We start from the raw sequence: 57,671 nt of genomic DNA, 5'->3' as shown, positions 1-57,671 counted from the left end.
TCGGGCTGATCGCGGCCGCGCTCGGCATCGGCGTGCTCGTCCCGGCGGTGTGGCTGACCGCGCGGTCCGTGCGGCAGGACCGGATCGCGCGCGAGCGGCTCGTCGAGTGGGCGCTCCTGGACCGGCACGGGCCGACGGACGCCCGGCTGCGGGCGCCGGTCCGGAGCGCCTGCTGGATGGTGCTGTCGGCCGTGATGTGCGGCATCGGCCTGTGGCTGGGCTTCGCCGTCCCGGCCCACACGACCGCGGAGGGCTCCGGCTCCGGCCTGGACGGCGGCTACGGCCTCGTCGCGTACGGCATGGGCGTCGCGCTCATCTTCTGGATCAACGGCCTGATCGGCCTCACGAAGGCCGTCTCCCACTACCGCCTGGTGCTCCGGGTCACCGGCCCTGTGTCCCGCCCGCAGGGGCGCCGATCAGCATCGTCGGGGCCCCCGCGACACGTGTGAGGAGGACCGTCGCGGAGTGGGGGCCCTTCGGCTTCACCTTGCGGCGGATCTCCTCGGGCTCGACGGCGGAGCCGCGCTTCTTCACGGTCAGGGTGCCGACCTCGCGTTCCCGCAGCAGGGCCTTCAACTTCTTGAGGTTGAAGGGGAGTTCGTCGGTGATCTCGTAGGCGGTGGCGTACGGGGTCGGGGTCAGGGCGTCGGCGGTGACGTAGGCGATGGTCTCGTCGATCAGGCCGCCGCCGAGCTGTTCGGCGACCTCGGCGACCAGGTGGGCGCGGATGACGGCGCCGTCCGGTTCGTAGAGGTAGCGGCCGACGGGCCGGACCGCGGGGTCGGGCAGGCCGCGGCCGGTGAGCGTGGCGCCGCCGGGCAGCAGGGTGGCGCGGCGGGCGCCCGGCTCGGTGCCGAACCAGAGGACCGCCTCCTTGACGTCGCCGCGGTCGGAGATCCACTCCGCCTCGGCCTCCCCGGGCACCGCCTCGTGCGGGATGCCGGGGGCGATCTTCAGGGCCGCGTGCGGGGCTTTGCGGGCCGCCTCGACGGCCCAGGACAGCGGCGGCGAGTAGGCCTCGGGGTCGAAGATCCGCCCTCGGCCCCGGTCCCCGCGCCGGGCCGGGTCGACGAAGACGGCGTCGTACGGGCTCGTGTCGATCTCGGTGACGTCGGCGCAGCGCACCTCGATCAGGTCCGCGAGGCCGAGCGCCTCGGCGTTGGCGCGGACGGCGGCGGCGGTCAGCGGGTCGCGGTCGACGGCGAGGACGGAGATCCCGGCGCGGGCGAGCGCGATCGCGTCGCCGCCGATGCCGCTGCACAGGTCGGCGACGCTGCGCACGCCGAGCTCCCGCAGGCGCCCGGCGCGGTACGCGCCCACGGTCGCCCGCGTGGACTGCTCGACGCCGTTGGGCGTGAAGTACATCCGGTACGCGTCCTCGGCGCCGAACTTCGCCACCGCCCGCTGCCGCAGCCGGGCCTGTCCGAGCGCCGCCGAGACCAGCTCGGCGGGGTGGTCGCGGCGCAGCCGGGAGGCCACCGCCAGTTCCCGGGCGGGGGCGTAGTCGCGCAGGGTGGCGAGGAGGGCCTGCCCCTCGGGGGCGAGCAGGGCGGTGAAGGCGGCGAGGTCGGTCACCCCTCCCATTCTGCTGGTCGGGACACGTGTGGGCCGCCCGGGGGACGGTGGGCGCACGCCGGTGGTGTCGGCGCCCCGGAGGGGCGTGGCGCTGACAGGATGCGGCGCCATGCAGCTAGTACGACAAAAGGAACAGTCCCGCTCTTTTCGCCGGTCGCCACGTGCGGCACGGTCGACGCGGGGCGTGCGGGTGGTCGGGGCCGCCCTGATCGTCGCCGCGCTCGTCTCGGCCTGCGCCGAGCCCGTCCCCGACGAGCGAACCGGATCCGGGGCCGGGTCCGAGTCCGGGCCGGTCAGGCCGGCCGCCGGCCAGCAGCCCCGCGTGGAAGGCGCGGCCGGCGCGCTCCACGCGTACGTGGAGCGGGTCCGCAAGGCGCGCGCCGCCCGGATCGCCGCCGCCAGGAAGTGGGGCCTGGCCCAGCCGCCGCTGGAGGCGCCCGAGCCGCCCGCGGTGAAGCCCCGGATCATCACCCGCAAGGGCTTCGAGACCGACGGGACGGACCTGCCGCCGGTCTTCACCACCGTGCCGACCAAGGAGAAGGTCGTCTTCCTGACGATCGACGACGGCGCGGAGAAGGATCCCGAGCTGCTGCGCATGATGAGCGAGCTGAGGATCCCGTACAGCGCGTTCCTCAGCGACTACCTCGTCAAGGAGGACTACGGCTACTTCGAGAAGATGCAGGACGCCGGGGTGGCCCTGCACAACCACACCCTGACCCACCCGTATCTGCCCGGCCTCGGCTACGCCGCCCAGAAGCGGCAGATCTGCGGCATGCAGGACGTCATCGAGAAACGGTTCGGCAAGCGGCCCCCGCTGTTCCGCCCGCCGTACGGCAACTACAACGAGGACACCCTGCGCGCCGCGAAGGCGTGCGGAGTCAAGGCCGTCCCGCTGTGGGCGTCCGAGGCCTTCCCCGACCGCATGGAGTGGCGCGAGTGGGACCGGGACCTGCACCCGGGCGACATCATCCTGACCCACTTCCGGGGCAAGGGGGACTGGAAGGGCAGCATGCCGGACATGATCCGGCGGGTGATGAAGACGGTCACGGCCAAGGGCTACGCGGTGGCGAAGCTCGAGGACTACGTATGACCGGACGACGGCCGCGCGGGAGCCGGGCGCGTACGGGGCGGGCGGCTACGGGCCGGCCGCGCACGGGCCGGGCGCGCCGGCTGAGCGCCGTCCTCGCCCTGGCCGGCGCGCTGTTCGCCCTGCCGGGCTGCGCGTCCTCCGTCGACCCGATCGAACGGCTCGGCCGCAAGGCGGCGGAGAAGGTCACCCCGCTCGTACGGAACCACCAGATCCGGCCGAGCGTTCCCCCCGATCGGGAGGAATCGGCGCCGCCCGTTCGCGCCACGGGGTCGTGAATTGGCACTCCGCTTGACCGAGTGCTAATCGCGGTCATAGTCTCGGCTCTGGCACTCCCCACCGGAGAGTGCCAACACAGCGACGGGCAGGTCCGGCACCCGCGACGACGGATCCACCTGGTCGCCACCTCAGACAGTTAACCCCGTGAGATCTCCGAAGGGGGAGGTCGGATCGTGACGACCACCAGCTCCAAGGTTGCCATCAAGCCGCTCGAGGACCGCATCGTGGTCCAGCCGCTCGACGCGGAGCAGACCACCGCCTCTGGCCTGGTCATCCCGGACACCGCGAAGGAGAAGCCCCAGGAGGGCGCCGTCCTCGCCGTGGGCCCGGGCCGCTTCGAGAACGGCGAGCGCCTTCCGCTCGACGTGAAGGTCGGCGACGTCGTGCTCTACAGCAAGTACGGCGGCACCGAGGTGAAGTACAACGGCGACGAGTACCTCGTCCTCTCGGCTCGCGACGTGCTCGCGATCATCGAGAAGTAAGTCACCCCAAGGCACCTGACACAGATGCTTTGAACTGCGCCCCTGACCCCCTGGCTTCTCCGCGGGCGTCCAGGGGCGCAGTTTTTTTCAACGATTTCCGAGAGGGCTGAATCGCTCCCATGGCGAAGATCCTGAAGTTCGACGAGGACGCCCGTCGCGCCCTTGAGCGCGGCGTCAACAAGCTGGCCGACACGGTGAAGGTGACGATCGGCCCCAAGGGCCGCAACGTCGTCATCGACAAGAAGTTCGGCGCCCCCACCATCACCAACGACGGTGTCACGATCGCCCGCGAGGTCGAGATCGAGGACCCGTACGAGAACCTCGGCGCCCAGCTGGTGAAGGAGGTGGCGACCAAGACCAACGACATCGCGGGTGACGGCACCACCACCGCCACCGTGCTCGCCCAGGCCCTGGTCCGCGAGGGTCTGCGCAACGTCGCCGCCGGCGCCTCCCCGGCCGCCCTGAAGAAGGGCATCGACGCCGCCGTCAAGGCCGTCTCGGACGAGCTGCTCGCCACCGCGCGCCCGATCGACGACAAGTCCGACATCGCCGCCGTCGCCGCGCTCTCCGCTCAGGACCAGCAGGTCGGCGAGCTCATCGCCGAGGCCATGGACAAGGTCGGCAAGGACGGTGTCATCACCGTCGAGGAGTCCAACACCTTCGGCCTGGAGCTCGACTTCACCGAGGGCATGGCCTTCGACAAGGGCTACCTGTCCCCGTACATGGTGACCGACCAGGAGCGTATGGAGGCCGTCCTCGACGACCCGTACATCCTGATCAACCAGGGCAAGATCTCCTCCATCCAGGACCTCCTGCCGCTGCTCGAGAAGGTCATCCAGGCCGGCAGCTCCAAGCCGCTGCTGATCATCGCCGAGGACGTCGAGGGCGAGGCCCTCTCCACCCTCGTCGTCAACAAGATCCGCGGCACCTTCAACGCCGTCGCCGTCAAGGCGCCCGGCTTCGGTGACCGCCGCAAGGCGATGCTCCAGGACATGGCCACCCTCACCGGTGCCACCGTCATCTCCGAGGAGGTCGGCCTCAAGCTCGACCAGGCCGGTCTGGACGTGCTGGGCTCCGCCCGCCGCGTGACCGTCACCAAGGACGACACCACGATCGTGGACGGCGCCGGCTCCTCCGAGGACGTCCTCGGCCGCGTCAACCAGATCAAGGCCGAGATCGAGACCACGGACTCCGACTGGGACCGCGAGAAGCTCCAGGAGCGCCTCGCCAAGCTGGCCGGCGGCGTGTGCGTGATCAAGGTCGGCGCCGCCACCGAGGTGGAGCTGAAGGAGAAGAAGCACCGTCTGGAGGACGCCATCTCCGCGACCCGCGCCGCGGTCGAGGAGGGCATCGTCTCCGGTGGTGGCTCCGCGCTCGTCCACGCCGTCAAGGTCCTCGAGGGCAACCTCGACAAGACCGGCGACGAGGCCACCGGTGTCGCGGTCGTCCGCCGCGCCGCCGTCGAGCCGCTGCGCTGGATCGCCGAGAACGCCGGCCTCGAGGGCTACGTCATCACCGCGAAGGTGGCGGAGCTCGACAAGGGCCAGGGCTTCAACGCCGCCACCGGCGAGTACGGCGACCTGGTCAAGGCCGGCGTCATCGACCCGGTGAAGGTCACCCGCTCCGCCCTGGAGAACGCCGCCTCGATCGCCTCCCTGCTCCTCACCACCGAGACCCTCGTGGTGGAGAAGAAGGAGGAGGAGCCGGCGGACCACGGCCACGGCCACGGTCACGGCCACTCCCACTGAGCCCTCCAGCTCACAGCGCCGAGGCCCGGTGCTCCCGTCGCGGGAGCACCGGGCCTCGGCCTTTCGTCCGGAAGGTCTACGCCTCGACCGCGCCCAGCTGACCCATCAGGCCGAGCAGGTCGTACTGCCACCAGCCCTCGGCGATCTTCCCGTCGTCCCGGAAGCGGTGGATGACGGTGCCGGTCATCTCGACATCCATGCCGGTCGGCTGGAGCCCCATGAAGTCGCCGTTGTGGGTGCCCCGCCAGGTCCAGCGGGTGCACACCCGGTCGCCCTCGGCGATCTGGTCGTCGACGGTGAAGGAGAAGTCGAAGCCGTCCCGCCACATCCGGATCTCGCGCCGGACCGCGTCCATGCCGATGACGTCCTGCTCGTTGGTCGGGTCGTGGTCGTGGTAGCCCTCGGCGATCACCTCGTCGAGCAGCGCCAGCTCCGGCTCGCCCGCGATCATCTCCAGGAGCCGCCGGGCGTTGGCCTTGTACAGCGCCTCGTCCCGTACGACGTCCAGGTCGGTGAAGGTCGGCATCTCGTCGCAGAGCGCGACCATCTCGCGGAAGATCCGGTCGGTCTCCGGCAGCTGCGAATTGCGCATGGCCACGTCGTACGAGGGGAATTCGACGATCTCCACGACATGGGAGGCGTCGGAGCGGTCCTTGCCGACGATGCTGTGGGTGGCGGTGCGCTTGCCCTTGGTCTGCTCGACCCACCGGTCCATCAGACGGCTGAGGTCGTCGACCCGGCTGGTCTTGCAGTCGATGATCTGTACGAAGGTCATGGCGCCTCCCGGAGACGTCTCCCGGACCCGCTCGGACCCCTCCATTCTAGGACCGGGCCCGTGGGCCGGCGGTGTCACGCCGAGCGCCGCAGGTCCGAGGCCCGCACCTGCTCCGCGAACGGCTCTCCCCGCCCGTAGCGCGCCACCTCCTCCAGCGCCTGGTCGGCCATCCGGTGCAGCTCGTTGCCCAGCGAGCCGGCCACGTGCGGGGTGAGCAGCACGTTCGGCAGGGTGTAGAGCGGGGAGTCGGGCGGCGGGAGCTCGGGGTCGGTCACGTCCAGGACCGCGTGGAGGCGTCCGGCCACCAGGTGGGGGAGGAGGGCCTCCTCGTCGACGAGGGAACCGCGGGCGGTGTTGATCAGGGTCGCGCCGTCCGGCATCGCCGCGATCCGTTCCGCGCTGATCATGCGGTACGTGGCGGGGAGCTGGGGCGCGTGGACGGAGACGACGGTGCTGCGGGCGCACAGCTCGTCGAGGCCCACGGCTTCCGCGCCGAGCGCACGGGCCTCGTCCTTCGTCACGTACGGGTCGTGGAGCAGGACGTCGAGGTCGAAGGGCCGGAGCAGTTCCAGGACCCGGCGGCCGATCCGGGAGGCGCCGACGATGCCGACGGTCCTGCGGTGGTTGCCCCAGTCGGCGGAGGCGGTGAGCCAGTCGTGGGCGGTGCGCAGCTCGGCGTACCGCCGGGCGGAGTGCAGGACCCGTTTCCCGGCGAAGAGGATCGCGGCGAGGGTGTACTCGGCGACGGGCAGGGCGTTGGCGGCGGCGGCCGAGGTGACGGCGATGCCGCGGTCCCAGCAGGCGTCGGTGACGTGGTGCTTGACCGAGCCGGCGGCGTGGACGACGGCCTTGAGGCGCGGCGCGCGGCCGAGCACCTCGGCGGTGAGCGGAGTGGCGCCCCAGCAGGTGAGGAGGAGTTCGGCCTCGGCGAGCGCGGCGGCGGCCTCGGGCGTGGGCGCGGTGAGGTCGTGGGCGACCAGGTGCGGGTCGGTGCGGGCGAGCGCGGTGAGGCGGGTGCGGTGGGAGTCGGTGAGGAGGCGGTCGGCGACGCCGGGGCCCATGGCGAGCAGGAGCCGGGGGCGGCGGCCGGGGCGGTCGCCGGGGCGATGGTCGGTGGTGGGGTGCATCGTGGGATCCGGGTTCCTCACTTGACGATGCCTCACTTGACGCTGCCGGCGGTCAGACCGGCCTTCCAGTGGCGCTGGAGGGAGACGAAGGCGACGACGAGGGGGACGACCGCGAGCAGGGAGCCGGTGAGGACGAGGGGGTAGTGGTCGGGTTCGGCGTGGGCGTTGCTGTTCCACGCGTAGAGGCCGAGGCTCAGCGGGAAGAGCTTCTGGTCCGAGAGCATCACCAGGGGGAGGAAGAAATTGTTCCAGATGGCGGTGAACTGGAAGAGGAAGACGGTCACGAAGCCGGGCATGACCATGCGCAGACCGATGGACCAGAAGGTGCGCAGTTCGCCGGCCCCGTCGATGCGGGCGGCCTCCAGGGCCTCGTCGGGGATGTAGCCGGCGCTGAAGACGCGGGCGAGGTAGACGCCGAAGGGGTTGACGAGGACGGGCAGGAGCACGGCCCAGTAGGTGTTGACGACGCCGACCTCGCTGGCCAGAAGGTACATGGGCAGGGCGAGCGCGGTGGTGGGGACGAGCACGCCGAGCAGGACGACGCCGAACAGCTTCTCCTTGCCCCGGAAGTCGTACTTGTCGAAGGCGTAGCCGGCGGCGACGCTGATCAGCGAGCAGGCGAGGGCGCCGAGGCCGGCGTAGAGCAGGCTGTTGAGGTACCAGTGGAAGTAGATGCCGTCGTTGTGGGCGGCGAGGCGGCTGAGGTTGCCGCCGAGGTCGAAGCCCTCGAAGGAGAAGGCGTTTCCGGCGAGGAGCCCGCCGGCGTCCTTGGTGGCGGCGGTGAGCAGCCACACGAGGGGGAAGAGCATGTAGACGACGGCGAGGACGAGGGCGCCGTTGACGGCGGCCTTCGACAGCCAGATGTTCGCGGGGCGCGGGGTGCTCATGCGCGCTTCCCCTTCCGGCCGGTGAGACGGGTGACGGCGAAGGACAGCAGGGCGGCCGTCAGGGCGAGCAGGACGGAGGCGGCCGCGGCCAGTCCGTAGTCGTTGCGGTCGAACGCGGCGGTGTACGCGTACATGTTGGGCGTCCAGGTCGAGGTGACGGCCGATCCGGTGCCCTTGTTGAGGATGAGCGGTTCGGTGAACAGCTGGAGCGAGCCGATGACGGTGAAGAGGGCGACCATCCCGAGCGAGGCGCGGATCAGCGGGAGTTTGATGCTGAACGCGATCCGCCAGGAGCCGGCGCCGTCGACGGTGGCGGCTTCGAGGACGGAGCGGTCGATGGCCTGGAGGGCCGCGTAGAAGATCACCATGTTGTAGCCGAGCCACTCCCACAGCGCGATGTTGACGACGGAGGGGAGGGAGCCCTCGGGGGAGAAGAAGTCGAAGCCGATGCCGCCGGCCTCCATGGCGCGGACGACCGGGCTGAGCTGGGGGGTGTAGAGGTAGACCCAGATCAGGGCGGCGATGATGCCGGGGACGGCGTGCGGCAGGAACAGCGCGAGCTGGAAGAAGCGGCGGGCGCGGGCGAGGGCCGAGTCGAGCAGCAGGGCGAGGGCGAGGGCCCCGGCGAGCAGCAGCGGGATGTAGAGCAGGCAGTATCCGAGCAGCACGCCGAAGCCTTCGAGGAAGGCCCGGTCACCCAGCGCCGCGGTGTAGTTGTCGAGTCCGTTGAAGACGGTCTCGGCTCCGCCGAAGCCGAGTCCCGACTGCTTCTCGGTGAAGAGGCTGAGCCAGACCGCGTAGCCGATCGGCACCACCATCACCGCGGTGAAGAGCAGGAAGAACGGGGTCAGCAGGGTCGCCGCCGCGCGGGTGCGGGCCTTCATCGGTGTCAGCCCTCGACCTTCAGACCGCGCCGGGTGAGCTCGGCGACGGTGGCGTCGTGGCCCGCCTTGACGGCGTCGGCGATGCCGGGGCCGCCCTTGGTGATCTTGCCGAAGTGGTCCTTGATGGTGGTGTTGGTGGTGCCGGTGGTCGGCCCCCAGGCCCAGTGGGCGTCGATGGAGGCGCCGGCCTGTTCGAAGAGGGCGTAGATGTCCTGGCCGCCGTAGTAGCTCGCGTCGAAGACCTGCTTGGCGACCGGGCGCAGGGCGGTGGCGGCGGGGAAGGCGCTGGAGGTGCCGGAGGCGATGCGGGCCTTCACGCCGGCCTCGGTGGTGGACATCCACTCGGCGAACTCGACCGCGGCGGCCTTCTTCTCGCTGTCCTTGGTGACGGCGAAGGAGGTGCCGCCGAGCATGCCGCTGGCGGGGGTGCCCCAGTGCGGCATGGGGGCGACGGCCCACTTGCCGCTCTGCTCGGGCAGGGTTCCCTTGAGGACGCCCGCGCCCCAGGAGGCGCCGAGGTAGCCGATGGTGGTGCCGTTCTTGAGGGAGCCGGTCCACTCGGGGCTGAAGGAGGCGTTCTTGTGGACGAGGTCGGCGTCGAGCAGGCCCTGCCAGTAGGCGGTGACCTTGGTGGTGGCCGGGTCGGTGGTGTCGATCTTCCAGGTGTCGTTCTCGGCCTTGAACCACTGGGCGCCGGCCTGCCAGGCCATGGCTTCGAAGGTGGTCGGGTCGTCGGGGAAGAAGGTGGCGATACGGGCCTTGGCGTCGGCCTTCTTCACCTTCTCGGCGGCCGCCTTGAACTCGTCCCAGGTGGTGGGGACGGCGACCTGGTACTTCGCGAAGAGGTCCTTGCGGTAGTAGAAGGCCTGCGGGGCGGCGTCGAAGGGCACCGCCCAGCTCTTGCCGCCGAGGGTGGTGAGCTCCACCGCCTGCGGCAGCAGCTTGGCGCGGTCCTGCTCGGTGAACTCGTCGCCGATGTCCTGCAGGGCGCCGGAGGAGACGAACTCGGGGAGCGAGGCGTACTCGATGGAGACCAGGTCGGGGGCGTTGCCGGCCTTCACCGCGTTGGAGATCTTGGCGTAGCCGCCGGCGGTGCCCGAGGGGATCTCCTCGAACTTCACCCGGATCTTCTTCTGGCTGGCGTTGAAGGCGTCGACCACGTCCTTGGAGCCCTTGGCCCAGCCCCAGAAGGTGAGGGGCACGGGCTCGTTCGGCTTGTCCGCGGTGTTCTCACCGCCGCCGCCGCAGGCCGTGAGAACGGCCAGGGCGGTGACGGTGGCGGCTGTCAGGCGGGATGTTCTGCTCCGACGAAGGGGCACGGCACGGCTCCTGAGGGCGGGGGCTTGGAGGTTGTGGCCGTGATCCTGTGACCGTTCATGACCGAAGTCAAGAGCGAAAGATTGATTGATCGAAAAAAGATCAGACCGAGCTTGCCGCGCCCGCCCCGCACGAGGCCCGCACCCGCAGCCGCGGCAGCAGGCTCAGATGACGCCGGGCCCAGTCCTCCTCGCCCGCCGCCGCGGGCCGGGTCAGCCGCTCCACCAGCAGCTCCGTGGCGTGCCGGCCCACCTGCCGCTTCGGCGGCGCGACCGCCGTGAGCGGGATGTCGGCCAGCGCGGCGACCTCGTCGTCGTACGCGATCAGGGCCAGGTCCTCCGGCACCCGCACCCCGAGCTCGGCGAGCCGCTGCACGATCTGGATCGCGTCCACGTCGTTGTGGACCAGGGCCGCGCTCGCCCGCCCCGAGACCACCGCCTCGTGCAGGGCCCGCACCGCCCGCTCGAAGCCCTCCGGGTCGCTCTCCGCCGGTACGGAGTCGATGACCGCCCGCGGCTCCTTCAGGTCCAGCGCGCCCAGCGCCTCGGCGTACCCGGCCCGCACCGCGAGCGCCGTCGGGCTGTCCCCGCGCGCCACCAGGAGCGGGGCCCTGTGACCGAGGCCGATCAGGTGGCGCAGGGCGAGCAGCACCCCGTGCGCGTGGTCCGAGGAGACCCGGTCGAGGCCGTCGAGCGGAGTGCCCGGATCCGCCCGGCGCTCCAGGAGCACGGCCGGCACCGGCAGTTCCGCGAGCCAGTCCCCGTACGCGAGCCGGTCCTCGGGCCCCCGCCAGCCGGGCGCGACGAGCACGCCCTCGGCGCCCGCCGCGATCAGGCCCTCGGTGCGGGCCCGGTCCTCCTCCGGCCGGTAGTCGGAGATCCGCAGCACGAGCCGGGCACCCACCCGCGCCGCCGCCTCGTGCGCCCCCCGGATGACCTCGGCGAAGTAGTACGTGGCGGAGGGCGCGAGCAGTCCGAGCACCAGCCCGCCGGGCGCGCCCTGGGTGCCCGGCACGCCCTGGCCGCGCGGCCAGGAGACCTGGCCGTGCACGCGGTCGAGCAGACCCCGGGCGGCCAGCGCCTCGACGTCCCGGCGCGCGGTCACGGGGGAGACCCCGAGCAGGCCGGCCAGGTCCGAGACCCGGGCCGTGCCGCGCTCGCGCACCAGGGCCAGCAGTCGGTCGTGTCGTTCGGCAGCACTCTCGCGCACGGCGCGGTTCCCCCTTGCGGTGGTGGTGGTCTCCCGACCTTAGACCAGGCGGGACCAGGAAATGATCGAATGGGAGGAGTTTCGATCATTCGCTCGGTCACCTCTTGACGCCGGATCGAAGCGTCTTCAGGATTCCGGGCGACGCCGACGTCCCCCAGCGAGTTCCAGGGAGCATCATGCCCACGCCGCCCGAGGACCGCGCGCCCGAGGACCGTGCGCCCCAGGATCGCGCGCCCGACGACCGCGCGCCTGAGGACCGTGCGCCCGAGGGCCGTGCGCCGGTCGCTCCCGAGCCCGGGGAGGACCGCGCGCTCAGCCCGTACACCGGATGGACCCGGGCCCACTGGGAGCGCACGGCCGACCGTCTCCTCCTCGCCGTCCGCCCCCACGCCTCGCCCCGCAAGGGACTGATCCAGCTCCCCGGACCCCGCCCCAGCTGGTCCGGCGTCCGCTCCGACGGCCTGGAGGGCTACGCCCGGACCTTCCTGCTCGCCGCCCTGCGGACCGCCCACGGCGACGACCCGCACGGCCACCTCGACCGCTACGCCGAAGGGCTCGCCGCCGGGACCCGGCGGCCCGGCGGCACCGGTCCCGAGGACTGGCCGCTGATGGCCGACATCCGCCAGGCGGTCGTCGAGGCCGCCTCCGTCGCCCTCGCCCTGCGCCTCACCCGGCGCCGCCTCTGGGACCGGCTCGACGACCGCGTCCGGCAGCGCACCGTCGACTGGCTGCTCCCCGCCCTCGAACCGTCCCCCGTCGACAACAACTGGTGGCTCTTCGGTCTCACCGTCGCCGGCTTCCTGAAGGACGCCGGCATCGAGACCGACCGCGCCGCCGCCACCGTCGAACGCTCCCTGGAGCGCGTCGAGAAGTGGTGGCTCGGCGACGGCTGGTACAGCGACGGCGACAACCGCGCCTTCGACCACTACAACGCCTGGGCCCTGCACTTCTACCCGGTCCTGCACGCCCACCTCGCGGGCGACCGCGCACTCCTCGACCGCTACGGCCCCCGCCTGCGCGCCCAGCTCGACGACCACGTCCACCTCTTCGACGGCAACGGCGCCCCCGTCCCGTACGGGCGCTCCCTGACCTACCGCTTCGCCGCCGCCGCGGCCCCCTGGCTCGGCGCCCTCACCGGCCACACCCCGCTCACCCCCGGCGCCACCCGCCGCCTCGCCTCCGGCACCCTGCGGTACTTCCTCGACCGGGGCGCCACCGACGAGAAGGGGCTGCTCACCCTCGGCTGGCACGGCCCCTACGAGCCGGTCCTGCAGAGCTACTCCGGTCCGGGCTCCCCCTACTGGGCGTCCAAGGGCTTCCTCGGACTGCTGCTGCCCGCCGGCCACCCCGTGTGGACCGCCCGAGAGGAACCGCTGCCCGCCGAACGCGCCGACACGGTACGGGCCTTCGGCCCCACCGGGCTGCTCGTCCAGACCACCGCCGCCGACGGACTCGTCCGCCTCCACAACCACGGCAGCAACCACGTCGGCAGCACCGAGCAGGGTGAGGACGACCCCGGCTACGCCCGCTACGCCTACTCCACCCGTACGGGGCCCACCACCGCCCCCGACCCGGCCGACAACCACTTCGCGCTGCTCGGCCCCGACGGCACCGCCACCACCCGGGGCCCCGCCACCCCGCTCGGCTCCGGCCCCGCCACCCCGCTCGGCTCCGGCACCGACACCGCGCTCGGCTCCGGCACCGGCACCGCGGCCGGCTCCGGCCCCGCACTCGACCCCGACACGCTCGGCTCCGGCACCGTGGCCGGCTCCGGCACCGTCACCCGCACCGGTCGGGCCGCCTCCGCCCACCGTCCCCTGCCCGGCGTCCGCGTCCTGTCCGCCACCCTGGTCCACGGCCGCGCCGAGGTCCGCGCCCATCTCGTCCTGGGCGCCCCGGAAGGGACACCCGTACGGCAGACCGGCTGGGCCACCCACGCCGACGGGCCCGTCGCGCAGCTCCACCCCGTGCACGGCTACCGGCCCGGCACCACCGAACTGCCCACCGGCGCCACCCTCCAGGGCCCCGGCCCGACCCGTACCCTCGCCCTCCACGGCACGACGAACGGACCCGAGGCCCTCTTCGTGGCCCTCGCCTCCCTCACCGCCGCACCCGACCCGGCCCCCGTGTCCGACCTCGCCCGCGTCCAGGTCACCGGCCCCCGCACGCTCACCGTGACCTGGCAGGACGGCAGCACCGACGACCTCGCCCTCTAGAAGGGCCCCGGCGCGGACCGGCCGCCGCGCCGGGTCACGGCGGCGACCAGGGCGGCGACGGCGAACGTCGCCACCGCCGTCCCCACCATGACCATGCCCACACCGATCACGAAGAGCCCGCTGCCGTCGTCCGACCAGTCGGAGAACGCGGCGACCGTCAGACCGGCCGTGGTACCGAGCACGGCACCCGCGACATGGCGCCGGTACGCCGCCCAGCACACCGGTACCAGCAGGGTCAGCACGAGCCCGACGACCTGCCACGCCTCGTACGGGCCGCTCACCGAGCCGTCCGGGTGCACGTCACGGTGCTGGTCCCAGCCCAGCCAGGCGGCCCAGGCCGCGACCGACACGAGTGCCGTCACCAGGGACGGAACGAGCTTCAGGGGCTTGTGATCCATGACCCGAGGGTCCCGGCCCACCCGCCGCGCGGGCAGAGCGCCCGTACTCAGGTCCGGCTGAGTACGGCTGGCCGCCGCCGCTCCCGACGGCCGCCGCCACGCCCAACGGCCGCCACGCCCAAGGCCCCCCGTACCGCGCCTACTTCGGCCCGTACTTGCGGCCCGCCCGGGAGGAGACCCCGCCCAGCAGGCCGCGCGGTGCCAGCTTCACCACACCCATCAGCGCCTTGTACCGGGGATCGGGGATGGACAGCGTCCGCCCCCGGGCCAGGTCCGCGAGCGCCTCCGCCACCAGCTTGTCCGCGTCCAGCCACATCCAGCCCGGGATGTTGTCCGTCCCCATCCCCGCCCGCTGGTGGAACTCCGTCCGCACGAACCCCGGGCACAGCGCCATCAGCCGCACCCCGCTGCCGGCGAGGTCCCGCGCCGCGCCCTGGGTGAACTGCACGACCCACGCCTTCGACGCCCCATAGGTCCCGCGCGGCAGGAACGCGGCCACCGAGGCGACGTTCACCACCCCGCCCCGGCCCCGCGACCGCATCGAGTCCGCCGCCGCCGACGTCAGCCGGAGCACCGCCTCGCAGTGCACCTTCAGCATCTTCAACTCGTCGGCCATGGACACTTCAAGGAACCGGCCCTTGTTGCCGAACCCCGCGTTGTTCACCAGGAGATCGACCGGCCGCTTGGGGTCGGTCAGCCGCGCCTCGACGGACGCGATCCCGGCCTCCTCCGACAGGTCCGCCGCGAGCACCTCGGCCTCGATCCCGTGCCGGTCGTGCAGTTCGGTCGCCTGTTCCCGGAGCCGCTTCACGTCGCGTGCCACCAGCACGACGTCGTGTCCGTCCGCGGCGAGCCGCCGTGCGAAGGCGGCGCCGATGCCCGCGGTCGCGCCCGTAATCAGTGCAGTCGTCATGGGCGCACGTTAACCCGCGCCATGTGAACGCCGTGTGGCGGAGATGAGGGCGTCCGCCCTCACCGCTCTCCGGTCCGGTCGGCCTGCCGCTCCCCGCGCCGCTCCCCGTTCTCCTCCCCGTCCTCCGTCCCGTACTTCTCCGCGTACGTGCGCGCGAGCGCGAGCAGCCCCGACTCCATCCACTCCGCCGCCACCAGCGTCCGCGGCAGCAGCGTCCGGTCGGCCGTCGCCGCGTGGTGCAGACCGGCGACGGTGATGTCGTGGGACGGGCGGTGCACGACCTCCACCGGGTCGCCCGCCCGAACCTCGCCCGGGGTGATCACGCGGAGCAGCGCGCCCGGCCCGGCCGCGGACTCGTTGAAGCGGCGGACCCAGCCCTTCTCCTCCAGGAAACCGGCGAAGGTACGGCAGGGGATGCGGCCGCCGGTCACCTCCAGGACCACCTCGTCGCCGATCCGCCACCGCTCGCCGATCAGGGCGCCGTTCACGTCCACGCCGCGGAGGGTGAGGTTCTCGCCGAAGGACCCCGGGGCGAGGACGCGGCCGAGCTCGCCCTCCCACCGGTCCAGGTCCTCGCGGGCGAAGGCGTACGCGGCCCGGTCGGCGCCGCCGTGGAAACGCAGGTCGCAGACGGCGTCCCCCGCGACCCCGCTCGCCCCTTCGGGGCCCGGTGCCGCGATCCGTACGGGACCCTCGACGGGGCGCTTGTCGATGCCCGTCCGGCCCGAGGGGGCGTTGGTGTAGTCCACGGCCTTGGGGCGACCCACGTTCACGCTCAGCAGTTCCATACGGGCACCCTAACCAGGGCTTTTCCTTCACTCCTCAAAGTTTGGCATCGGAATTCGCCCCGGTATCCAAGTTGCGCTTATGCTCGAAGCATGATCGAGGCCCGCCACCTCCGCGTCCTGCGCGCCGTCGCCGCCACCGGCTCCTTCTCCGCCGCGGCGCGCGAACTCGGCTGCACCCAGCCCGCGGTGAGCCAGCAGATGAAAGCGCTCGAATCCTCCGCCGGCACCCCGCTGCTCGTCCGCACCGGACGCGAGATGCGGCTCACCCAGGCCGGCGAGGCCCTGGTCCGGCACGCCGCCGGCATCCTCGCCGGGCTCACCGCGGCCGAGGAGGAGGTCGCCGCCATCGCGGGCCTGCGGGCCGGCCGGGTCCGGCTCGTGTCGTTCCCCAGCGGCAGCTCCACCCTCGTCCCCACCGCCCTGGCCGCCCTGCGCGCCGCCCACCCCGGCACCCGGGTCTCCCTGGTGGAGGCCGAACCGCCGCGCTCCGTGGAGATGCTGCGCGAGGGCGACTGCGACGTGGCGCTCGCCTTCCGGTACGGGGCGGGGCCGGCCGGGCCGGACAGCTGGGACGACCTGGTGGTCCGTCCGCTGCTCGCCGACCGTCTCGTCGGCCTCGTCCCGGAGGGGCACCGGCTGGCCGGCGCCGGGTCCGTCACCATCGGCGAACTGGCCGAGGACCCCTGGATCGCGGGCTGCCCGCGCTGCCGCCGCCAGTTGGTGGACGTCTGCGAGCGGGCCGGGTTCACGCCCCGGATCGACTTCGCCACCGACGACTACCCGGCCGTGGTGGGCTTGGTGGGCGCGGGTCTCGGCGTCGCCGTCCTGCCGCAGCTCGCCATCGAGTCCGTACGGCCGAGGGGAGCCGTCACCGTGACGGTGGAACCGCCCGTGGAACGGGAGATCGTGGCGCTGACCCTTCCGGACCTGGCCCAGGTCCCGGCCGTCGCGGCCACCCTGGACGAGCTCGGCCGCGCCGCGGGCCGCGCCGAGGACCGCGCGCGGGCCCCCGAGCCGGCCTGACCGGGGTCACGCCCCCGACGCCGATCGGGTGACACCTCCATGCCGCCGTCCGGGTGGTCCCTCCATCCGCCGTACGGGTGGACTTCCGTTCCCGTACGGCCCAGCGTCCTGCGCCGTGCGGGTGAACGCCCGGGGGCCGGCCGGGTGAGGGCGTGCGGGCCGTCGGGGTGAGGCGCGCGCGCTCGTGCGGGTGACGGCCCCACCGCCGTACGGGCGACGGGTCGTCGACCGGGCCGGGCCGTACGGGTGACCCGGGGTCGGGCCGTCCGGGTGGCGGTCCTGTGCGGTCCACACCACCGGTGTCGGGGCGCAGAAACGTTACTTCACGCGTTGCTTCGGGCGTTGGTTCAGGCGTGGGCCACGCCTGCCGAGCTCGTGGCGGAGGTCCGCGTCGCGCCCCCGGAAGGGGCCGGCTGGGCCGTCGTCGTGACCAGGCGGTTGCGTGCCCGGCCCATGAGCTCTTCGCGTTCGTCCTCGGTGAGGCCGCCCCAGACGCCGTAGGGCTCCCGTACGGCGAGTGCGTGTGCCGCGCACTCCGCGCGTACCGGGCACCGCATGCAGACCTCTTTAGCCGAGTTCTCGCGCGCACTCCGTGCCGCGCCGCGCTCTCCCTCGGGGTGGAAGAACAGCGAGCTGTCGACTCCTCGGCAGGCCGCGAGGAGCTGCCAGTCCCACAGATCGGCGTTGGGTCCGGGAAGGCGGGAGAAATCTGCCATTGCGCTTGTCCCCTTGAAACCGTGTCGAACGGATAGGTGGGCGGGTGGATGGCTGCGGGTGGATGGCTGGTGGACGGGGGCGGTTCGCCCCTCGATGGGTCTCGGTTACCCGCTCCCGCGGGAACGATCCGACCGTACAACTACTGACTGAGTAGATGTAAATATGACTCATTGCGAATCTAGCCACAGACACCGCGAAAAGGGAAGAAAACCCGCTAAATGGGGCATAGCTTCGGGCTGAAGGACGGATGACCTGCGACGCTCTCCTCCGCGTACGGTCCCTTACGTAGAGTGCCGAAGGCGGCCGTCCGACCCGTAACTCTTTCGAGTGACCATCGTTGAGAGTGCGGAGGCGGTTGAAGGAACAAGCGCTCGGGCAGGTGTCCGAGGGCTCGACCGCACAGGTGACGATTCGTACCAGCCCTGGAGGCTCAAGGTGACGCGCATCAGCTGCGAGGGCCGCGGAGGTCAGGCATGACATCCGTGCTCGTCTGCGACGACTCCCCGCTTGCCCGAGAGGCGCTCCGCCGCGCGGTCGCGACCGTGCCCGGCGTCGAGCGCGTGACCACCGCGGCCAACGGCGAGGAAGTCCTCCGCCGCTGGGGCGCGGACCGTTCGGACCTGATCCTGATGGACGTGCGCATGCCGGGCCTGGGCGGCGTGGAGACCGTCCGCCGGCTGCTCTCCGCGGATCCGGGCGCCCGCATCATCATGCTCACCGTCGCCGAGGACCTGGACGGCGTCGCGCTCGCGGTCGCCGCCGGTGCCCGTGGCTATCTGCACAAGGACGCCTCGCGCGCCGAGCTGCGGGCCACCGTCACCCAGGCCCTCGCCGACCCGACCTGGCGGCTCGCCCCGCGCCGGCTGCGGTCGGCCGAGATGGGCGCGGCCCCCACCCTCACCGCCCGCGAGATCCAGGTCCTCGAAGGCATGAGCCACGGCCGGTCCAACGCGGAGATCGGGCGCGAGCTGTTCCTCTCCGAGGACACGGTCAAGACCCACGCCCGCCGCCTCTTCAAGAAGCTCGGTGCCTCCGACCGGGCGCACGCCGTCGCCCTCGGATTCCGCTGGGGCCTGGTCCGCTGACCTGCGGCCGTCGGCCGCATCCCCGTCCGCCACGGGGCGGACGGGGTGGGCTTGTGTCACTTCCCCGCGGAATGCCGCATCCTTGAAGGCGTGGAGTTCCTCGGGGACGAGACGAACGAGCGAGCCGGAATCGAGCGGAAGGGGAGGGCGCAGGAGATGAGTCCCGGCGCACCTGCTCATAACGCTTCGGTGCACAACTACGGACGCGGTGCCGCGGACGAGCAGGCGTCGAGGCACCATGGAGCGATGCGCGACGACGAGACCATGGGGTCACCCGTGCCCGCCGGGCCGGGGGAGATCGGTGCGCTCGTACACCGTGCCGTCGAGGGGGACGCGCAGGCCACGCACGATCTCCTCGCGCGCGTGCACCCGCTCGCCCTGCGCTACTGCCGTACGCGACTGAACCGGCTCCCGGGTGACGCCCGCCACTTCGTGGAGGACCTCGCCCAGGAGGTCTGCGTCGCCGTGCTCATGGCGCTGCCGCGCTACCGGGACACCGGCCGGCCCTTCGAGGCCTTCGTCTTCGCCATCGCCGGCCACAAGGTGGCCGACCTCCAGCGGGCCGCCATGCGGCACCCCGGCTCCACGGCCGTGCCCTCCGACGAGATGCCCGAGCGCCCCGACGACTCCCTCGGCCCCGAGGAGCGCGCGCTGCTCAGCGACGACGCCGAATGGGCCAAGAAACTGCTCGCCAACCTCCCGGAGAACCAGCGCGAGCTCCTCGTGCTGCGGGTGGCCGTCGGGCTGACCGCCGAGGAGACCGGGCAGATGCTCGGCATGTCCCCCGGAGCGGTGCGGGTGGCGCAGCACCGCGCCCTGAGCCGGCTGCGGGCGCTGGCCGAGCAGTAGCCGAGCAGTAGCCGGCTGCGGGCGCTGGCCGAGCAGTAAGGGTTGTGCGGGGCCGCTGTCCCTCACGTACACGTACGAACGTCCAAAGCTTTCCGGCGATCTTGCTCGTGGAATGAGACACCGTCGCGGCCCGTTAGCATGGACATCCGCACCGATCAAGGCCATTGGGGAAGGTGTCATGACCAACGTCGACGGAGTGCCCGAGAAATTCGCGACACTCGGGCTGACCTACGACGATGTGCTGCTGCTGCCGGGCGCCTCCGAGGTGCTCCCCAACGCGGTCGACACCTCGTCCCGTATCTCCCGCAACGTACGGGTCAACATCCCGCTGCTGTCCGCGGCGATGGACAAGGTGACCGAGTCCCGCATGGCCATCGCGATGGCCCGCCTCGGCGGTGTCGGCGTGCTGCACCGCAACCTCTCCATCGAGGACCAGGTCAACCAGGTCGACCTGGTCAAGCGCTCCGAGTCCGGCATGGTCACGGACCCCATCACGGTCCACCCCGAGGCGACGCTCGCCGAGGCGGACGCCTTGTGCGCCAAGTTCCGCATCAGCGGTGTCCCCGTCACCAACCCGGCCGGCAAGCTGCTCGGCATCGTGACCAACCGCGACATGGCCTTCGAGAGCGACCGCAGCCGTCAGGTCCGCGAGGTCATGACGCCGATGCCGCTGGTCACCGGCAAGGTCGGCATCTCCGGCGTCGACGCCATGGAGCTGCTGCGCCGCCACAAGATCGAGAAGCTGCCGCTGGTCGACGACGAGGGCATCCTCAAGGGCCTCATCACCGTCAAGGACTTCGTCAAGGCGGAGAAGTACCCGAACGCCGCCAAGGACGCCGAGGGCCGGCTGCTCGTCGGCGCGGCCGTCGGCGCCAGCCCCGAGGCGCTGGAGCGCGCCCAGGCGCTCGCCGCCGTCGGCGTGGACTTCCTGATCGTCGACACCTCCCACGGCCACAACAGCAACGCCCTGAGCTGGATGTCGAAGATCAAGTCGAGCGTGAACGTCGACGTGATCGGCGGCAACGTCGCCACGCGTGACGGCGCCCAGGCGATGATCGACGCCGGTGTCGACGGCATCAAGGTCGGCGTCGGACCGGGCTCGATCTGCACCACCCGTGTGGTCGCCGGCATCGGCGTCCCGCAGGTCACCGCCATCTACGAGGCCTCGCTCGCGGCCCGCGCCGCCGGCGTCCCGCTGATCGGCGACGGCGGCCTGCAGTACTCGGGCGACATCGGCAAGGCGCTGGCCGCCGGCGCCGACACCGTGATGCTCGGCAGCCTCCTCGCGGGCTGCGAGGAGTCGCCCGGCGAGCTGCTCTTCATCAACGGCAAGCAGTTCAAGTCATACCGCGGCATGGGCTCGCTGGGCGCCATGCAGTCCCGCGGCCAGGGCAAGTCCTACTCGAAGGACCGCTACTTCCAGGCCGAGGTCACCTCCGACGACAAGCTCGTGCCCGAGGGCATCGAGGGCCAGGTGCCCTACCGCGGCCCGCTGGCGAACGTCCTGCACCAGCTCGTCGGCGGTCTGCGCCAGACGATGGGCTATGTGGGCGCCGCCACCATCGAGGAGATGGAGTCCAAGGGCCGGTTCGTCCGGATCACGTCGGCGGGTCTCAAGGAGAGCCACCCGCACGACATCCAGATGACGGTCGAGGCGCCGAACTACAGCAGGAAGTAACGCTGCGCGACGCGTGGGGCGGTTCCGGCATGTGGCCGGAGCCGCCCCACGCGCGTGTGTCGGGGATACTGGTAGGCGCAGACGTAGAGGGAAAGGCCACACATCGTGACTGAGATCGAGATCGGGCGCGGCAAGCGCGGCCGCAGGGCGTACGCGTTCGACGACATCGCCGTCGTACCGAGCCGGCGCACCCGGGACCCGAAGGAGGTCTCGATCGCCTGGCAGATCGACGCCTACCGCTTCGAGCTGCCCTTCCTGGCCGCCCCGATGGACTCGGTCGTCTCGCCGCAGACCGCCATCCGCATCGGCGAGCTGGGCGGCCTGGGCGTGCTGAACCTCGAGGGCCTGTGGACCCGCTACGAGGACCCGCAGCCGCTGCTCGACGAGATCGCCGAGCTCGACGAGGCCGCCGCGACCCGCCGTCTGCAGGAGATCTACGCCGCCCCGATCAAGGAAGAGCTGATCGGGCAGCGCATCAAGGAGGTGCGCGACTCGGGTGTGGTCACCGCCGCCGCGCTCTCCCCGCAGCGCACCGCCCAGTTCTCCAAGGCCGTCGTCGACGCCGGCGTGGACATCTTCGTCATCCGCGGCACGACCGTCTCCGCCGAGCACGTCTCCGGCGCGGCCGAGCCGCTGAACCTCAAGCAGTTCATCTACGAGCTGGACGTCCCGGTCATCGTCGGCGGCTGCGCCACGTACACGGCGGCCCTGCACCTGATGCGCACCGGCGCCGCGGGCGTCCTGGTCGGCTTCGGCGGCGGCGCCGCCCACACCACCCGTAACGTGCTCGGCATCCAGGTCCCGATGGCCACGGCCGTCGCCGACGTGGCCGCGGCCCGCCGTGACTACATGGACGAGTCCGGCGGCCGTTACGTGCACGTCATCGCGGACGGCGGTGTCGGCTGGTCCGGCGACCTGCCGAAGGCGATCGCCTGCGGCGCCGACGCGGTCATGATCGGCTCCCCGCTCGCCCGCGCCACGGACGCCCCCGGCAAGGGCCACCACTGGGGCATGGAGGCCGTCCACGAGGACGTGCCGCGCGGCAAGCTCGTCGACCTGGGCATCGTCGGCACGACCGAGGAGATCCTCGCCGGCCCGTCGCACAGCCCCGACGGCTCGATGAACTTCTTCGGCGCCCTGCGCCGCGCGATGGCCACCACGGGCTACAGCGAGCTCAAGGAGTTCCAGCGCGTCGAGGTCACGGTCGCCGACGCCCAGCACAAGCGCTGACGCCGTTCCCGGCGGTACGCGCGCGTACGTGAGAAGGGCCCCGCACCGGGTGGTGCGGGGCCCTTCCGCCGCTCTCACAGGCGGTGTGCCGCCCCCGCGGGGGTCGCGCCGCGGGTGTCGAGGAGGAGCTGGGCCTTCACCGAGAGGCCCTGGAGGTCGTAGGTGCGGTGGTGCTGGAGCAGGATCGTGAGGTCGGCGTGGGCGGCGGCCTCGTAGAGGGAGTCGGCGCGGGGGACGGGCAGCTCGCGGACGCGCCAGTCGGGGACGTACGGGTCGTGGTAGCTGAGCTGCGCGCCCAGGTCCATCAGCCGGCGGGCGATCTCGTCGGCGGGTGAGCCCTGCCGGTCGGCGAGATCGGGTTTGTACGTGATGCCGAGCAGCAGGACCCGGGCGCCGCGGGCGGACTTGCCGTGCTCGTTCAGGAGTGTGGCGCTGCGCTGGACGACGTACTGCGGCATGCGCTCGTTGACCTGGCCGGCGAGTTCCACGAGCCGCAGCGGGCGGTGGCCGCCCAGGCGGTCGACGGGGACGCCGTGGCCGCCGACGCCGGGGCCGGGGCGGAAGGCCTGGAAGCCGAAGGGCTTGGTCTCGGCGCAGCGGATGACGTCCCACAGGTCGACGCCGATCTCGTGGCAGAGCACCGCCATCTCGTTGACGAGGGCGATGTTGACGTGCCGGAAGTTGGTCTCCAGGAGCTTGACCGTCTCCGCCTCGCGCGGGCCGCGCGCGCGGACCACCTTGTCGGTGAGGCGGCCGTAGAAGGCGGCGGCGGACTCGGTGCAGGCGGAGGTCAGGCCGCCGATCACCTTGGGCGTGCCGGCGAGGGCGTGGGCGCCCTGGGTGCCGCCGGGCGGGCGGCGGCCGGGGTCGAGGCGGCCGGGGGAGTAGGCGAGGTGGAAGTCGCGTCCGGCGCGCAGGCCGGAGCCGCCCTCCAGGAGGTCGCGCAGCGGCCCCTCGGTGGTGCCGGGCGGCACCGGTGACTCCAGGAGGACGGTGGTGTGGGGGCGCAGTCGCGCGGCGAGCGCGCGGGCGGCGTCGGTCACGGCGGTGAGGTCGAGCGCGCCGTCCGGACCCGGTGGGGTGGGGGCGCAGATGACGGCCGTGCGGACCCGCCCGAGCTCGGCGGGGTCGAGGGCGGGCCGGAAGCCGGCGGAGAGCATCCGGCGGATCTCGGCGGCGGTGAGGGAGCCGTCGACGGGGGGCCGTCCGGCGGCGAGCTCGGCGACGGGGCGGGGATCGGTGTCGTAGCCGACGGTGGCGATGCCGGCGGCGGTGGCTGCCTGGGCGAGGGGGAGTCCGTGGTGGCCGAGGCCGATGACGGCGAGATCAGCGGGCATGGGGGGTGGGCCGTCCTTCCCAGTAGCCGGAGGGGACGTGGTGCGCAAGCCCTGTGGACCGAAGGGGGCTGACGCAATGTCAGACTAAGCGTAAATATGACCGATATGCCGCATTGCGGGATCGAGCGTCGCCGAGTGTTATCCACAGGCTGGGGTCGGGGCGGTGGCTGAAGTCGGAGGGCCGGGACAGAATCGACACTGTGAGCCGGACCACACGCGTCGGGCGGCCGGTGGTTCGGACCGCTGACGGGGCGCGTGCGGCCGGACATGCCGACACACGGGGGACGACGGGAGGCACAGCCGTGAGGACAGCGACACTGGGACCCGCCGAGCGCGCCGAGGCGCTCGCGGCCATGGCCGAGCGCGAACTGGACGTACTGGTCGTCGGCGCCGGAGTCGTCGGCGCCGGCACCGCCCTCGACTCCGTCACCAGAGGCCTGACCACCGGCCTCGTCGAGGCCCGCGACTGGGCGTCCGGCACCTCCAGCCGGTCCAGCAAGCTGATCCACGGCGGACTGCGCTATCTCGAGATGCTCGACTTCGCCCTCGTCCGCGAGGCCCTCAAGGAGCGCGGCCTGCTCCTCGAACGGCTCGCACCCCACCTGGTCAGGCCCGTCCCCTTCCTCTACCCCCTCCAGCACAAGGGCTGGGAGCGGCTGTACGCGGGCTCCGGCGTCGCCCTGTACGACGCGATGTCCGTCTCCTCGGGCCACGGCCGCGGCCTGCCGGTGCACCGCCACCTCAGCCGCCGGCGCGCCCTGCGGGTCGCCCCCTGCCTCCGGAAGGACGCCCTCGTCGGCGCCCTGCAGTACTACGACGCCCAGATGGACGACGCCCGCTTCGTCACCACCCTCGTCCGCACCGCCGCGAGCTACGGCGCGCACGTCGCCAGCCGCGCCCGCGTCGTCGGCTTCCTGCGCGAGGGCGAACGCGTGGTCGGCGCCCGCGTCCAGGACGTCGAGACCGGCGGGGAGTACGAGATCAGGGCCCGGCAGATCGTCAACGCCACCGGCGTGTGGACCGACGACACCCAGGCCCTCATCGGAGAGCGCGGCCAGTTCCACGTCCGCGCCTCCAAGGGCATCCACCTGGTCGTGCCCAAGGACCGCATCCACTCCACCACCGGGCTCATCCTGCGCACCGAGAAGTCCGTCCTCTTCGTCATCCCCTGGGGCCGCCACTGGATCATCGGCACCACCGACACCGACTGGGACCTCGACAAGGCCCATCCGGCCGCCTCCAGCGCCGACATCGACTACCTCCTGGAGCATGTGAACGGCGTGCTCGCGACCCCGCTCACCCGCGACGACGTCCAGGGCGTCTACGCGGGCCTGCGCCCCCTGCTCGCCGGCGAGTCGGACGCCACCAGCAAGCTCTCCCGCGAGCACACCGTCGCCCACCCCGTGCCCGGCCTGGTCGTCGTCGCCGGCGGCAAGTACACGACCTACCGCGTCATGGCGAAGGACGCCGTCGACGAGGCCGTCCACGGCCTCGACAAGCGGGTCGCCGCCTGCGTCACCGAGGACACCCCGCTCCTCGGCGCCGAGGGCTACAAGGCCCTGTGGAACGCCCGCGCCGGAATCGCGGCCCGCACCGGCCTCCACGTGGCCCGCGTCGAGCATCTGCTCAACCGCTACGGCTCCCTGACGGAGGAGCTCCTCGACCTGATCGCCGCCGACCCGTCCCTCGGCGCGCCCCTGCCGGCCGCCGAGGACTATCTGAGGGCCGAGATCGTCTACGCCGCCTCCCACGAGGGAGCGCGCCACCTGGACGACGTCCTCACCCGGCGCACCCGCATCTCCATCGAGACCTTCGACCGGGGCACCCGCAGCGCCCGCGAATGCGCCGAACTCATGGCCCCCGTGCTCGGTTGGGACGCCGGCCAGATCGACAAGGAGGTCGAGCACTACGAGAAGCGCGTCGAGGCGGAACGCGAGTCCCAGCGCCAGCCGGACGACCTGACGGCCGACGCGGCACGGCTGGGAGCGCCCGACATCGTGCCGATCTGACAGGCTGGGGGCACCCTCCTGGTGCGGAAAAGGTGATCGGAGTGCGGACCCGGGGGAGGCAGTGGTCGCGGAGTGAGGGACAATGAGCTCTCTTCCAGGGCGGGTTGCCGCATTGCGCGGGAGCTCCGGACGCGGGCGAGAAACAGGGATCGCAGAGGGGACGCATGTCGGAGGCGGAGCAGTCGCGGGACACGGGGCAGGACCCCCGGCGGGACGCCGCCGCGGGCGCCGCCACCGACGGCGAACGGGGCGCGGTTCCGGCCGCGCGCGCGGCGGAGCGGGACAACGACCGGGACAACGACCGGGACAAGGCACGGGACAAGGCGCGGGCCGTTCCGGCGGATTCGGCCGCGCCGGAGCGCCCGGAGGACCCGAGGACACCTGAGGCCCCGGAGGCCCCGAGGGTGCCGGGGGCGCCCAAGGCGCCGGAGGACGCGCGGGCCGGGCAGGGCGGGGAGCTCGGGCCGGAGACCCCGGAAGCCCCGAAGGCGCCGGAGGACGCGCGGGCCGGGCAGGCCACGCGGGACGCCGGCCGGGGCACTCAGGACAAGGCTCCCGACACCCCGGCCACGACGGTCCTGGCGAAGGGCCGGACCGGTGGCGCGGGCGCGGCCCGTACGGGCCGGGACAAGGAGTCGGACGGTCCGGCGACCACGGTCCTCGCCAAGGACCGGACCGGCGGCGCGGCCGGGCGGGGCGTCCAGGACAGGGTGCCCGGCGCTCCCAGGAGCGCCGGCAAGACCGCCGGTGGCAGCGGGTCGACCGACGGGGCAGCGCCGGCCGCCGGCTTCGGTGCCGACGCCACCGCGACGGGCTCCCGGCCCGGGCGGGCTGACGCCCCGTCCGCGCAGGGACGGCTGCTCGCCGGGCGCTACCGCCTCGGTGTGGTCCTCGGCCGCGGCGGCATGGGAACGGTGTGGCGCGCGGTCGACGAGACCCTGGGCCGCACGGTCGCCGTCAAGGAGCTCCGCTTCCCCAACAGCATCGACGAGGACGAGAAGCGACGCCTCATCACCCGGACCCTGCGCGAGGCCAAGGCCATCGCCCGGATCCGCAACAACGGCGCGGTGACCGTCTACGACGTGGTCGACGAGGACGACCGCCCGTGGATCGTCATGGAGCTCATCGAGGGCAAGTCGCTGGCCGACGCCGTCCGCGAGGACGGCACCCTCACCCCGCGCCGCGCCGCCGAGGTCGGCCTCGCCATCCTCGACGTGCTGCGCTCCGCGCACCGCGAGGGCATCCTCCACCGCGACGTGAAGCCGTCCAACGTGCTGATCGCCGAGGACGGCCGGGTCGTCCTCACCGACTTCGGCATCGCCCAGGTCGAGGGCGACCCCTCGATCACCTCCACCGGCATGCTCGTCGGCGCCCCCTCGTACATCTCGCCGGAGCGCGCCCGCGGACACAAGCCCGGCCCCGCCGCCGACCTCTGGTCGCTCGGCGGACTCCTGTACGCCGCCGTCGAGGGCAGCCCGCCCTACGACAAGGGCTCCGCCATCGCCACGCTCACCGCGGTGATGACCGAGCCGGTCGACCCGCCGAAGAACGCCGGCCCGGAGCTGGAGAAGGTCATCTACGGCCTCCTCGCCAAGGACCCGGACCAGCGCCTCGACGACGCGGGCGCGCGGGTGCTGCTGCGCGCCGTCCTGGACGCGCCGGAGGCCCCGCCGGAGCCCTCGCCCGAGGCGACGCGGGTCGTCCCGCTGCCCCCGCTCCCCGAGCGCGCGCCGGCCGCCGCCAAGGCCAAGGAGCAGAAGCCGGCCCGCGAGAAGACCGGCGAGGCGACGGCCGAGCGGCTGCGCAGTGCCCTGAAGTCGGTGCGCAACGCCGCCACGGCGGCGACCGCGCGGAACGAGACCGAGCGCGGGCCCGGCACCGGGACCCCCGACCGGCCCGCGTCCTCCCGCGCCTCGCTCACCGACGTCGTCCCGCGCCGCACCCTGGTGATCATCGCCGCGGTGGTGCTCGTCGCCCTCCTCGGCACGATCCTCTACGTCGCCCTCGGCGGCGGCGGTCAGGAGGGCGCCGACCAGGGCAAGGGGACGAAGACCGGCGGCACCACCGCCTCGGTCGGCAGCGACGGCCGGACCGACGACGGTACGGACAAGTCGCCGAGCGACCCCACCCAGCAGGGCAGCGGCGGCACACCGGCCGCCAACAGCGGCGGCCAGAGCGGCACGACGCCCTCCGGCACGCCCGGCGGAGACCAGGCGGGCGGCGGCGCGCAGTTGCCGCCCGGCTATGTGATGGTGACCAATGACCGGTTCCACTTCCGCATGGCGATGCCCGCCTCCTTCAAGCTCGCCGCGATAGCAGGCCAGAACTCGGGCGGCATCTTCCACGCCGGCGGCAGCGGCTTCCCGCGCGTCCAGGTCGACTTCAACGACAGCCCGAAGGACGACGCGGCCGCCGCCTGGCGCGCCGCGATGACGGCGGTCGCCGCGACGAGCAACGGCTACAAGCACATCGGCATCCGCCCGGTCGCGTACAAGGGCTATCCGACCGTGGCCGACTGGGAGTTCGAGCGCACCCAGAACGGCATGCGCATCCGGATACTCAACCGGGGCTTCAAGGTCGACGCCGACCACGGCTACTCGATCATGGTCAGCTGCCGGGCCGACGCGTGGGACGCGGCGGAGTGCAAGACGCTCCGGGAGACCGCGTTCGCCACGTTCAGCCCCAAGGACTGACGGGCGCACGTATCGTGAGAGGCCCCGCCCGCGAGGGCGGGGCACGGGGGACGGCAGGCGCGTGGGGAGGCGTCGTGGACGACTACGCGGGAAGGGTGCTGGCGGACCGTTATCGGCTGCCCCTGCCGCCGGCGGACGCGTACGACCACGTCGAGACGCGGGCCTTCGACACCTACAGCGGTCAGGAAGTGCGGATCCGTCAGGTCCCGCTGCCCGAGGTCGTGGACGCCGAACTCCTCGATGACGAGCCGTACGCTGCCCCCGGCAGGGCGACGCGCCGACCCGCCGACCCGGCGGTCCGCCGCGCGGTCGAGGCCGCCCAGGCCGCCGCCCGGATCCCCGACCACCCGCGCCTCGACCAGGTCTTCGACGTGTTCGCGGAGGCCGGTTCGCTGTGGATCGTGAGCGAGTTCGTCGCGGCCACTCCGCTCTCCGAGGTCCTCGCCGAGGGTCCGCTGACCCCGTACCGGGCCGCCGAGATCGGCGCCGACCTCCTGACCGCCCTGCGCGCGCTGCACGCGCACGGCTGGACCCATCGCAACGTCACCGCGCGCACCGTCCTGGTCTGCGACGACGACGGCCGCGTCGTCCTCACCGGCCTCGCCGCCGGCGCCGCCGAGGAAGCCCTTTGCGGCTACGCCCCGGTGCCGCACGAGGAGGAATCCCCCTACGGCGGGTCGGGGACGCGATTCGGCCAGGAGGAGTACGAGACCGAGGAGTACGGCGGGGCGGAGGAGTACGGCGGGGCGGAGGCGTACGGCGGGGCGGAGGCGTACGGCGAGGCGGAGGAGTACGAGGAGTCCCGGCCGTACGCTGCGGAGATCCACGAGCTGGAGCCCTACGAACCCGGACCCGAGGCCGAGGCGTACGGCGCCCGGATGAGCCGGGTGCCGGCCTCCCGGACGCCCGAGCGCCCCACGGCCCACGACGACGACGGGCCGGACGAGGACGAGTCGGAGGGCCCCGACGCCTCGTACGGCGCCGGTTACGGGCCCGACGGAGGTACCCCGTACGGCGGAGCGGGCCGGGCCGAGCTGTCCGCCGCGCCGGTCGTGCCCACGCCCGGCGTGCCGCCCGTCGCGGACGTGCGGGCCGCCCGTGCCGGGGCCATCGCCGCCTACCGGGCCGGGGCCCGTGCCGCCGCGCGGATCGGCGAGACGGGCGCCCTGCCGGCCCCGCGCCCCGCCACCCCCGCCGAGCGCCCGGCGCCGGCCGCACCCGCTGAGCCCGCTGAGCCCGCCGAGTCCGTGTCACCGCCCGTGACGCCGTCGGGCCCGCCCGCACCGCCCGCACCGCAGTGGTGGTCCCGCGTCGGCGACGAGGACGCCGACGACCTGGACGACGAGGACGACGAGGAGGGCGGGAACGAGACGGGCGGCACGTACGGGCCGCCGCCGCGCGCGTACCTCGCCGGGACGTGGAGCGACGGCCCGCACGCCGCCCGCGACGGCGGGCGTTCCGTCCCGGCGGGCGGCGGCGGGGCCACCGGTCCCGCGCTGCCCGCGCTCCCCGCCGGATACCGGGCGGCCTCTACCGGCCCCGAGCCGCTGCCGTCGTCGTCCGCCACCGCACCGACCGGGCCCCGCTCCGGCCCCGAGACCGGCTCCGCCCGCGAGACCGGCGCCGGCTCGGGATTCGGCACCCCGTACCGGGGCCCGGCGACCCGGCTCGCCGCCGAGCGGGCCCGCCAGACCCGGATCGCGGTCGTCGGCGCCGTCACCGAACGCTGGGCGCCCGAGCAGGCGGGCCCGGTCCACGAGCACTGGCGCCTCGCCCCGCCCATCGGTCCCGCCACCGACCTGTGGGCGCTGGGCGCGCTGCTCTACCGAGCCGTCCAGGGCCACGCCCCCTACCCCGAGGACAACGCCGCCGAGCTGGTCCAGCTGGTCTGCTCCGAGCCGCCCGCCTTCGCCGAGGAGTGCGGCCCGCTGCGGCCGATCGTGGAGTCGCTGCTGCGCCAGGACCCCACCGAGCGCCCCGATGTCGAGGAGCTGAGCGGCTGGCTGCGTTCCCTGGTGCGTTCGGCGCCCGAGCCCGAGGCCGGAATCGGGGTCGTCCCGCTGCCGTCCCCGGACATCGGCCGGCTGCCCATCGTGCGCCGCCGCGGCGAGCTGGTGCGGCGCCGGCGCGGCGGAGCCTCGGGCGGCCGGCACCGCCAGGGCCGAGCCGGCAAGGCACGCGACCGCCGCGGCCCGCGCCCCTCCCGCGCCCCGCGCGACCCGGCGTACGCCTCGCCCACGGCGTACGCCGACACCGCGGCCGTGCACGAGGAGATCCCGCAACGCGCCCCGCGCGCCCCCCGCGCCCCCGGCCGCACCTCGGGCTCCCCGAAGGCCCTGGGCTGCACGCTGCTCCTCCTCGTCCTGCTCCTGCTGGCCGGGGCGATCGCGTACGCGGTCTGGTTCATGCCCCGGCAGGGCGAGGAGGGCGGCAAGGCCGCCCCGCCCGCGAAGTCCGGCACTCCTTCGACGGCGACGGCGACGGCGACATCCCCGGCCCCGCCCGGCACCCGCGGCCCGTCGTCCCGGCCGAGCGGGCAGCAACCCGCCACCACCCCGCCCACCGCGGGCCCTTCGGCGCCCGCGCTCGCCCCCGGTTACGTCCTGCGCGAGGACCCCGAGGGCTTCCGGATCGGCGTGCCGCGCGACTGGCGGCGCAGCCCGATCAACGACGCCGGACAAGTCCGCTACACGGGCGGTGACTTCACCCTGATCGTCGTCCCCGGCCGGGACACCGTGCAGGCGAACGGCTCCGACCCCATGGCGTACCAGCGCACCAAGGAGCGGGAGCTCCAGCCCTGGCGGGACTCGTCCTGGTCGAGCGCCTCGGGCCTGCGCCGGATCGACGTCGGCCGACAGGCCATGGCCGTCGGGCAGTTCACCTGGCAGGACAGCACCGGGCGCGAGGTGTTCGTGCGCAATCTGGCGCTGATCGAGGGCGGTCGCTATCACGTCGTCCTGGTCATCGGACCGGAGAACGAGCGGGACAAGGTCTCCGAGATCCACGACCAGGCGACGAAGGCGTACCGCGCCACCCGCTGACCGGACGCCGGTCACAGCTTGTTCCCAAAGCCAGCCCCGAGGTTCCGTGGGCCGGGCCTTCCTCCGTAACCTTGGCTCCGAAGCAAACAGGCGGGGGCACGTGGAACATTCTGAGAGCACCGGCACCGGGCTGCTGCTCGCCGGGCGTTACCGGCTGGGCGAGTCCATCGGGCGCGGCGGCATGGGCAAGGTCTGGCGCGCCCACGACGAGGTGCTGCACCGGGTGGTGGCCGTCAAGGAGTTGACGGCGGGACGGTTCGTGGCCGAGGCCGACCGGCTGGTCCTGCACGCCCGGACGCAGAAGGAGGCCCGGGCGGCGGCCCGGATCACCCACCCCGGCGTGGTCACCGTGCACGACGTGCTGGAGCACGACGACCGGCCCTGGATCGTGATGCAGTACGTGGACGGGCCCTCGCTCGCGGACGCGGCGAAGGAGTCCGGCTCCGGCACGATCGAACCGCGGGAGGCGGCCCGGATCGGCCTGCACGTCCTCGGCGCCCTGCGCGCGGCGCACGCCGCCGGGGTGCTGCACCGCGACGTGAAGCCCGCCAACGTGCTGCTCGCGCGCGACGGCCGGGTCCTGATCACCGACTTCGGGATCGCCGCCATCGAGGGCGATTCGACGATCACCCGCACCGGCGAACTCGTGGGCTCCATCGACTATCTGGCGCCCGAGCGGGTGCGCGGCGGGGACCCGGGCCCCGCCTCCGACCTGTGGTCCCTCGGCGCGACCCTGTACGCGGCGGTGGAGGGCGGCTCGCCGTTCCGCCGCGGTTCGCCGATCAGCACCATGCAGGCGGTGGTGACCGAGGAACCGCCGTACCCGGCGAACGCCGGCGCGCTCGCCCCGGTCATCGTCGCGCTGCTGCGCAAGGACCCGGAGCAGCGCCCGAGCGCGGACGAGGCCGAGCGGATGCTGCTCGACGCGATGGAGGGCCGTACGCCGCAGGCGGCGCAGGCGTACGTGCCGACGCGGCGGATGGGACCCGAGGAGCTGAACGGCGCGGCCGCGGCCGTCACGGCGCCGCTGCCCCGGCAGCACGACGACCCCGCCGCCTCCCAGGGCGGCCCGCTCGCCGGCGCCGAGCCGACGGACCCGCTCTCCTCCCGGACCTCGGACTCCACGGGCCTCCCCGGTAGCGGAACCGGCTCCGGCTCCGGCACCGGTCCCGCCCCTGCCCCGACCCCCGCCCATGGCACGGTCCCGACCCCGATCGCGGCCCCCGCACAGGGCCGTGCCCGTGGCCGCTGGCGCCCCGCGCTGCTCGCCGCCGTCGTGGCGGGCCTCCTCGCGGGCGGGGCGGTGTTCGCCGCCATGACCCATTTCGGCGGCGACAACAACGACCAGGGCGGCCGGGGCACCGACCCGTCCCTCACGACGGGCACGGACAAGGACGGCACGAACGGCACGGACGGCACGGACGCGGACAAGGGCGGCGTCCCGGCCGGCTGGCACCGCGTCGAGGACCCGGAGGGCTTCAGCCTGGTCGTCCCCGACGGCTGGAAGCGGCAGGCCGACGGCGACCAGATCGACTACACCCCGGACAACGGCAGGCACCGGATCCGGATCAGCATCGACCCCTCGCCCGACTTCGAGAACCCGTACATGCACATGCTCGACCTCGAGAAGATCGTGCGGAAGCGGGCCGAGTACCAGCGGATCCGGCTGACCCAGAACACCTTCCGCGACCAGGTCAACTCCTGCGTCTGGGAGTTCACCTGGATCGAGAAGCGGGACTTCCCCGGGCCCCGCCACGCGATCGACCAGGTGTACTACGGCGACGACGGCACCGAGTACGCCCTGTACATGGCCTCGCCGGAGGAGAGCTGGGCCCGGACGCGTGAGCAGTTCGACATCGTGAAGAAGTACTGGAGGGCTCCCGACGAGGCCGTAAGCCCCTGATCAGGGCTTATCTGCCAGTGATCGCTGGCGCGGTTGTGCGCACCCGGTGAAAACGCGTTACTGACGGGTACCCAAAGGGGGCCCGGCCGCTTACCCTCGCCCTCATGACGGACTCGCAGGCACTCCCCACCACGGACCGGGCCGCCGTCGCGGCCATTCCCGGCACCTCCGGCACCTCCGGCACCCTCGGCACCAACCCCGTCGCGCCCGCGCCTGCCGGCGCGCGCACGGCCGCCGACGTGGTCACGCCCGATCTGGTCGCCCGGCTCACCCGTGGCGTCGTGGGCTCCGGCCGTACCGCCAACCACACCCCCTTCACCGGGGACAAGCTCGCGGACCTGCCCGAGTCCACCCCCGAGGACGTCGCCGCCGCCTTCGCCCGTGCCCGTGCCGCCCAGGGCCTCTGGGCCGCGACCCCCGTCCGGGCCCGCGCCGCCGTGCTGCTGCGCTTCCACGACCTGGTCCTCCAGCGCCAGGGCGAGGTCCTCGACCTCATCCAGCTGGAGACCGGCAAGGCGCGCCTGCACGCCCACGAGGAGGTCCAGGCGGTCGCCGTCGCCGCCCGCCACTACGGCCGCAAGGCCCCCGCGTACCTGCGGGCCAAGCGCCACACCGGAGTCGTACCGACCCTCACCAAGGTCACCGAGCTGCGCCAGCCGCGCGGGGTCGTCGGCCAGATCGCCCCGTGGAACTACCCCCTGGAGCTGTCGGTCGGCGACGCGCTGCCCGCCTTCGTCTCCGGCAACGCGGTCGTGATGAAGCCGGACACCGAGACCGCGCTGACCGCCCTGTGGGCCCGTGACCTGCTGATCGAGGCCGGTCTGCCCGCCGAGGTCTTCCAGGTCGTGCTCGGCGAGGGCCCGGTCGTCGGCCCGGAGGTCGTCCGCCACGCCGACTACGTCTCCTTCACCGGCTCCACCCGCACCGGCCGCGAGGTCGCACAGGGCGCCGCGGCCCGCCTGGTCGGCGTCACCCTCGAACTCGGCGGCAAGAACGCCATGCTGGTGCTCAAGGACGCCGACGTCGAGAAGGCCGCCGCCGGCGCCGTCCGCGCCTGCTTCTCCTCCGCCGGCCAGCTGTGCATCTCCATCGAGCGGCTGTACGTCCACGAGTCGGTCGCCGACGAGTTCATCGCCCGCTTCGCCGCCCGCACCAAGGCCATGCGGCTCGGCAACTCCCTCGCCTACGGCGCCGACATGGGCTCCCTCGTCGGCGAGCGGCAGCTCGAGACCGTCACCCGGCACGTCGAGGAGGCCGTCGCCAAGGGCGCCAAGCTGATCGCGGGCGGCGTCGCCCGCCCCGACATCGGCCCGCTGTTCTACGAGCCGACCATCCTCGAAGGCGTCGAGGCTCCGATGGCCGTCTGCACCGAGGAGACCTTCGGCCCGGTCGTCTCCGTCTACCGCTTCACGGACGAGGACGAGGTCGTCGAGCGGACCAACGCCACCCCGTACGGCCTCAACGCCTCCGTGTGGACCACCGACTCCCGCCGCGGCCACGCCATCGCCGCCCGGCTGCGCACCGGCACCGTCAACATCAACGAGGGCTACGCGCCCGCGTACGGCAGCGTGCAGGCCCCGATGGGCGGCATGAAGGACTCCGGCCTCGGCCGGCGCCACGGCTCCGAGGGCATCCTCAAGTTCACCGAGGCCCAGACCGTCGCCCAGCAGCGGCTGGTCCCGCTCGCCCCCTCCTTCGGGATGGACGACGAGAAGTACGCCGCCTTCATGAGCACGTCCCTGAAGGTCATGAAGGCCCTGCGCCTGCGCTGACCCGCACCCGTTTCGCAGTCCCTTTTCGTACGAGGAGAGCCATGACCGCGGTACCCCCTGCCCAGAATCAGGACGACTCAGAGGCGTACGACTACGACGTCATCGTCGTCGGCTCCGGCTTCGGCGGCTCGGTCACCGCCCTGCGCCTCACCGAGAAGGGCTACCGGGTCGGGGTCCTGGAGGCCGGGCGGCGCTTCACCCGCGCCACCCTGCCCAGGAACTCCTGGGACCTGAAGAACTTCCTGTGGGCCCCGGCGCTCGGCCTCTACGGGCTCCAGCGCATCCACCTGCTCGGCAACGTCATGGTCCTCGCGGGCGCCGGGGTCGGCGGCGGCTCGCTCAACTACGCGAACACCCTCTACGAGCCGCTCGAACCGTTCTTCCAGGACCCGCAGTGGAAGGACATCACCGACTGGCGCGCGGAGCTCGCGCCCTACTACGACCAGGCCAAGCGGATGCTCGGCGTACGGCTCAACCCGACGATGACGCCCTCCGACGTGCACCTGAAGGCCACCGCCCAGGCCATGGGGATCGGCGACACCTTCCACATGGCGCCGGTCGGCGTCTTCTTCGGCGACGGCGCCGATGCCGACGGCACGGCGAAGGCGAAGCCCGGCGGCGAGGTCGCCGACCCCTACTTCGGCGGCGCGGGCCCGGCCCGCCGGGCCTGCACCGAGTGCGGCGAGTGCATGACCGGCTGCCGGCACGGCGCCAAGAACACCCTCAACGAGAACTACCTCTACCTCGCCGAGAAGGCCGGCGCCGTCGTCCACCCCATGACCTCCGTGGTCGCCGTCACCGAGGACTCGCGCGGCGGCTACGCCGTCAAGACCCTGCCGACCGACAACCGCAGGAAGGGCGCGGGCCGGACCTTCACCGCCCAGCGGGTGGTGATCGCGGCCGGCACCTACGGCACCCAGACCCTGCTGCACCGGATGAAGGACACCGGGCTGCTGCCCCGGCTCTCCGCCCGGCTCGGCGAGCTGACCCGTACCAACTCCGAGGCACTGGTCGGCTCCCAGACCACCGACCGCCGCTACCGCAAGAAGCACGGCAAGGACCGGGTCGACTTCACCAAGGGCGTCGCGATCACCTCGTCGATCCACCCCGACGCCAACACCCACATCGAGCCGGTGCGCTACGGCAAGGGCTCCAACTCCATGGGCGGCCTGACCGTCCTCCAGGTGCCCTACGGCCCGCACCGGGTCCGCAAGTGGCTCCTGGAGATGGTCAAGCACCCGGCGCTCGCCCTGCGCGCGCTGTCCAACCGGCGCTGGTCGGAGCGGACCATCATCGGCCTGGTCATGCAGTCCCTGGACAACTCCCTCACCACCTACCGCAAGCCCGGCGGCCTCGGAAAGGGCCTGCTCACCGCCCGCCAGGGCCACGGCGCCCCCAACCCGACCCAGATCGAGGCCGCCACCCGCGCCGCCTCGCTGATGGCCGAGGAGATCAACGGCTTCGCCGGCTCCAACATCGGCGAACTCATGGGCACCCCGCTCACCGCCCACTTCCTGGGCGGCTGCCCGATCGGCGCGGACGCCGACTCCGGCGTCATCGACCCGTACCACCGCCTCTACGGCCACCCGGGGATCTCCGTCGTCGACGGCGCCGCGATCTCGGCCAACCTCGGCGTGAACCCGTCCCTGACGATCACGGCGCAGGCGGAGCGGGCGATGTCCTTCTGGCCCAACAAGGGGGAGCCCGACCCGCGCCCGCGCCAGGGCGAGGCGTACGTGCGCCTTGCCCCGGTCGAGCCGAAGTCGCCCGCGGTGCCGGCCGAGGCCTTCGGTGCGCTGAAGCTGCCGTTCCTGGGGATGCCGGTCGTGCCGCCGCAGAAGGCCGAGCCGGTGCGGGGTGCCGAGCCGGTGAAGAAGGCGGGGTCGGTGAAGAAGGCCGATCCGGTGAAGAAGGCCGAGCCGGCGTAGGGGGCGCGGAGGCCCGAGGGGGCCGGAGGGGGATTCCGGAAAACGGAAAGGGCGCTGCACCCCCCTCCGAGTGCAGCGCCCCTCCAGTTTCTGGGTGGTGCTGCATAGATGACCCGTGACCTGGGGGATTGGTTGTAGCTCTCTCACGAGATCTTCATGTGACGCGCGTCACGTATCGATCGGTGGGTTCGATACACACGGCACAGGGGCCCCGCGCCGCGATTCCGGTCGCGGGCGCGAGGCCCCTGGAGGGGCACCGCGTCAGGGCTGCGGCGGTGCCGGGGGCGGCGGCGCCGGGGGGGTGGGGCGCCGCGCGAGGGTGGGAGCAGGGAGCAGGTGGGGGAGAACGTGGGGAGGGGGAGCGGGGTGTGGGGAGGTGCGGAGCGGGACGGTGGGTCTCGGGTCGTTCGGCCGGTTGCGGTCGGTCCCGGGCGTCCCCGGGACCGACCGCCCTTTATGGGTGACCGGGCTGCTGTCCCCTGCCGTCCGGTCACGCGCGCTGGGGCGAGGTCCCACGACGTACCGGAGGTACGTCACACGCCCCAGCGAAGCCACGCGTGGTCTTTTTCGGGCCCGCCCCTGGCTGGCACGGACATCACGATCAACGAAGCGGCGCGGCGCCCGGTCACGCGCCGTACGGGTGAGGCTGCGACCGAACTCGGGTGCGGGACAGCACTCACACGCGCCGGGACCCGTCCCGTACGCGCGCCCGCGAGCCCTCCGGGCGCTCAGACGCGGCCCCGGCACAGCTCCAGCATCGTCATCGCGAGCGTCGTGCCCGGCTTGCCCAGCGCGTCCCTGTAGTGGCCGAGCACCTCCATCTCGCGGGCCAGGTTCACCCGACGGCCGCCGGAGGAGATGCGGGCCTCCTGGATGACGGCCGAGACGGCCATCCGTTCCTGGATCAGCCCGATGATCCGGTCGTCGAGCGCGTCGATGCGCTCGCGGGCGCCGCCGATGAGCGCGGCGGCCTCGTCGGTGCGGGCACCGGTCTGCTCGGCGAGGGTCTTGGCGGCGAGGGGCTGCGCGGGAAGCGTCTTGGCGGTGGCGGTCTGCTCGGCGAGGGTCTTGGCGGCGGCGGTCTGCTCGGTCGAGGTGGTGGTCACGGGGGGCTCCTGGTGTCGGTCGGGGAGCCCCGGGGCGATACGGCCCGGGAACGCCAGACGCCCCGGGCCTTGTCGGCCCGGGGCGCCTGGGAAGTCGCTTGTCAGTTGCTCAAGCAGCACGACCATGGCAGCCGGTGGGCCGGTTGCCATAGGTAAAGACGAAGGTCGGGAGCTTGCGCATGGCGCCCAGTATGGACCCCTCCGTCCGTCCCGGGGCAAGCCGGGCCCAGATGGTGAGACGAAGGCCACCCCGGTTCGGATGGTGAGACGAAAGGCGTCGGCGGCGCGCCGGTAGAATCGACAAATAGCCCCCTTCGGGGGAACCCCCTGGGATCCCCTCCTACCGCCGGAAGGCCGCCGAAGTGTCATCAGCGCCCCCCGCTGCCGCGCCCGACGTCACCAACCCGGACGTAGTCCTCGTTGTCGACTTCGGCGCCCAGTACGCCCAGCTCATCGCCCGTCGCGTCCGTGAGGCCCGGGTCTACAGCGAGATCGTCCCGTCCACCATGCCGGTGGCCGAGATGCTGGCCAAGAACCCGAAGGCGATCATCCTCTCCGGCGGCCCGTCCTCCGTGTACGCGGAGGGCGCCCCGCGCCTGGACCGCGAGCTCTTCGAGGCCGGTGTCCCCGTCTTCGGCATGTGCTACGGCTTCCAGCTGATGGCGACCACCCTGGGCGGCACCGTCGACAACACCGGAGCGCGTGAGTACGGCCGCACCCCGCTGCACGTCACCAAGGCCGGCTCCACCCTCTTCGAGGGCACCCCGGTCGAGCAGTCCGTCTGGATGTCGCACGGCGACGCCTGCTCCGCCGCCCCCGAGGGCTTCACCGTCACCGCGTCCACGGACGTCGTACCGGTCGCCGCCTTCGAGAACGACGAGAAGAAGCTGTACGGCGTCCAGTACCACCCCGAGGTGCTGCACTCCACCCACGGCCAGCAGATCCTGGAGCACTTCCTCTACCGCGGCGCCGGCATCGAGCCCACCTGGACCACCGGCAACGTCATCGAGGAGCAGGTCGCGGCCATCCGCGCCCAGGTCGGCACCAAGCGCGCCATCTGCGGCCTGTCCGGCGGCGTCGACTCCGCCGTGGCCGCGGCCCTCGTGCAGAAGGCCATCGGCTCGCAGCTGACCTGCGTCTACGTCGACCACGGCCTGATGCGCAAGGGCGAGACCGAGCAGGTCGAGAAGGACTTCGTGGCCGCCACCGGCGTCCAGCTGAAGGTCGTCGACGCCCAGGAGCGCTTCCTCACCGCCCTCGCCGGCGTCTCCGACCCGGAGACCAAGCGCAAGATCATCGGCCGTGAGTTCATCCGCGTCTTCGAGCAGGCGCAGGCCGAGATCGTCGCCGAGGGCGCCGCCGACGGCGAAGAGGTCGCCTTCCTCGTGCAGGGCACCCTCTACCCGGACATCGTCGAGTCCGGCGGCGGCACCGGCACCGCCAACATCAAGTCCCACCACAACGTGGGCGGCCTCCCCGAGGACCTGGAGTTCGAGCTCGTCGAGCCGCTGCGCCAGCTCTTCAAGGACGAGGTCCGCATGGTCGGCCAGGAGCTCGGCCTGCCCGAGGAGATCGTCCAGCGCCAGCCGTTCCCCGGCCCCGGCCTCGGCATCCGCATCGTCGGCGAGGTCACCAAGGAGCGCCTGGACCTGCTGCGCGAGGCCGACGCCATCGCCCGCGAGGAGCTGACGGCCGCCGGTCTCGACCGCGAGATCTGGCAGTGCCCGGTCGTGCTGCTCGCCGACGTCCGCTCCGTCGGCGTCCAGGGCGACGGCCGCACCTACGGCCACCCGATCGTGCTGCGGCCCGTCTCCTCCGAGGACGCCATGACCGCCGACTGGTCGCGGCTGCCCTACGAGGTCCTGGCCCGCATCTCGACCCGCATCACCAACGAGGTCCCCGACGTCAACCGCGTCGTCCTCGACGTGACCAGCAAGCCGCCGGGCACGATCGAGTGGGAGTAGTCCCTCCCGTACGCCAGTGAGGCCGCCGCCCCTCCGGGGGACGGCGGCCTCCGCCGTTTCCGTACGGCCTCTGGTGCGTTGCCCGGCCCGGCGTTACCTTCCGGCGCATGACCGAGACACCGGCGTCCGCTCCCACGCCCGTTCCCGTGCCGTCCCCTGCTGCCGCTCCCGGCTCCGGCCACGTGCCCGCTCCGGTCCCCACCGAGCAGCTCCACTTCGCCATGCCGCCCGTCCACGCGACGGCCGCCGAGGAGCGCCGGCACCGCAAGCAGCGCCTCGCCGCGGCGCTGCGGATCTTCGGACGGCTCGGTTACGAGGAGGGGGTGTCCGGGCACATCACCGCCCGCGACCCCGAGCACCCCGACTGCTTCTGGGCGAACCCCTTCGGCGCCCCCTTCGCCGAGCTCACCGCGAGCGACCTGATCCTCGTCAACGGCGACGGCCAGGTCGTCTACGGCGCCCACCACGTCAACCAGGCCGCCTTCACCGTGCACGCCCAGGTGCACCGCGCCCGGCCCGACGTCGTCGCCGTCGCCCACACCCACACCACCCACGGGCGGGCGCTCGCCGCCCTCGGCGAGCTGATCGACCCGATCACCCAGGAGGCCTGCGCCTTCTACCAGGACCACGCCCTCTACGACGCGTACACCGGCGTCACCGTCGATCCCGAGGAGGGCCGGCGGATCGCCATCGCCCTCGGCGGCTTCAAGGGGATCGTGCTGCGCAACCACGGACTGCTCACCGTCGGCTCCTCGGTGGACGCGGCGGCCTGGTGGTTCATCGCCATGGAGCGCTGCGCCCAGGTGCAGCTGACCGCTCGGGCCGCGGGCAAGCCGGTGCTCATCGACCACCGCGACGCCGTCGCCACCCGGGAGCAGCTCGGCAGCGACCTGGTGGCCTGGATCAACTACCAGCCCCTGTGGCGGCGGATCAGCCGTGAGGAGCCCGAACTCCTGTCGTAGCAGACACCCTGGTGACGGACTTGGCTGTCCTTACGTCAATGTGATGACTCTTCAATCACTCCCGCGCGAGGTGTGCAATGCGCTCGGGCGGAGCGTTCGGTGCGGCACAATTCCCGAGAATCAACGGCCAGTTGACGAGGACGAGTCGACCGGGAAGTGGGCGGCGCCGTGGCGGTGCAAGAGGCGAGACAGTGCGGGTCGGACAGCGCGGAGGACGGGCCCTGCCCGCACTGCGAACGCTCCGGCCACCGGCGGGCCGTCGCCGCCTTCCTCGCCCGGCGCGACGAGCTCGCCACCGGACACGGTGTGCCGCCCGCCCTCGCCCACTCGCCGGTCGCCTCACGGCAGTGGGTCTCCGACGAACTCGCCCAGTCCGCCCGCACCGTCGCCGCGCGCGACCGCGAGGCCGCTGCGGCACGGTCCGTCCGGATCCACCGCGGCACCCTCGCCGCCGTGTGGGGAGCCGTCCTCGCCCTGCTCCTCGGCCAGGCCCTCACGGCCCTCGCCCTCGGCACCGGCTGGACCGGCACCCGAACGGCCGCCCTCGGCGCCGCCGTTCTCCTCGCCGCCGCCCTGACCGCCGCTGCCCGGCTCCACCGCGACCGCGGCGGGGTCCTCGCCCTCCTCCTCGGTGAGGACAACCGGCTCTCCACCTCCCGCGCAGTCGCCGCCGCCTGGCTCCTCCTCTCCCTCTACGCACTGCTCCTGCTCGCCCTGCGCCTGGTCACCGGCGCGACCCAGGTGGACCTGGGGCTCGGCGGCGGCGCCGGGCTGCTCGTCGTGCTCGCCCTGGTCGGCTGGACCGTCGTCGCCGCCCGGCTGATCGTGGCGCTGCGGGTCGCGGGCCGCCGCCTGCAGAAGGTCCGCGCCGACCGGCCCCGGCCGGCCGACCTGCTGTGCGACGACGACGGACGCGCCTGCCTCACCGACACCCAGTACGTCCTTGTCTCCGGGGCCGTCCTCGTCCTCACCGCGGTCCGGCTCGGCCGTGCGCCCGACCGGCTGCCCGACCTGCCCTGGGCACTGGTGCTGCTCGTCGCCGTCTCCGTCGCCTGCTACCTCCTCGGCAAGTGCGCCGAGGGCGGCCGGCCCAAGATCTTCTCGGTCGTCCGCGCCCGCGAGGCGGGCGACCTCGACGCCCCGATCCGCACCGGCGACGACATCGAGATCCGCGGCACCGGCTTCGTCCCGCCGGGAGCGGGCGCGCCCGACCCGCTGACCCGGCTCGTCGTCCGGATCGGCCCCGTCCACGCCCATGTGCCCCTCGTCCCCGTCCCCGGCGGTTTCGCCAACCCGACCGACACCACCCTGACCGTCCCCCTCCCCGCCGACGTGGAACCGGGCCGGGTCGAGGTCTCGGTGGTGACGGCTGCCGGCGTCGAGACCAACCGGGTCGCGATCGACGTCCTCGACTGACCCGTCCAGAGGGACCCTGTCCCGAGGACCCTGTCCGGAGGGACCCGTCCTGCCCGAGCCCGTCCCGACGGACCCGTCCCCGACTGACCCGTGCTCCTGGTCCGGGGCCGGGCGCGAGCCCCGGGGGATGTCGTGTCACAGGGAATGCGAGGAGAATCGGACCTCGGGATCCCTGGACGAGTTACGGGGCGTGGAGAGGCGGCCGGCGATGACGGGACGGACGGACGGAACGAGCGACCAGGGCCCCGGCGACCGGCCCGGTGGCTACGGCAACCCGCGGGGCGCCGACGGTGCAGAAGGCACCGGCGCGGGCTCGGGCGGCGGCTCCAGGGGCCCCGGCCTCCGGGGCTTCGGGGACGCCGGCTCCGGCGGCACCGAGGACCGCAGGGCGCTCCTCTCGCGCTACGCGCTGCTCCCGCTGAGGATCTTCCTCGGCATCACCTTCATCTACGCCGGCCTCGACAAGCTCACCGACGCCGCCTTCCTCGCGGACTCCGGACCCGAGTCGATCGGCGAGGTCATGCGGGGCGTCCGTGAGACCTCGGCCCTCCCCGCCCTGGTCGACCTGGCCCTCAGGAGCCCCGTCGGCTTCGGCTACGCCATCGCCCTCGGCGAGCTGGCCGTCGGACTCGGCACCCTCTTCGGACTCTTCGCCCGGGTGGCCGCGCTCGGCGGAGCCCTCATCTCGCTGACCTTCTGGCTCACGGTCAGCTGGCAGGTGAACCCGTACTACCTCGGCAACGACCTCGCCTACCTCATGGCCTGGCTGCCGCTGCTGCTCGCCGGTGCCCCCGTGCTGTCGCTCGACGCCCTGCTCGCCGACCGCCGCCGTACCCGGTAGGCGGTCCAGGAGGCCACGGCCGCCAGACCGAGCGCTCCGCACAGCACCGGGAACACCACGTACCAGGCGACCGACCAGGCGCCCGCCGCGTCCCCCGCGAAGAGGGCCGCGAGGGTCAGGGCGGCCGAGCCCAGGATCAGCCGGCCGGGGCGGAACTCATGAACCAGCACGGACGACCTCCACCTGTCCGAGACCGACCTCCAGGAAGAGGTCGATCGTGCCGCCCGGGGAGACGCCCGGCGGCGGGGCGAGCGTACGGGTCTCGTCCAGGTCCGGCGCGATGTCGATGTCGCCCTGCGCCGGGTGCGCGGCCGACGGCGCCGTCGGCGCGGTCGGCGCGGCTGGTGGGGTCGGGCCTCTCGAGGGCGGGGCCCCAGTGGTCGGCCCGGCGGTCGCCCCTGTGGTCACCCCGGCGGACGGCGCACCGGACGGCGCACGGGTCGGGGTGGCGGTCGGGGCGGCCGGCGGAGCGACCGACGGGGGCGGGACCACCGTCGGGTTCTCCGGGGGCAGTCGCAGATCGCCGAGGCCCGCCTGGGCCCGGAGCTTCACCGTCACGTCCCGCGGCACGATCACCTCCAGCCTGCCGGCACCGACCTCGACCCGCGTCACCACCGTCGACCCCGCCGGGACGGCGAGGGCCGACAGGTCGAGCGTGCCGACACCCGTGCCCAGTTCGTAACGCGGCTGCACGGCCGCGACCGTCGCCGGGCGCCAGGTCTCGCGCGCCCAGACCGTCGAGATCTCCTTGGGCAGCACGGAGGCCACCGTGAGCAGCCCCGCGGTCGCGATCATCAGGAAGACCGTGCCGAAGCCGGTCCGGCCGAGGAAACTGCTGACGACCAGCCCGAGCCCGAACACCGCGAGCGCGGCGACCAGTCCGATCTGCAGGTTCGTGCCCAGCGGATGCCCCTCCCACGACAGGCCGGTGCCGAGCCCGCCCGCGATCAGGGCCAGCAGGAACACCAGGCCGCCGATGGACGGCGGGCCCGTGGGAACCGGGGCCGGCGGGGCCGGGCGGTCCCGTGTGGCCGGGTCGGGGCCCCACTGGCTGCCGGGCGTCGGCACCACGCCGTCGATCTTCCCCTCCTCGTCGAGGATCCCGTGCGGCCCCCACAGATAGCCGATGGCCACCTTCCCCGTGGAGCCGTCCTTGACGATGGGGTCCCGCCACCAGGACGGGAACTCCACCAGCGGCGGCGCCTTCGTCTCCGGCGGGGCCTCGGCGACCGCGAGCGCGGCGGCCGCGTCTATCCGGCCGCCCTCCTCGGCGGTGGCCACCACCGCCTGCCGCCGCTGCGACCAGACCGCCGCACCGCTCACCGCGAGCGACAGGATGAGCGCGAAGGCCAGCGTCCCTCCGTTGTGCAGCATCGACAGGAAGATTCCGCAGCCCACCAGCGCCATCAGCACCGCGCTCAGCGAGGAGCCCGAGACCCGGCCGGTCAGCAGCCTGCGGCCCTCGTTCTCCTCCTCGTCCCCGAGCGGTATCAGCAGCCACGCGAAGCCGTAGAAGATCAGCCCGACGCCGCCGGTCACCGCGAGCACGCCGAGCGTGACACGGAAGATCACCGGGTCGAGGTCGAAGTGCCGGCCGAGACCACCGCACACGCCGGCCACGACCTTCTGCCCGCGCGAGCGCCGCAACGGCGAGGCGGGCGAGGCCTCCGCCGGCGGCGGGGCCTCGTGGTGCGAAGGCGTCGAACTCGTCATGCGTCCATGGTGACCGCCCGTGACCCTCCGCGGCACCGGGACCGACCCTGCCTCGACCCTGATCTTCCGAGGGTGCCCTACCCCGACACGGTTCCGGGGTCGATATCCGGGCCGACCCTGATGTCCGCGACCGGCCGACCGTGTGACGATCGGTACATGTCCGCAGCCCCTCGTGTCACCGACCTCGACGAACCGCCCGTGCGCAGGCTCTACCGCAGCGCCGACGGCCGGTGGCTCGGCGGTGTCGCGCGCGGCCTCGCCGGGCACCTCGGGCTGCCCGTCATCTGGGTCCGCGCGTTCTTCGTGGCGCTGATGCTCGCGGACGGCCTCGGCGCGCTGCTGTACGCGGTGTTCTGGATCGTCGTCCCGCTCGGTGTCGGCGGCCGCTCCGCTCCCCGGCCCGTGTTCGAGACCACCCCGGACGGCCGCAGACGCCTCCGCAAGCCCGACCGCGGCCAGGTGTTCGCCCTGATCGCCCTCGCGCTCGGGATCACCGCGTTCATCGGCAACCTCAACGTCGACAAGCAGGCCGGCCGCTACATCTGGCCGTCCCTGCTGATCGGTGTCGGAGTCGTCCTCGTCTGGCGGCAGGCGGACAACGCCCGCCGGGCCAGCTGGACCGACCCCGACCGGCGCCGCCGCGTCCTCCAGCTGGTCCGCGGACTCGTGGGCGTCGCCCTGGTCGGCACCGGTCTCGCCGTCTTCCTCGTCGTCCGCGGCTCGGTCGCCCAGCTGGGCACGGCCCTGACCGCCGCCGTCGCGGTCCTCACCGGGATCGCGCTCCTCGCCGGGCCGTGGCTGGTCCGCATGTCGCAGGACCTGAGCGAGGAGCGCACCCTGCGCATCCGCGCCCAGGAGCGCGCCGAGGTCGCCGCCCACGTCCACGACTCCGTCCTGCACACCCTCACCCTGATCCAGCGCAACGCCGAAGACCCCGGCGAGGTCCGCCGGCTGGCCCGCGCCCAGGAGCGGGAGCTGCGCAACTGGCTGTACCGGCCGGAGGGCACCGGCAAGGAGGAGGACGAGGAGCCCACCACCCTCGCCGAGGCGGTCAAGCGGTCCGCGGCCGAGGTCGAGGACAAGCACGGTGTCCCGCTGGAGGTCGTGGTCGTCGGCGACTGCCCGCTCGACGAGAGACTCGGCGCGCAGATGCAGGCCGCGCGCGAGGCGATGGTCAACGCCGCCAAGTACGGTGGCGAGGGCGGCCCCGTCCAGGTCTTCGCGGAGGTGGAGGGCCGGACGGTCTTCGTCTCCGTCAAGGACCGCGGGCCCGGCTTCGACCTGGACGCGGTGCCGGACGACCGGATGGGCGTACGAGAATCGATCATCGGCCGGATGCAGCGCAACGGCGGATCGGCGCGGCTCAGATCCGTGCCGGGCGGGGGCACGGAAGTGGAGCTGGAGATGGAGAGGGCGGACGGATGAGCGACGAGGCCGGGACCGAGACCGGGACCGAGACCGGGAACGGGGCGCAGGGCACGGAGCGCCGGGTGCGGGTCGTGCTCGTCGACGACCACCGCATGTTCCGCGCGGGGGTGCAGGCCGAGATCGGCCGGACCGACGTGACCGGTGTCGAGGTGGTCGGCGAGGCCGCCGACGTGGACCAGGCGGTCACGGTCATCACCGCGACCCGCCCCGAGGTCGTCCTCCTCGACGTCCACCTGCCGGGCGGCGGCGGCGTCGAGGTGCTGCGCCGCTGCGCGAGCCTGATGGCGGCGACCGAGCACCCGGTCCGCTTCCTGGCCCTGTCGGTCTCCGACGCGGCCGAGGACGTGATCGGCGTGATCCGCGGCGGCGCCCGCGGCTATGTCACCAAGACGATCACCGGCACCGACCTGGTCGACTCGATCTTCCGGGTCCAGGAGGGCGACGCCGTCTTCTCACCGCGCCTGGCCGGCTTCGTCCTGGACGCCTTCGCCTCCACGGACGCGCCGCCCGTCGACGAGGACCTGGACCGGCTCACCCAGCGGGAGCGGGAGGTGCTGCGCCTGATCGCCCGCGGCTATGCGTACAAGGAGATCGCCAAGCAGCTCTACATCTCGGTGAAGACGGTCGAGTCCCATGTCTCGGCGGTGCTGCGCAAGCTCCAGCTCTCCAACCGGCACGAGCTGACCCGCTGGGCGACGGCCCGCCGCCTGGTGTAGCGCCCCCGCCGACCGGAGCGGCCGGCGGCGGCCGTACACCCGGAGGGTCCCGGCCTGCCGCGGGTGTCAGCCCACGCGCGTGGCGCCCGCGAAGGGCATCTCGTCGATCGGCGCCACCCGGATCGGGGAGCCGGGGCGGGGGGCGTGGATCATCTGCCCGCCGCCGATGTAGAGGCCGACATGGCTGATGCCGGAGTAGAAGAAGACCAGGTCGCCGGGGGCCAGTTCGGAGCGCGAGACGCGGCGGCCCGCGTTGATCTGGGTGTAGGTGGTGCGCGGCAGCGACACCCCCGCCGCGCGCCAGGCGGCCTGCGTGAGGCCGGAGCAGTCGAAGCCGGACGGGCCGGTCGCGCCCCACACGTACGGCTTGCCGAGCTGCGCCCGGGCGAAGGCGATCGCCTCGGCGGCGCGGGTGGTCGGTGCCGTGATCGGTCCGCGCACCGCGGAGTCCCGGTCGGCCCGGACCGTGGCCGGGCCCCCGGAGCCCCCGCCGTGACCGCCTGCCGCCGCCGCGGCCGCGTAGCGCGCCCGCTCCTCGGCGGTGAGCCGGGCGAGCAGCGCGCGGGCCGCGTCCAGCTTGCCCCGCACGGCGGTCTTCTGCCGCCGCAGCTCCGCCTCGTGGGCCTGCAGCTCCCGCAGCCGGACCTCCGACTCGCCGCGCAGCTGCCGTACGGCCGCCAGCTCACGTCGTACGGAGGCGAGGGCCGCGGCCTGCCGGTCCCCGGCCTTCTCGGCGAGCGCGGCCCGTCGCAGGTACTGGTCCGGATTCGAGGTCAGCGCCAACTGGATCGCCGGGTCGAGCCCGCCGGAACGGTACTGCGCGGCCGCGAACGCGCCCAGGGTCTCGCGGGAGCGGTTGAGCCGGTCGGTCCTGCGGGCGGCCTCGTCGCGCAGCCGGTCGAAGGCGGCCCGCGCCCGGTCGGCCTGTTCCTTCGCCCCGTTGTACTTCTCGGTCGCGACCTCGGCCTCCTCGTAGAGGCGGTCGACCTGGGCCTTCACCTGCGCCGGGGTGGGCCGCGGCGCGGCATGCCCGGATCCCTGGAAGACGGTCGCGGTGGCGGCGGAGGCCAGGGCCAGGGTGGCCGCGGTGCGGGCGGCCTGGCCGCCGAGAGGGGACTGCTTGGGCTTGCGGTGCGCTGCCACGAGGGCGGGTCACATCCTCTCCCTGTGGGGGACGCTGCCCGCCGGGGCCGGCGGCGGCCCGCACAGGGGAGACGGGCCGCCGCCGGTTCTTCTCGGCGGGGGCGACCGACGACCGCCGAGGACGGCGGTGGTGGGGAGCCGGTCACCTGGGGGAGGACGCTAAGCCTGGCCGCCGCCCGGCTGCGGGGAGTTGACCGCTATTGGCGTCAGATGGCGTTCCTGGACCGATTCCTTTCGCCCGGGGCCCTGCCCGGACGGCCCTTCCTGCGGTCCCCTGACCGAAGCCCCGGACCGGGTGGCCCCGCCCCGAGGCCGGTGCTATGGCCCCCATCGGCCCCGGTTAGGCTCCGCCCCATGGACGTACTCATTCATGTCTTCGTCGCCCTGCACATCATCGGAATCGCCGCCCTGCTCGGCGGATTCCTCTCCCAGATGAAGGCGATGGGGGCCGGTACGGCCCGCTTCACCCCGGGCATGCTGCACGGCGCCCTGACCATGCTCATCACCGGTATCGCCCTCGTCGGGCTCAACCAGGCCGACGACCAGGCCGTGAACAACCTCAAGATCGGCATCAAGCTCGCCGTCCTCGTGGTGATCCTGGGCCTCGTCTACGTCAAGCGCGACGAGGAGAAGATCGACAAGGGCCTGTTCGGCGCGGTCGGCGGCCTCACCATGGCGAACATCTTCATCGCCACCCTCTGGGTCTGACCGGACGCCACGACGGCTAGGCCGGGCGCACGCCGCCGTAGATCGGCATGGAGTAGATCGATTCCTCCCGGACGTACGCGCCCGGCCTCGGGGCGTGGATCATCTTGCCGGCGCCGATGTAGAGGCCGACGTGGCTGATGTCGTCGTAGAAGAACACGAGATCGCCCGTCAGCAGGCCGGCGCTGGTGACCCGGGTGCCGGCCTTCACCTGGTCCCAGGTCGTACGGGGCAGGTCGACGCCGGCCGCGCGCCAGGCGGCCTGGGTGAGGCCGGAGCAGTCGTAGGAGCTCGGGCCGGTCGCGCCCCAGACGTACGGTTTGCCGATCTGGGCGCGGGCGAAGGCGATCGCCTCGGCGGCCTTCGCCTCGTACGAGGAGCCGGCGGACGGTGGAGTGGTCGGGGTGAGGGCGGCAGTCGGCCGGGTCCGTTCCTGCCGCTCGCGCTCGGCCTCGGCCGCCGCCCGCGCGGCCGCCTCCGCCTTCGCCCGCTCCTCCGCCTTGCGCCGGGCCTCGGCCTCCCGCCGGCGCTCCAGCTCCGCGAGCCGGGCCTTCTCCTCCGCCGTCAGCCTCGCGAGCAGCGTCCGCGCCTCCGCGAGCCTGCGCTGGACGTTCTGCCTGCTGCTCCGCAGCGCCTTCTGCGAGGCGGTGAGCTCCGTCAGACCCCGGGCCGCCTCCGCCCGCCGCTTCGCCGCCGCGGCGCGCTGTGCCTCGTACTCCGCGACCGCCGCGTGCTGCCGCGCCGAGAGCCGGTCCAGGAGATGCCTCTGGTCGAAGTAGTCCCGCGGGCTGTCCGCGAAGATCAGGGTGGCGGTCGGGCCGACCACGCCGATGCGGTACTGGGCCGCCGCGTACGAGCCGAGCGCGCGCCGCGAGGCGTTGATCGCCTCCGTACGGCGGGCCACGTCGTCGAGGATCCGGTCGACCTCGCGGCGCTGCCGGTCGGTCGCCTGCTTGGCGCGGTTGTACTCCTGCGTCGCCGCACCGGCCTGCCGGTACAGCTCGTCGACCTTCTTCCGGACCTCCTCGACCGTCGGCTCGGCGGGCGCGGCCGGGGCGGCCTGAGCGCTCTGTCCGGAGAGGAGGGTGACGGAGGCGAGGGCCGCCGTCGTGACACCGAAGGCGGTGGCGCGGGGGCGGGGCGGGCGCGGCTTGCGGTGGGACGCCAAGGCCGGCATCTCCTTCCGTGGACGCCGAAGGGCACCCGTTGCGCGCGGTGAACCCGCGCACGGCGTGCGGTGAAGGCCCATGGGGGGAGCGGGCCGGGCTCGGCGTGGGCCGCCCGCTCGGCGTGGTTCGCCGACGGTGGGGAGAGAGGGGGGGACGGGCCGCTTGGGCGAGCACGCTAGCGAGCCGTGGGACGGCTGGGAAGGCCGATGCGCGATATGCCCGATACATTTTCGTGACCTGAACCGGAGCGTCACCTTCCGTGAGAATCCCGTCACTTCGGGAGACAGGAGCGGACTGTCAGTCCGGCGTCCTAGACTCGTGGAGCGATGAGCAACAGCCTCTTTGACGACAGCTTCCTGGCGAGCCTCCAGAACCACTCCTCGGAGGAGCCTCCGCCGCCGCCCGAGGACGACCACCACGGCGCCCCGGCCGCGGAGGAGGTTCCGCACGACCTCTTCGGGGACCACTTCGACGCGCCCCCGGCCCCCCGGGACGCGTACTACCGCGACGGCGCTCCCCGCCCCGTCGTGGACCCCGCCGCGCTCCTGGACGGGCTGAACGAGCAGCAGCGCGCCGCCGTCGTCCACACCGGCTCCCCCCTGCTCATCGTCGCCGGCGCCGGCTCCGGCAAGACCCGGGTGCTCACCCACCGCATCGCCCACCTCCTGGCCACCCGGCACGTCCACCCCGGCCAGATACTCGCGATCACCTTCACCAACAAGGCCGCCGGCGAGATGAAGGAGCGCGTCGAGCAGCTCGTCGGCCCGCGCGCCAACGCCATGTGGGTCTCCACCTTCCACAGCGCGTGCGTGCGCATCCTGCGCCGGGAGAGCAAGAAGCTCGGCTTCACGTCCTCCTTCTCGATCTACGACGCCGCCGACTCCAAGCGCCTGATGGCCCTGGTCTGCCGCGACCTGGACCTCGACCCCAAGCGCTTCCCGCCCAAGTCCTTCAGCGCCAAGGTCTCCAACCTCAAGAACGAGCTGATCGACGAGGAGACCTTCGCCGACCAGGCGGCCGACGGCTTCGAGAAGACCCTCGCCGAGGCGTACCGGATGTACCAGGCGCGGCTGCGCGAGGCCAACGCCCTGGACTTCGACGACATCATCATGACGACGGTCCACCTGCTCCAGGCGTTTCCCGACGTCGCCGAGCACTACCGCCGCCGCTTCCGCCACGTCCTCGTCGACGAGTACCAGGACACCAACCACGCCCAGTACACGCTCGTCCGCGAGCTCGTCGGCACCGGATACGAGGACCTCGCCCCGGCCGAGCTGTGCGTCGTCGGCGACGCCGACCAGTCGATCTACGCCTTCCGCGGCGCGACCATCCGCAACATCCTCCAGTTCGAGGAGGACTACCCGGACGCCACCACGATCCTGCTGGAGCAGAACTACCGCTCCACCCAGACGATCCTGTCCGCCGCCAACGCCGTCATCGAGCGCAACGAGTCCCGCCGCCCCAAGAACCTGTGGACCAACGCGGGCGCCGGCGCTCAGATCACCGGCTACGTCGCCGACACCGAGCACGACGAGGCCCAGTTCGTCGCCGACGAGATCGACCGGCTCACCGACGCCGGCGAGGCCAAGGCCGGCGACGTCGCCGTCTTCTACCGCACCAACGCCCAGTCCCGCGTCTTCGAAGAGATCTTCATCCGCGTCGGCCTGCCCTACAAGGTCGTCGGCGGCGTGCGCTTCTACGAGCGCAAGGAGGTCCGCGACGTCCTGGCCTACCTGCGCGTCCTCGCCAACCCCGAGGACAACGTGCCGCTGCGCCGCATCCTCAACGTCCCCAAGCGCGGCATCGGCGAGCGCGCCGAGGCGATGATCGACGCCCTCGCGCTGCGCGAGAAGATCACCTTCCCGCAGGCGCTCAAGCGCGTCGACGAGGCGTACGGCATGGCGGCCCGCTCCGCCAACGCCGTCAAGCGCTTCAACACGCTCATGGAGGAGCTGCGCACCATCGTCGACTCGGGCGCCGGACCCGCCGTGGTCCTGGAGGCCGTGCTCGAACGGACGGGTTACCTCGCCGAGCTGCAGGCCTCCACCGACCCGCAGGACGAGACCCGCATCGAGAACCTCCAGGAACTCGCCGCCGTGGCCCTGGAGTTCGAGCAGGAGCGCGGGGAAGAGGGCGGATCGCTCGCCGAGTTCCTTGAGCAGGTCGCCCTCGTCGCCGACTCCGACCAGATCCCCGACGAGGACGAGGAGGGCTCCGGCGTCATCACCCTGATGACCCTCCACACCGCCAAGGGCCTGGAGTTCCCGGTGGTCTTCCTCACCGGCATGGAGGACGGCGTCTTCCCGCACATGCGGGCCCTCGGCCAGACCAAGGAGCTGGAGGAGGAGCGCCGCCTCGCGTACGTGGGCATCACGCGCGCCCGCGAGAGGCTCTATCTGACCCGTTCCGCGATGCGCAGCGCCTGGGGCCAGCCCTCGTACAACCCGGCGTCGCGCTTCCTGGAGGAGATCCCCGCCACGTATCTGGAGTGGAAGCGGACCGGTCCGATGGCCAAGCCCGCCGGGCCGACCTCGGGCATCACGTCCTCGCTCTCCTCCTCGCGCACCCGCTCCGGCCCCTCGGGCTTCGCCACCCGGCGCACCAACGACAAGCCGGTGATCTCGCTCCAGGTCGGCGACCGGGTCACCCACGACCAGTTCGGCCTCGGCACGGTCATGGCGGTGACGGGCGTGGGCGCGGACGCGCAGGCCACGATCGACTTCGGCGACGAGAAGCCGAAGCGGCTGCTGCTGCGGTACGCGCCGGTCGAGAAGCTGTAGGAGCCGTGGGCATACGAGGAGGGGCCCCGACGTCGGTCGGGGCCCCTCCTCGTATGTCGAGCCGAGTCTCGTGCGTCAGCTGGTCGGGTCGAGACCGTGGCTGCGCAGCCAGCTCAGCGGGTCGATCGCCGCGCCGCCGTTCGGCCGGACCTCGAAGTGGAGGTGGGGGCCGGTGGAGTTGCCGGAGTTGCCGGAGTACGCGATGACGTCGCCGGCCTTGACCTTGCCGGAGCGGATCTTGGTGCTGCTGAGGTGGCAGTACCAGGTCTCGGTGCCGTCCGGGGAGGTCACGATCGCCATGTTGCCGTAGGCGCTGTTCCACTGCGTGCGGACGGTGCCGTCGGTCGCGGCCATCACGGGCGTGCCGTACTGGACGGGGAAGTCGATGCCGGTGTGCACGGACATCCAGTTCACACCGGACTGGCCGTAGCGGGCGCTGAGCTGGTGCAGCTTCACCGGCAGCCAGAACTTGGGGCGGAGGGCCTCCTTGCGGGCCGCCTCCTCCTCGCGCTTCTTCTTCTCCGCCTCCTGGCGGAGCTTCAGGTCGATGCGCTCCTGGGTGCGGCTGGCCCGGTCGCCGAAGTCGCGGGCGTCGGCGCTGAGCGCGGCGAGCTGGGTGTCCAGCTTGCTGTTGGCGGCGACCTGCTTGACCGAGGCGGGATCGGCGGCGGCGAGGGTCGTCGTGTCGTCCTTGCCGTCCGCGCCGGAGTCCGTGAGCCCGCTCACCGAGGCGGCGGCGATGCCGGCGACGCCCATCACGCAGGCCGACGGGACGGCGACGGTCAGCAGCGCGGACCGCTTGGCGGGCGTACGGCGCCGGCCACGGCTGCCACCGCCGGAAGAACGGCGTACGGGGCGGGCGCCCGCGGCGGCAGCGGCGGGAACGGCCTCGGGAGTGACGTCGACGCTGTCCAGGTCCGTGTCGAGACCGGGGTCGCGGTCGGGGGCGAGGTCGGGGTCGAGCTGGAGGGCGACCATGGTCTCGGCGCCGTGGAAGGCTTCGAGGCGGTCCTGCTCCTGCTGCTCCTGGCCGTACGCGATGGTGTCGTACGCGGCCGTCGTGTCGTAGGCCGTGTTCGCCTCGTAGGCGGTCGTCGCGTCGTACGCCGCCGGGGTGTCGTACGACCCCGTCGGGTCGTACGCGCCGGTCTCGTACCCGCTCGTGTCGTACGCCGTCGTGTCATACGCGACCGTCTCGGGGTGGTGCTCCGGGGTGTACTGCTGCGGGACGAGCGGCTCCGGCGCGCCCTGGTTCCAGGCGGTGGCGTCGTACGTGCCGGTCTCGAAGGCGGGCGTCGCCCACTGGCCGGTGGTGTCGTACGAGGCGAAGGCCGCGGCCTCGTACGGGCCGGTCTGCTGCGCCTCGGTCCAGGCGGTGGCGTCCCACTGGCCGGTGGCGGTGTACGCGTCGGGGGAGCCGGTGTCCCACTGGCCGCTGTAGTCGGTGTAACCGCTGTACCCGTGCTGGTCGGACTGTGCCGAGTAGTCCGTGTAACCGGCCTGACCTGCGTCGTATCCGGCGTCGTACGTGCCGAACAGTGGGTCGACGGCGAAGCTGCCCGTGGTCTGGGTGGCGTCCGTGACGTACCCGGCGTGGGGGTGCTGGTCGTTCACCAACTTCTCTCTCGCCTCGGCAGCAGGGGGTCAAGCGGGGGGTCAAGCAGTGGCGTGACTGTACCCGGCGGTATGCGCGCCCGACAATCTTCGGCGGGTTTCGAGCCGCCAGGAAACGGGCAATCGGCCGTCTTTCGGCGCCTTGAGGGAAGAGCTTTGGTTCTGTGTTCGAAGAACGTTCGAAGAACGGAGACCTTCTGGTGGCCCGTCAGGCGACCGAAGCGGACCCTGACGATCCGCCCCGGGCGTCCGTCGCGGCCTCGCCGTCGTCCAGGGCGGCCAGGATGCCCACGGCGACCGTCGGATGCACCGGCAGGGCGAGGTGCCCGACGCCGCTGACCCGCACGTTGTGGACGATCAGATCGGGGTGGTCGAGACGGGCCGTCTCCACCGGCACCATCACCTGGTCCAGATCGCTCCAGAAGCTCACGAAGCGGGTGCGGCAGCCGGGCGCCGGACCCGCGAGCATCCGCAGCACCTCCGAACCCGGCCGCATCTGGCGCACCAGCGGATGGGCGTCGGCCAGCGGCACGAAGGTGGTGCCCGCGTGCGGGGTGCCCAGCATGACGAGGGTGCGCACCCGGGCGTCACCGCCGAGGCACTGTACGTAATAGCGGGCGATGAGACCGCCCAGGCTGTGGCCCACCAGGTCCACCTCGGCGTGTCCCGTCCGGGCGAGCAACTCCTCGATCCGCCGCCCGAGGAGCTCGGCGGCCGAGCGCAGGTCGCAGGTGAGCGGGGAGTAGTTGAGCGACTCGACACGGTCACGGCCGTGGCGGGCGAGGGCGCGGCGCAGCAGGACGAAGACGGACCGGTTGTCCACGAAGCCGTGGAGCAGGACGACGGGGCGGGCACCAAGGGACGCGGCGGTGTCCGGCCGGCCGCGGCGTTCGGCCACGAGCCCTGAGGGGTAGAGCACCAGATGGCCTGCGAGGACCGCGAGCTCCAGGGCCGTGGCCTTCATCCGGTCGGCGATCCGGTCGGCGATCCGGTCGGCCAACCGTCCGGGGATCCGGCTGAGTGCGGTGGGGGTGAGTGCCATCGACCGGCCTCCGTCCCGTGCGGCGGTGCGCCGCACGTCCGTGCCGTGCGGCTGGCGGCGCGGTCTACGGCGACCCCGGGCGGCTCCTCCAGCGGAGCGAACAATGTCCCACGTGTGATTTCCCCCTCGCTGCCCACCGCGAAACGGCCGCGTGCGGGATGCTGTCGATAACGTTCGTTCACCTCCCCGGCAATCAGGCGCGGGGGTCGCATGTGGAGGCAGTGATGGGTGTGACCGGTCCGATCCGCGTGGTGGTCGCCAAGCCGGGTCTCGACGGCCACGATCGCGGGGCCAAGGTGATCGCGCGGGCGCTGCGCGATGCCGGTATGGAGGTCATCTACACGGGCCTCCACCAGACGCCCGAGCAGATCGTGGACACCGCGATCCAGGAGGACGCCGACGCGATCGGCCTCTCGATCCTCTCCGGCGCGCACAACACGCTGTTCGTGAAGGTGCTCGAGCTCCTGAAGGAGCGCGACGCGGAGGACATCAAGGTCTTCGGCGGCGGCATCATCCCGGACGCGGACATCGCGCCGCTGAAGGAGAAGGGCGTGGCGGAGATCTTCACCCCGGGCGCGACGACGGCGTCGATCGTGGACTGGGTGAACGCCAACGTCCGCGTGGCGGCCTGACGGCGCGATCACCGCACCGACGGGGCGGCCCGGCTCACGGACCCGGGCCGCCCCGTCGCCGTGCACGGGGTGAGGCGCCGACAGCGTGGGGCCATCAGGGTGAACTGAGCTCCGCGTGCATGGCGGCCCGCAGCTCCAGGGTCGCCACCAGGCGCCGGAACGCCTCCGACCAGTAGCCGCCCGCGCCGGGGGAGGCGTCCTCCGCTTCGTCCGGAAGCGCGGTGAGCGCGGCCAGCTGGGGCGCGGCGGACGGGGACAGGCAGCGCTCGGCCAGGCCCATCACCCCGCTGAAGCTCCACGGATAGCTGCCCGCGTCCCGCGCGATGTCCAGGGCGTCGACGACGGCCCGGCCCAGCGGCTCCGCCCACGGCACCGCGCAGACGCCGAGCAGCTGGAACGCCTCCGACAGGCCGTGCGCCGCTATGAACGACGCCACCCACACCGCCCGCTCCTCCGCCGGGAGCGTGGACAGCAACTGCGCGCGTTCCGCGAGCGAGGACGTGCCGGGGCCGGTGGCCTGCGGGGCAGCCGGGGAGCCGAGCAGCGCCCGGGACCAGTCCGCGTTCCGCTGGCGCACCGCCGCCCGGCACCAGGCGGCGTGCAGCTCGCCGCGCCAGTCGTCCGCGACCGGCAGGGCGACGATCTCCTCCGGGCCGCGCCCCCCGAACCGCCTCGGCCAGCAGTCCAGCGGCGCCGCCTCGACCAGCTGGCCCAGCCACCAGGAACGCTCGCCGCGACCGGTGGGCGGGGTGGGCACCACGCCGTCGTTCCGCATGCCCGCGTCGCACTCGTGCGGTGCCTCGACGACGATCCGCTCCGCCCCCTCCGTACGGTCGAGGGAGACACAGGACGCGGCCCGCTCGGCCATCCGCGCGGCCAGCGCGGAGGCCGGCAGCGCGGACAGCAGCTCGGCGGCCGTCGCGCGGACGTTGCGGCTGCGGTCGGACAGCGCCGCCTCCAGGAACTCCTCGTCCGCCGGGCCGAGCCCCGCCCGCAGCGAGTCCAGGAACATCAGCCGGTCCTCGGCGCGCTCCGCGCCCCAGGTGGAGGCGAGCAGCTCCCGGCCCCGGGCCGGGTCCTCGGCCCGTACGGCCGAGAGCAGCGCGACCCGCTCCGCGAACAGGCCCTCCTCCCACAGGGCCAGGACCGCTTCCCCGTCGTGCGGGTCGGGCAGCGCGCCGCCCCCGCCGGCCCCGCGCAGCGCGAACTTCCACTCCGGGTTGAGCCGGGCCAGCCACAGCCCGCGCGGCCCGGCGAAGGCCAGTGCCTGGGGCCGCAGATCCGTCCTCGCGCGGGCGGCGTCGAGCAGCGCGGGCAGGGCGGCCGCCGGCGCGCGGTAACCGTGCTCGTTGGCGGCGGCGAGCCACTGGGGCAGCAGCTCGGTCAGATCCGGCACCGCCCCGCGCCGCCCCCCGGACGGCGCGGGCGCGGCCCGGCCCGCGAGGAGCTGGCCCAGCCGGCGCCTGGCCGCCTCGGGCAGCGGCCGCCGG

46 protein-coding genes (1 of these 46 running past the window's edge) are annotated in these 57,671 nt (G+C 73.1%); 26 read left to right on the top strand and 20 right to left on the bottom strand.

Going from position 1 to position 57,671, the window contains the following annotated elements; translation table 11 throughout:
- On the top strand, window positions 1-449 hold the 3' portion of the coding sequence (locus tag ABTZ91_RS27550) for a hypothetical protein (RefSeq protein ID WP_352079943.1). The gene continues 244 nt to the left of window position 1, outside the view; only the last 449 of its 693 coding nucleotides appear in the window; its start codon lies off the left edge, out of view; it ends in the stop codon at window positions 447-449.
- Here the strand turns inward: ABTZ91_RS27550 and ABTZ91_RS27545 are convergent.
- Window positions 382-1,584, bottom strand: coding sequence for a class I SAM-dependent methyltransferase (locus tag ABTZ91_RS27545; protein WP_352079942.1), 1,203 nt, complete (start codon window positions 1,582-1,584; stop codon window positions 382-384). The genes ABTZ91_RS27550 and ABTZ91_RS27545 overlap by 68 nt on opposite strands.
- A gap of 100 nt (window positions 1,585-1,684) precedes the next feature.
- Between ABTZ91_RS27545 and ABTZ91_RS27540 the strand changes: the two genes are divergently transcribed.
- From ABTZ91_RS27540 to groL, 4 genes are all read left to right on the top strand, one after another.
- Window positions 1,685-2,665 carry a polysaccharide deacetylase family protein gene (locus tag ABTZ91_RS27540; RefSeq protein ID WP_352079941.1) on the top strand — a complete coding sequence of 327 codons (981 nt, stop codon included), beginning with the start codon at window positions 1,685-1,687 and terminating at the stop codon, window positions 2,663-2,665.
- Complete coding sequence (locus ABTZ91_RS27535) at window positions 2,662-2,940, top strand: hypothetical protein (protein WP_352079940.1); 279 nt, start codon at window positions 2,662-2,664, stop codon at window positions 2,938-2,940. The genes ABTZ91_RS27540 and ABTZ91_RS27535 overlap by 4 nt, the downstream gene beginning before the upstream one ends.
- Before the next feature lie 174 nt (window positions 2,941-3,114).
- A complete protein-coding gene (gene groES, locus ABTZ91_RS27530) occupies window positions 3,115-3,423 on the top strand; it encodes a co-chaperone GroES (protein WP_066995800.1) in 309 nt (102 codons plus the stop codon).
- Window positions 3,424-3,542: 119 nt separating this feature from the next.
- Entirely contained in the window at window positions 3,543-5,171 is a 1,629-nt protein-coding gene (groL, locus tag ABTZ91_RS27525; protein WP_352079939.1) for a chaperonin GroEL, read from the top strand.
- A gap of 76 nt (window positions 5,172-5,247) precedes the next feature.
- On the opposite strand, the gene ABTZ91_RS27520 is transcribed toward groL, so the two are convergent.
- The 6 genes from ABTZ91_RS27520 to ABTZ91_RS27495 form a co-directional block, all read right to left on the bottom strand.
- Window positions 5,248-5,946, bottom strand: a complete 699-nt coding sequence (locus ABTZ91_RS27520; protein ID WP_352079938.1) for an ester cyclase — start codon at window positions 5,944-5,946, stop codon at window positions 5,248-5,250.
- A gap of 74 nt (window positions 5,947-6,020) precedes the next feature.
- A complete protein-coding gene (locus ABTZ91_RS27515; protein ID WP_352079937.1) occupies window positions 6,021-7,073 on the bottom strand; it encodes a hydroxyacid dehydrogenase in 1,053 nt (350 codons plus the stop codon).
- 32 nt (window positions 7,074-7,105) lie between these two features.
- A complete protein-coding gene (locus ABTZ91_RS27510) occupies window positions 7,106-7,960 on the bottom strand; it encodes a carbohydrate ABC transporter permease (RefSeq protein ID WP_352079936.1) in 855 nt (284 codons plus the stop codon).
- A complete protein-coding gene (locus tag ABTZ91_RS27505) occupies window positions 7,957-8,844 on the bottom strand; it encodes a sugar ABC transporter permease (RefSeq protein ID WP_352079935.1) in 888 nt (295 codons plus the stop codon). The genes ABTZ91_RS27510 and ABTZ91_RS27505 overlap by 4 nt, the downstream gene beginning before the upstream one ends.
- A 5-nt stretch (window positions 8,845-8,849) precedes the next feature.
- Window positions 8,850-10,163: a sugar ABC transporter substrate-binding protein gene (locus tag ABTZ91_RS27500; protein ID WP_352079934.1), complete on the bottom strand. Its 1,314-nt coding sequence runs from the start codon at window positions 10,161-10,163 to the stop codon at window positions 8,850-8,852.
- A 100-nt stretch (window positions 10,164-10,263) separates the two neighbouring features.
- Complete coding sequence (locus ABTZ91_RS27495) at window positions 10,264-11,370, bottom strand: substrate-binding domain-containing protein (RefSeq protein WP_352079933.1); 1,107 nt, start codon at window positions 11,368-11,370, stop codon at window positions 10,264-10,266.
- A gap of 176 nt (window positions 11,371-11,546) precedes the next feature.
- Here ABTZ91_RS27495 and ABTZ91_RS27490 point away from each other — a divergent pair, with 176 nt between their 5' ends.
- Window positions 11,547-13,586, top strand: a complete 2,040-nt coding sequence (locus ABTZ91_RS27490) for a DUF2264 domain-containing protein (RefSeq protein ID WP_352079932.1) — start codon at window positions 11,547-11,549, stop codon at window positions 13,584-13,586.
- Here the strand turns inward: ABTZ91_RS27490 and ABTZ91_RS27485 are convergent.
- From ABTZ91_RS27485 to ABTZ91_RS27475, 3 genes are all read right to left on the bottom strand, one after another.
- A complete protein-coding gene (locus ABTZ91_RS27485) occupies window positions 13,583-13,984 on the bottom strand; it encodes a hypothetical protein (protein ID WP_352079931.1) in 402 nt (133 codons plus the stop codon). The two genes, ABTZ91_RS27490 and ABTZ91_RS27485, sit on opposite strands and share 4 nt — an antisense overlap.
- 139 nt (window positions 13,985-14,123) lie before the next feature.
- A complete protein-coding gene (locus ABTZ91_RS27480; protein WP_352079930.1) occupies window positions 14,124-14,897 on the bottom strand; it encodes an SDR family oxidoreductase in 774 nt (257 codons plus the stop codon).
- A 59-nt stretch (window positions 14,898-14,956) separates the two neighbouring features.
- Window positions 14,957-15,685, bottom strand: coding sequence for an MOSC domain-containing protein (locus tag ABTZ91_RS27475; RefSeq protein WP_352079929.1), 729 nt, complete (start codon window positions 15,683-15,685; stop codon window positions 14,957-14,959).
- A gap of 90 nt (window positions 15,686-15,775) precedes the next feature.
- Here ABTZ91_RS27475 and ABTZ91_RS27470 point away from each other — a divergent pair, with 90 nt between their 5' ends.
- Window positions 15,776-16,708: a LysR family transcriptional regulator gene (locus ABTZ91_RS27470; RefSeq protein ID WP_352079928.1), complete on the top strand. Its 933-nt coding sequence runs from the start codon at window positions 15,776-15,778 to the stop codon at window positions 16,706-16,708.
- Window positions 16,709-17,055: 347 nt separating this feature from the next.
- On the opposite strand, the gene ABTZ91_RS27465 is transcribed toward ABTZ91_RS27470, so the two are convergent.
- A complete protein-coding gene (locus ABTZ91_RS27465; protein WP_352079927.1) occupies window positions 17,056-17,424 on the bottom strand; it encodes a WhiB family transcriptional regulator in 369 nt (122 codons plus the stop codon).
- A 474-nt stretch (window positions 17,425-17,898) separates the two neighbouring features.
- Between ABTZ91_RS27465 and ABTZ91_RS27460 the strand changes: the two genes are divergently transcribed.
- From ABTZ91_RS27460 to ABTZ91_RS27445, 4 genes are all read left to right on the top strand, one after another.
- On the top strand, window positions 17,899-18,510 hold the full coding sequence (locus tag ABTZ91_RS27460; protein WP_003948568.1) for a response regulator transcription factor: 612 nt from the start codon (window positions 17,899-17,901) through the stop codon (window positions 18,508-18,510).
- Window positions 18,511-18,756: 246 nt separating this feature from the next.
- A complete protein-coding gene (locus ABTZ91_RS27455; protein ID WP_345486205.1) occupies window positions 18,757-19,359 on the top strand; it encodes a sigma-70 family RNA polymerase sigma factor in 603 nt (200 codons plus the stop codon).
- A 178-nt stretch (window positions 19,360-19,537) separates the two neighbouring features.
- Window positions 19,538-21,037: an IMP dehydrogenase gene (guaB, locus tag ABTZ91_RS27450; RefSeq protein WP_345486204.1), complete on the top strand. Its 1,500-nt coding sequence runs from the start codon at window positions 19,538-19,540 to the stop codon at window positions 21,035-21,037.
- 105 nt (window positions 21,038-21,142) lie between these two features.
- A complete protein-coding gene (locus tag ABTZ91_RS27445) occupies window positions 21,143-22,267 on the top strand; it encodes a GuaB3 family IMP dehydrogenase-related protein (protein ID WP_352079926.1) in 1,125 nt (374 codons plus the stop codon).
- A gap of 74 nt (window positions 22,268-22,341) precedes the next feature.
- Here ABTZ91_RS27445 and ABTZ91_RS27440 read toward each other — a convergent pair whose 3' ends face one another.
- A complete protein-coding gene (locus ABTZ91_RS27440; RefSeq protein WP_352079925.1) occupies window positions 22,342-23,604 on the bottom strand; it encodes a nucleotide sugar dehydrogenase in 1,263 nt (420 codons plus the stop codon).
- 302 nt (window positions 23,605-23,906) lie between these two features.
- On the opposite strand from ABTZ91_RS27440, the gene ABTZ91_RS27435 reads away from it, so the two are divergent.
- From ABTZ91_RS27435 to ABTZ91_RS27410, 6 genes are all read left to right on the top strand, one after another.
- Window positions 23,907-25,613, top strand: a complete 1,707-nt coding sequence (locus tag ABTZ91_RS27435) for a glycerol-3-phosphate dehydrogenase/oxidase (protein WP_352079924.1) — start codon at window positions 23,907-23,909, stop codon at window positions 25,611-25,613.
- Window positions 25,614-25,777: 164 nt separating this feature from the next.
- Complete coding sequence (locus ABTZ91_RS27430; protein WP_407078035.1) at window positions 25,778-28,306, top strand: protein kinase domain-containing protein; 2,529 nt, start codon at window positions 25,778-25,780, stop codon at window positions 28,304-28,306.
- Window positions 28,307-28,380: 74 nt separating this feature from the next.
- Entirely contained in the window at window positions 28,381-31,347 is a 2,967-nt protein-coding gene (locus ABTZ91_RS27425) for a protein kinase (RefSeq protein ID WP_352079923.1), read from the top strand.
- A gap of 100 nt (window positions 31,348-31,447) precedes the next feature.
- Window positions 31,448-33,250, top strand: a complete 1,803-nt coding sequence (locus tag ABTZ91_RS27420; RefSeq protein ID WP_352079922.1) for a protein kinase domain-containing protein — start codon at window positions 31,448-31,450, stop codon at window positions 33,248-33,250.
- 104 nt (window positions 33,251-33,354) lie between these two features.
- Window positions 33,355-35,022 (top strand): succinic semialdehyde dehydrogenase, encoded by a 1,668-nt coding sequence (locus ABTZ91_RS27415; protein WP_352079921.1) that lies wholly within the window; start codon window positions 33,355-33,357, stop codon window positions 35,020-35,022.
- A 41-nt stretch (window positions 35,023-35,063) separates the two neighbouring features.
- Window positions 35,064-36,950 carry a GMC family oxidoreductase gene (locus ABTZ91_RS27410; protein ID WP_352079920.1) on the top strand — a complete coding sequence of 629 codons (1,887 nt, stop codon included), beginning with the start codon at window positions 35,064-35,066 and terminating at the stop codon, window positions 36,948-36,950.
- Between the two features lie 728 nt (window positions 36,951-37,678).
- Here the strand turns inward: ABTZ91_RS27410 and ABTZ91_RS27405 are convergent.
- On the bottom strand, window positions 37,679-38,056 hold the full coding sequence (locus tag ABTZ91_RS27405; RefSeq protein ID WP_352079919.1) for a chorismate mutase: 378 nt from the start codon (window positions 38,054-38,056) through the stop codon (window positions 37,679-37,681).
- A 362-nt stretch (window positions 38,057-38,418) separates the two neighbouring features.
- Here ABTZ91_RS27405 and guaA point away from each other — a divergent pair, with 362 nt between their 5' ends.
- The 4 genes from guaA (at window position 38,419) to ABTZ91_RS27385 (ending at window position 43,239) form a co-directional block, all read left to right on the top strand.
- Window positions 38,419-40,020, top strand: coding sequence for a glutamine-hydrolyzing GMP synthase (gene guaA, locus ABTZ91_RS27400; protein ID WP_352079918.1), 1,602 nt, complete (start codon window positions 38,419-38,421; stop codon window positions 40,018-40,020).
- Between the two features lie 221 nt (window positions 40,021-40,241).
- Window positions 40,242-40,982 carry a class II aldolase/adducin family protein gene (locus ABTZ91_RS27395; RefSeq protein ID WP_407078038.1) on the top strand — a complete coding sequence of 247 codons (741 nt, stop codon included), beginning with the start codon at window positions 40,242-40,244 and terminating at the stop codon, window positions 40,980-40,982.
- 168 nt (window positions 40,983-41,150) lie between these two features.
- Window positions 41,151-42,398, top strand: a complete 1,248-nt coding sequence (locus ABTZ91_RS27390; protein ID WP_352079916.1) for a hypothetical protein — start codon at window positions 41,151-41,153, stop codon at window positions 42,396-42,398.
- Between the two features lie 208 nt (window positions 42,399-42,606).
- On the top strand, window positions 42,607-43,239 hold the full coding sequence (locus ABTZ91_RS27385; protein WP_352079915.1) for a DoxX family protein: 633 nt from the start codon (window positions 42,607-42,609) through the stop codon (window positions 43,237-43,239).
- On the opposite strand, the gene ABTZ91_RS27380 is transcribed toward ABTZ91_RS27385, so the two are convergent.
- Entirely contained in the window at window positions 43,149-43,409 is a 261-nt protein-coding gene (locus tag ABTZ91_RS27380; protein WP_352079914.1) for a hypothetical protein, read from the bottom strand. The two genes, ABTZ91_RS27385 and ABTZ91_RS27380, sit on opposite strands and share 91 nt — an antisense overlap.
- Window positions 43,396-44,952: a PspC domain-containing protein gene (locus ABTZ91_RS27375; protein WP_352079913.1), complete on the bottom strand. Its 1,557-nt coding sequence runs from the start codon at window positions 44,950-44,952 to the stop codon at window positions 43,396-43,398. Before ABTZ91_RS27375 ends, ABTZ91_RS27380 begins: the two co-directional genes overlap by 14 nt.
- Before the next feature lie 156 nt (window positions 44,953-45,108).
- Between ABTZ91_RS27375 and ABTZ91_RS27370 the strand changes: the two genes are divergently transcribed.
- Both ABTZ91_RS27370 and ABTZ91_RS27365 read left to right on the top strand, forming a co-directional pair.
- Window positions 45,109-46,377, top strand: coding sequence for a PspC domain-containing protein (locus tag ABTZ91_RS27370; RefSeq protein WP_352079912.1), 1,269 nt, complete (start codon window positions 45,109-45,111; stop codon window positions 46,375-46,377).
- On the top strand, window positions 46,374-47,096 hold the full coding sequence (locus ABTZ91_RS27365; RefSeq protein ID WP_352079911.1) for a response regulator transcription factor: 723 nt from the start codon (window positions 46,374-46,376) through the stop codon (window positions 47,094-47,096). The genes ABTZ91_RS27370 and ABTZ91_RS27365 overlap by 4 nt, the downstream gene beginning before the upstream one ends.
- Window positions 47,097-47,162: 66 nt before the next feature.
- On the opposite strand, the gene ABTZ91_RS27360 is transcribed toward ABTZ91_RS27365, so the two are convergent.
- On the bottom strand, window positions 47,163-48,239 hold the full coding sequence (locus tag ABTZ91_RS27360; RefSeq protein WP_352079910.1) for an NlpC/P60 family protein: 1,077 nt from the start codon (window positions 48,237-48,239) through the stop codon (window positions 47,163-47,165).
- A 354-nt stretch (window positions 48,240-48,593) separates the two neighbouring features.
- Between ABTZ91_RS27360 and ABTZ91_RS27355 the strand changes: the two genes are divergently transcribed.
- Complete coding sequence (locus ABTZ91_RS27355; RefSeq protein WP_352079909.1) at window positions 48,594-48,947, top strand: hypothetical protein; 354 nt, start codon at window positions 48,594-48,596, stop codon at window positions 48,945-48,947.
- A 16-nt stretch (window positions 48,948-48,963) separates the two neighbouring features.
- Here the strand turns inward: ABTZ91_RS27355 and ABTZ91_RS27350 are convergent, their stop codons facing one another.
- Window positions 48,964-50,121 carry a C40 family peptidase gene (locus ABTZ91_RS27350; RefSeq protein WP_352079908.1) on the bottom strand — a complete coding sequence of 386 codons (1,158 nt, stop codon included), beginning with the start codon at window positions 50,119-50,121 and terminating at the stop codon, window positions 48,964-48,966.
- A 318-nt stretch (window positions 50,122-50,439) separates the two neighbouring features.
- Between ABTZ91_RS27350 and pcrA the strand changes: the two genes are divergently transcribed.
- Window positions 50,440-52,893 carry a DNA helicase PcrA gene (pcrA, locus tag ABTZ91_RS27345; protein WP_352079907.1) on the top strand — a complete coding sequence of 818 codons (2,454 nt, stop codon included), beginning with the start codon at window positions 50,440-50,442 and terminating at the stop codon, window positions 52,891-52,893.
- A gap of 75 nt (window positions 52,894-52,968) precedes the next feature.
- Here the strand turns inward: pcrA and ABTZ91_RS27340 are convergent, their stop codons facing one another.
- The gene (locus ABTZ91_RS27340; protein WP_352079906.1) at window positions 52,969-54,507 is read right to left on the bottom strand and encodes a M23 family metallopeptidase; all 1,539 of its coding nucleotides are present in this window, start codon (window positions 54,505-54,507) and stop codon (window positions 52,969-52,971) included.
- Between the two features lie 208 nt (window positions 54,508-54,715).
- The gene (locus ABTZ91_RS27335; RefSeq protein WP_352079905.1) at window positions 54,716-55,549 is read right to left on the bottom strand and encodes an alpha/beta fold hydrolase; all 834 of its coding nucleotides are present in this window, start codon (window positions 55,547-55,549) and stop codon (window positions 54,716-54,718) included.
- A 224-nt stretch (window positions 55,550-55,773) separates the two neighbouring features.
- On the opposite strand from ABTZ91_RS27335, the gene ABTZ91_RS27330 reads away from it, so the two are divergent.
- Complete coding sequence (locus ABTZ91_RS27330; protein WP_158989561.1) at window positions 55,774-56,181, top strand: cobalamin B12-binding domain-containing protein; 408 nt, start codon at window positions 55,774-55,776, stop codon at window positions 56,179-56,181.
- Window positions 56,182-56,275: 94 nt separating this feature from the next.
- Here ABTZ91_RS27330 and ABTZ91_RS27325 read toward each other — a convergent pair.
- Window positions 56,276-57,671 (bottom strand): DUF5691 domain-containing protein (locus ABTZ91_RS27325; protein ID WP_352079904.1); only part of this gene is annotated, 1,396 nt, incomplete at its 5' end.

The sequence above is a fragment of the Streptomyces sp. NPDC126499 genome, assembly GCF_040302485.1.
Taxonomy (GTDB): domain Bacteria; phylum Actinomycetota; class Actinomycetes; order Streptomycetales; family Streptomycetaceae; genus Streptomyces.
This window is presented reverse-complemented; position numbering and strand designations above follow the sequence as displayed.

What these genes read in the sequence shown, in the direction of transcription:
- ABTZ91_RS27335 (WP_352079905.1), bottom strand. Translation starts at nt 55,549, where the DNA reads ATGGCACTCACCCCCACCGCACTCAGCCGGATCCCCGGACGGTTGGCC.
- ABTZ91_RS27430 (WP_407078035.1), top strand. Translation starts at nt 25,778, where the DNA reads ATGTCGGAGGCGGAGCAGTCGCGGGACACGGGGCAGGACCCCCGGCGG.
- ABTZ91_RS27330 (WP_158989561.1), top strand. Translation starts at nt 55,774, where the DNA reads ATGGGTGTGACCGGTCCGATCCGCGTGGTGGTCGCCAAGCCGGGTCTC.
- ABTZ91_RS27545 (WP_352079942.1), bottom strand. Translation starts at nt 1,584, where the DNA reads ATGGGAGGGGTGACCGACCTCGCCGCCTTCACCGCCCTGCTCGCCCCC.
- ABTZ91_RS27440 (WP_352079925.1), bottom strand. Translation starts at nt 23,604, where the DNA reads ATGCCCGCTGATCTCGCCGTCATCGGCCTCGGCCACCACGGACTCCCC.
- ABTZ91_RS27385 (WP_352079915.1), top strand. Translation starts at nt 42,607, where the DNA reads ATGACGGGACGGACGGACGGAACGAGCGACCAGGGCCCCGGCGACCGG.
- guaB (WP_345486204.1), top strand. Translation starts at nt 19,538, where the DNA reads ATGACCAACGTCGACGGAGTGCCCGAGAAATTCGCGACACTCGGGCTG.
- ABTZ91_RS27410 (WP_352079920.1), top strand. Translation starts at nt 35,064, where the DNA reads ATGACCGCGGTACCCCCTGCCCAGAATCAGGACGACTCAGAGGCGTAC.
- ABTZ91_RS27515 (WP_352079937.1), bottom strand. Translation starts at nt 7,073, where the DNA reads ATGCACCCCACCACCGACCATCGCCCCGGCGACCGCCCCGGCCGCCGC.
- ABTZ91_RS27455 (WP_345486205.1), top strand. Translation starts at nt 18,757, where the DNA reads ATGCGCGACGACGAGACCATGGGGTCACCCGTGCCCGCCGGGCCGGGG.
- ABTZ91_RS27520 (WP_352079938.1), bottom strand. Translation starts at nt 5,946, where the DNA reads ATGACCTTCGTACAGATCATCGACTGCAAGACCAGCCGGGTCGACGAC.
- ABTZ91_RS27540 (WP_352079941.1), top strand. Translation starts at nt 1,685, where the DNA reads ATGCAGCTAGTACGACAAAAGGAACAGTCCCGCTCTTTTCGCCGGTCG.
- ABTZ91_RS27370 (WP_352079912.1), top strand. Translation starts at nt 45,109, where the DNA reads ATGTCCGCAGCCCCTCGTGTCACCGACCTCGACGAACCGCCCGTGCGC.
- ABTZ91_RS27395 (WP_407078038.1), top strand. Translation starts at nt 40,242, where the DNA reads ATGCCGCCCGTCCACGCGACGGCCGCCGAGGAGCGCCGGCACCGCAAG.
- ABTZ91_RS27460 (WP_003948568.1), top strand. Translation starts at nt 17,899, where the DNA reads ATGACATCCGTGCTCGTCTGCGACGACTCCCCGCTTGCCCGAGAGGCG.
- ABTZ91_RS27490 (WP_352079932.1), top strand. Translation starts at nt 11,547, where the DNA reads ATGCCCACGCCGCCCGAGGACCGCGCGCCCGAGGACCGTGCGCCCCAG.
- ABTZ91_RS27415 (WP_352079921.1), top strand. Translation starts at nt 33,355, where the DNA reads ATGACGGACTCGCAGGCACTCCCCACCACGGACCGGGCCGCCGTCGCG.
- ABTZ91_RS27535 (WP_352079940.1), top strand. Translation starts at nt 2,662, where the DNA reads ATGACCGGACGACGGCCGCGCGGGAGCCGGGCGCGTACGGGGCGGGCG.
- ABTZ91_RS27355 (WP_352079909.1), top strand. Translation starts at nt 48,594, where the DNA reads ATGGACGTACTCATTCATGTCTTCGTCGCCCTGCACATCATCGGAATC.
- ABTZ91_RS27480 (WP_352079930.1), bottom strand. Translation starts at nt 14,897, where the DNA reads ATGACGACTGCACTGATTACGGGCGCGACCGCGGGCATCGGCGCCGCC.
- pcrA (WP_352079907.1), top strand. Translation starts at nt 50,440, where the DNA reads ATGAGCAACAGCCTCTTTGACGACAGCTTCCTGGCGAGCCTCCAGAAC.
- ABTZ91_RS27475 (WP_352079929.1), bottom strand. Translation starts at nt 15,685, where the DNA reads ATGGAACTGCTGAGCGTGAACGTGGGTCGCCCCAAGGCCGTGGACTAC.
- ABTZ91_RS27465 (WP_352079927.1), bottom strand. Translation starts at nt 17,424, where the DNA reads ATGGCAGATTTCTCCCGCCTTCCCGGACCCAACGCCGATCTGTGGGAC.
- groL (WP_352079939.1), top strand. Translation starts at nt 3,543, where the DNA reads ATGGCGAAGATCCTGAAGTTCGACGAGGACGCCCGTCGCGCCCTTGAG.
- ABTZ91_RS27470 (WP_352079928.1), top strand. Translation starts at nt 15,776, where the DNA reads ATGATCGAGGCCCGCCACCTCCGCGTCCTGCGCGCCGTCGCCGCCACC.
- ABTZ91_RS27485 (WP_352079931.1), bottom strand. Translation starts at nt 13,984, where the DNA reads ATGGATCACAAGCCCCTGAAGCTCGTTCCGTCCCTGGTGACGGCACTC.
- ABTZ91_RS27510 (WP_352079936.1), bottom strand. Translation starts at nt 7,960, where the DNA reads ATGAGCACCCCGCGCCCCGCGAACATCTGGCTGTCGAAGGCCGCCGTC.
- ABTZ91_RS27505 (WP_352079935.1), bottom strand. Translation starts at nt 8,844, where the DNA reads ATGAAGGCCCGCACCCGCGCGGCGGCGACCCTGCTGACCCCGTTCTTC.
- ABTZ91_RS27375 (WP_352079913.1), bottom strand. Translation starts at nt 44,952, where the DNA reads ATGACGAGTTCGACGCCTTCGCACCACGAGGCCCCGCCGCCGGCGGAG.
- ABTZ91_RS27350 (WP_352079908.1), bottom strand. Translation starts at nt 50,121, where the DNA reads ATGCCGGCCTTGGCGTCCCACCGCAAGCCGCGCCCGCCCCGCCCCCGC.
- ABTZ91_RS27365 (WP_352079911.1), top strand. Translation starts at nt 46,374, where the DNA reads ATGAGCGACGAGGCCGGGACCGAGACCGGGACCGAGACCGGGAACGGG.